This window comes from Stenotrophomonas sp. GD03930, assembly GCF_029839665.1.
In the GTDB taxonomy this organism is placed as follows: Bacteria; Pseudomonadota; Gammaproteobacteria; order Xanthomonadales; family Xanthomonadaceae; genus Stenotrophomonas; species Stenotrophomonas forensis.
On sequence record NZ_JAOCAV010000004.1, the window covers coordinates 166395 to 222172 of the forward strand.

General features: G+C 65.2%; 55 protein-coding genes (2 of these 55 cut by a window edge). 26 read left to right on the top strand and 29 right to left on the bottom strand.

What is annotated here, in order from left to right; translation table 11 throughout:
- Nucleotides 1–74 carry the 5' end (the start) of an HNH endonuclease signature motif containing protein gene (locus N5C18_RS19185; protein ID WP_279945429.1) on the bottom strand. The gene continues 808 nt to the left of window position 1, outside the view, so 74 of the gene's 882 nt are visible here — the first part of the coding sequence; it begins with the start codon at nt 72–74; its stop codon lies beyond the left edge, outside the window.
- 44 nt (nt 75–118) lie between these two features.
- On the bottom strand, nt 119–1174 hold the full coding sequence (locus N5C18_RS19190) for a hypothetical protein (RefSeq protein ID WP_279945430.1): 1056 nt from the start codon (nt 1172–1174) through the stop codon (nt 119–121).
- 764 nt (nt 1175–1938) lie between these two features.
- Between N5C18_RS19190 and N5C18_RS19195 the strand changes: the two genes are divergently transcribed.
- The 11 genes from N5C18_RS19195 to mobF all read left to right on the top strand — a co-directional run bounded on the left by N5C18_RS19195 (nt 1939) and on the right by mobF (nt 14632).
- Nucleotides 1939–2340 carry a hypothetical protein gene (locus tag N5C18_RS19195; RefSeq protein ID WP_071227559.1) on the top strand — a complete coding sequence of 134 codons (402 nt, stop codon included), beginning with the start codon at nt 1939–1941 and terminating at the stop codon, nt 2338–2340.
- Between the two features lie 27 nt (nt 2341–2367).
- A complete protein-coding gene (locus N5C18_RS19200) occupies nt 2368–3003 on the top strand; it encodes a hypothetical protein (RefSeq protein ID WP_071227560.1) in 636 nt (211 codons plus the stop codon).
- A 58-nt stretch (nt 3004–3061) separates the two neighbouring features.
- Nucleotides 3062–4141 carry a hypothetical protein gene (locus N5C18_RS19205; RefSeq protein WP_239591826.1) on the top strand — a complete coding sequence of 360 codons (1080 nt, stop codon included), beginning with the start codon at nt 3062–3064 and terminating at the stop codon, nt 4139–4141.
- Between the two features lie 65 nt (nt 4142–4206).
- On the top strand, nt 4207–4539 hold the full coding sequence (locus N5C18_RS19210; protein WP_071227562.1) for a hypothetical protein: 333 nt from the start codon (nt 4207–4209) through the stop codon (nt 4537–4539).
- 23 nt (nt 4540–4562) lie between these two features.
- Nucleotides 4563–7601, top strand: a complete 3039-nt coding sequence (locus N5C18_RS19215) for a TraM recognition domain-containing protein (protein ID WP_164207848.1) — start codon at nt 4563–4565, stop codon at nt 7599–7601.
- An 87-nt stretch (nt 7602–7688) separates the two neighbouring features.
- A complete protein-coding gene (locus tag N5C18_RS19220; RefSeq protein ID WP_071227624.1) occupies nt 7689–8213 on the top strand; it encodes a hypothetical protein in 525 nt (174 codons plus the stop codon).
- Nucleotides 8214–8349: 136 nt separating this feature from the next.
- Nucleotides 8350–8553: a hypothetical protein gene (locus N5C18_RS19225; protein ID WP_071227564.1), complete on the top strand. Its 204-nt coding sequence runs from the start codon at nt 8350–8352 to the stop codon at nt 8551–8553.
- 225 nt (nt 8554–8778) lie between these two features.
- A complete protein-coding gene (locus tag N5C18_RS19230) occupies nt 8779–9006 on the top strand; it encodes a hypothetical protein (protein WP_239591825.1) in 228 nt (75 codons plus the stop codon).
- Nucleotides 9007–9362: 356 nt separating this feature from the next.
- Nucleotides 9363–9872 (top strand): ankyrin repeat domain-containing protein, encoded by a 510-nt coding sequence (locus N5C18_RS19235; RefSeq protein WP_239591824.1) that lies wholly within the window; start codon nt 9363–9365, stop codon nt 9870–9872.
- On the top strand, nt 9850–11736 hold the full coding sequence (locus N5C18_RS19240; RefSeq protein WP_279945431.1) for a helicase HerA-like domain-containing protein: 1887 nt from the start codon (nt 9850–9852) through the stop codon (nt 11734–11736). The genes N5C18_RS19235 and N5C18_RS19240 overlap by 23 nt, the downstream gene beginning before the upstream one ends.
- A 61-nt stretch (nt 11737–11797) precedes the next feature.
- Nucleotides 11798–14632 (top strand): MobF family relaxase, encoded by a 2835-nt coding sequence (mobF, locus tag N5C18_RS19245; RefSeq protein WP_279945432.1) that lies wholly within the window; start codon nt 11798–11800, stop codon nt 14630–14632.
- Here mobF and N5C18_RS19250 read toward each other — a convergent pair.
- Nucleotides 14622–15077 carry a GIY-YIG nuclease family protein gene (locus tag N5C18_RS19250; RefSeq protein ID WP_071227569.1) on the bottom strand — a complete coding sequence of 152 codons (456 nt, stop codon included), beginning with the start codon at nt 15075–15077 and terminating at the stop codon, nt 14622–14624. The genes mobF and N5C18_RS19250 overlap by 11 nt on opposite strands.
- 183 nt (nt 15078–15260) lie before the next feature.
- Entirely contained in the window at nt 15261–17030 is a 1770-nt protein-coding gene (locus N5C18_RS19255) for an adhesin (RefSeq protein WP_071227570.1), read from the bottom strand.
- 258 nt (nt 17031–17288) lie between these two features.
- Between N5C18_RS19255 and N5C18_RS19260 the strand changes: the two genes are divergently transcribed.
- Nucleotides 17289–18083, top strand: coding sequence for a M15 family metallopeptidase (locus N5C18_RS19260; RefSeq protein ID WP_071227571.1), 795 nt, complete (start codon nt 17289–17291; stop codon nt 18081–18083).
- A 421-nt stretch (nt 18084–18504) separates the two neighbouring features.
- Nucleotides 18505–18987, top strand: coding sequence for a hypothetical protein (locus N5C18_RS19265; protein WP_279945433.1), 483 nt, complete (start codon nt 18505–18507; stop codon nt 18985–18987).
- 61 nt (nt 18988–19048) lie between these two features.
- On the opposite strand, the gene N5C18_RS19270 is transcribed toward N5C18_RS19265, so the two are convergent.
- Both N5C18_RS19270 and N5C18_RS19275 read right to left on the bottom strand, forming a co-directional pair.
- On the bottom strand, nt 19049–21802 hold the full coding sequence (locus tag N5C18_RS19270; RefSeq protein WP_279945481.1) for a UvrD-helicase domain-containing protein: 2754 nt from the start codon (nt 21800–21802) through the stop codon (nt 19049–19051).
- Between the two features lie 120 nt (nt 21803–21922).
- Nucleotides 21923–22912, bottom strand: a complete 990-nt coding sequence (locus N5C18_RS19275) for an MDR family oxidoreductase (protein WP_279945434.1) — start codon at nt 22910–22912, stop codon at nt 21923–21925.
- 102 nt (nt 22913–23014) lie between these two features.
- Here N5C18_RS19275 and N5C18_RS19280 point away from each other — a divergent pair, with 102 nt between their 5' ends.
- Complete coding sequence (locus N5C18_RS19280) at nt 23015–23362, top strand: helix-turn-helix domain-containing protein (protein ID WP_279945435.1); 348 nt, start codon at nt 23015–23017, stop codon at nt 23360–23362.
- Between the two features lie 590 nt (nt 23363–23952).
- Here the strand turns inward: N5C18_RS19280 and N5C18_RS19285 are convergent.
- A complete protein-coding gene (locus tag N5C18_RS19285) occupies nt 23953–25245 on the bottom strand; it encodes a PAAR domain-containing protein (RefSeq protein ID WP_279945436.1) in 1293 nt (430 codons plus the stop codon).
- Nucleotides 25246–25778: 533 nt separating this feature from the next.
- On the opposite strand from N5C18_RS19285, the gene N5C18_RS19290 reads away from it, so the two are divergent.
- Nucleotides 25779–26186 carry a hypothetical protein gene (locus N5C18_RS19290; protein WP_279945437.1) on the top strand — a complete coding sequence of 136 codons (408 nt, stop codon included), beginning with the start codon at nt 25779–25781 and terminating at the stop codon, nt 26184–26186.
- Between the two features lie 102 nt (nt 26187–26288).
- Nucleotides 26289–26744 carry a hypothetical protein gene (locus N5C18_RS19295; protein ID WP_279945438.1) on the top strand — a complete coding sequence of 152 codons (456 nt, stop codon included), beginning with the start codon at nt 26289–26291 and terminating at the stop codon, nt 26742–26744.
- 157 nt (nt 26745–26901) lie between these two features.
- Here the strand turns inward: N5C18_RS19295 and N5C18_RS19300 are convergent, their stop codons facing one another.
- The 7 genes from N5C18_RS19300 to N5C18_RS19330 form a co-directional block, all read right to left on the bottom strand.
- Nucleotides 26902–27279: an EF-hand domain-containing protein gene (locus N5C18_RS19300; RefSeq protein WP_133935032.1), complete on the bottom strand. Its 378-nt coding sequence runs from the start codon at nt 27277–27279 to the stop codon at nt 26902–26904.
- A 30-nt stretch (nt 27280–27309) separates the two neighbouring features.
- A complete protein-coding gene (locus tag N5C18_RS19305) occupies nt 27310–27696 on the bottom strand; it encodes a hypothetical protein (protein ID WP_279945439.1) in 387 nt (128 codons plus the stop codon).
- A 91-nt stretch (nt 27697–27787) separates the two neighbouring features.
- On the bottom strand, nt 27788–29758 hold the full coding sequence (locus N5C18_RS19310) for a MacB family efflux pump subunit (RefSeq protein ID WP_279945440.1): 1971 nt from the start codon (nt 29756–29758) through the stop codon (nt 27788–27790).
- A complete protein-coding gene (locus N5C18_RS19315) occupies nt 29755–30945 on the bottom strand; it encodes an efflux RND transporter periplasmic adaptor subunit (RefSeq protein WP_164087404.1) in 1191 nt (396 codons plus the stop codon). Before N5C18_RS19315 ends, N5C18_RS19310 begins: the two co-directional genes overlap by 4 nt.
- Before the next feature lie 126 nt (nt 30946–31071).
- On the bottom strand, nt 31072–31500 hold the full coding sequence (locus N5C18_RS19320; RefSeq protein WP_279945441.1) for a hypothetical protein: 429 nt from the start codon (nt 31498–31500) through the stop codon (nt 31072–31074).
- Between the two features lie 313 nt (nt 31501–31813).
- Nucleotides 31814–33163 (bottom strand): HAMP domain-containing sensor histidine kinase, encoded by a 1350-nt coding sequence (locus N5C18_RS19325; protein ID WP_053450162.1) that lies wholly within the window; start codon nt 33161–33163, stop codon nt 31814–31816.
- A complete protein-coding gene (locus N5C18_RS19330) occupies nt 33163–33837 on the bottom strand; it encodes a response regulator transcription factor (RefSeq protein ID WP_053510310.1) in 675 nt (224 codons plus the stop codon). Before N5C18_RS19330 ends, N5C18_RS19325 begins: the two co-directional genes overlap by 1 nt.
- A gap of 196 nt (nt 33838–34033) precedes the next feature.
- Here N5C18_RS19330 and N5C18_RS19335 point away from each other — a divergent pair, with 196 nt between their 5' ends.
- The gene (locus N5C18_RS19335) at nt 34034–34315 is read left to right on the top strand and encodes a hypothetical protein (protein WP_053450161.1); all 282 of its coding nucleotides are present in this window, start codon (nt 34034–34036) and stop codon (nt 34313–34315) included.
- Nucleotides 34316–34369: 54 nt separating this feature from the next.
- On the opposite strand, the gene N5C18_RS19340 is transcribed toward N5C18_RS19335, so the two are convergent.
- Together N5C18_RS19340 and N5C18_RS19345 are read right to left on the bottom strand one after the other, a co-directional pair.
- Entirely contained in the window at nt 34370–36511 is a 2142-nt protein-coding gene (locus N5C18_RS19340) for a TonB-dependent receptor (RefSeq protein WP_279945442.1), read from the bottom strand.
- 75 nt (nt 36512–36586) lie between these two features.
- Complete coding sequence (locus N5C18_RS19345) at nt 36587–37231, bottom strand: TetR/AcrR family transcriptional regulator (RefSeq protein WP_053510304.1); 645 nt, start codon at nt 37229–37231, stop codon at nt 36587–36589.
- Nucleotides 37232–37314: 83 nt separating this feature from the next.
- On the opposite strand from N5C18_RS19345, the gene N5C18_RS19350 reads away from it, so the two are divergent.
- Nucleotides 37315–38847, top strand: a complete 1533-nt coding sequence (locus N5C18_RS19350; protein WP_279945443.1) for an FAD-dependent monooxygenase — start codon at nt 37315–37317, stop codon at nt 38845–38847.
- A 45-nt stretch (nt 38848–38892) separates the two neighbouring features.
- On the opposite strand, the gene N5C18_RS19355 is transcribed toward N5C18_RS19350, so the two are convergent.
- The 7 genes from N5C18_RS19355 to N5C18_RS19385 all read right to left on the bottom strand — a co-directional run bounded on the left by N5C18_RS19355 (nt 38893) and on the right by N5C18_RS19385 (nt 44334).
- Nucleotides 38893–39138, bottom strand: coding sequence for a hypothetical protein (locus N5C18_RS19355; protein ID WP_164241868.1), 246 nt, complete (start codon nt 39136–39138; stop codon nt 38893–38895).
- Between the two features lie 135 nt (nt 39139–39273).
- Complete coding sequence (locus N5C18_RS19360) at nt 39274–40977, bottom strand: ATP-binding protein (RefSeq protein ID WP_053510342.1); 1704 nt, start codon at nt 40975–40977, stop codon at nt 39274–39276.
- Nucleotides 40978–41066: 89 nt separating this feature from the next.
- A complete protein-coding gene (locus N5C18_RS19365; RefSeq protein WP_049458780.1) occupies nt 41067–41315 on the bottom strand; it encodes a hypothetical protein in 249 nt (82 codons plus the stop codon).
- Between the two features lie 139 nt (nt 41316–41454).
- Nucleotides 41455–41724 (bottom strand): hypothetical protein, encoded by a 270-nt coding sequence (locus tag N5C18_RS19370; RefSeq protein WP_049458653.1) that lies wholly within the window; start codon nt 41722–41724, stop codon nt 41455–41457.
- Nucleotides 41725–41824: 100 nt separating this feature from the next.
- A complete protein-coding gene (locus N5C18_RS19375; protein WP_279945444.1) occupies nt 41825–42343 on the bottom strand; it encodes a hypothetical protein in 519 nt (172 codons plus the stop codon).
- Between the two features lie 183 nt (nt 42344–42526).
- On the bottom strand, nt 42527–43003 hold the full coding sequence (locus N5C18_RS19380) for a hypothetical protein (RefSeq protein ID WP_053510300.1): 477 nt from the start codon (nt 43001–43003) through the stop codon (nt 42527–42529).
- A gap of 92 nt (nt 43004–43095) precedes the next feature.
- A complete protein-coding gene (locus N5C18_RS19385) occupies nt 43096–44334 on the bottom strand; it encodes an NADH:flavin oxidoreductase/NADH oxidase family protein (protein ID WP_279945445.1) in 1239 nt (412 codons plus the stop codon).
- Nucleotides 44335–44423: 89 nt separating this feature from the next.
- Here N5C18_RS19385 and N5C18_RS19390 point away from each other — a divergent pair, with 89 nt between their 5' ends.
- Nucleotides 44424–44903 (top strand): MerR family transcriptional regulator, encoded by a 480-nt coding sequence (locus tag N5C18_RS19390; protein ID WP_164241865.1) that lies wholly within the window; start codon nt 44424–44426, stop codon nt 44901–44903.
- A gap of 16 nt (nt 44904–44919) precedes the next feature.
- Here the strand turns inward: N5C18_RS19390 and N5C18_RS19395 are convergent, their stop codons facing one another.
- The gene (locus N5C18_RS19395) at nt 44920–46131 is read right to left on the bottom strand and encodes an MFS transporter (protein WP_053450152.1); all 1212 of its coding nucleotides are present in this window, start codon (nt 46129–46131) and stop codon (nt 44920–44922) included.
- A gap of 546 nt (nt 46132–46677) precedes the next feature.
- On the opposite strand from N5C18_RS19395, the gene N5C18_RS19400 reads away from it, so the two are divergent.
- Together N5C18_RS19400 and N5C18_RS19405 are read left to right on the top strand one after the other, a co-directional pair.
- Nucleotides 46678–46935, top strand: a complete 258-nt coding sequence (locus tag N5C18_RS19400; protein ID WP_040007459.1) for a YjhX family toxin — start codon at nt 46678–46680, stop codon at nt 46933–46935.
- 73 nt (nt 46936–47008) lie between these two features.
- Complete coding sequence (locus N5C18_RS19405; RefSeq protein WP_053510293.1) at nt 47009–47515, top strand: N-acetyltransferase; 507 nt, start codon at nt 47009–47011, stop codon at nt 47513–47515.
- A gap of 22 nt (nt 47516–47537) precedes the next feature.
- Here the strand turns inward: N5C18_RS19405 and N5C18_RS19410 are convergent, their stop codons facing one another.
- The 3 genes from N5C18_RS19410 to N5C18_RS19420 form a co-directional block, all read right to left on the bottom strand.
- Nucleotides 47538–47744, bottom strand: a complete 207-nt coding sequence (locus tag N5C18_RS19410) for a hypothetical protein (protein ID WP_006452125.1) — start codon at nt 47742–47744, stop codon at nt 47538–47540.
- 58 nt (nt 47745–47802) lie between these two features.
- Nucleotides 47803–48240 (bottom strand): acetyltransferase, encoded by a 438-nt coding sequence (locus N5C18_RS19415; RefSeq protein WP_053510291.1) that lies wholly within the window; start codon nt 48238–48240, stop codon nt 47803–47805.
- A 67-nt stretch (nt 48241–48307) separates the two neighbouring features.
- Entirely contained in the window at nt 48308–49075 is a 768-nt protein-coding gene (locus N5C18_RS19420; RefSeq protein WP_053510289.1) for an NAD(P)H-dependent oxidoreductase, read from the bottom strand.
- 78 nt (nt 49076–49153) lie between these two features.
- Here N5C18_RS19420 and N5C18_RS19425 point away from each other — a divergent pair, with 78 nt between their 5' ends.
- The 5 genes from N5C18_RS19425 to N5C18_RS19445 all read left to right on the top strand — a co-directional run bounded on the left by N5C18_RS19425 (nt 49154) and on the right by N5C18_RS19445 (nt 53069).
- On the top strand, nt 49154–49513 hold the full coding sequence (locus N5C18_RS19425; protein WP_053510287.1) for a helix-turn-helix domain-containing protein: 360 nt from the start codon (nt 49154–49156) through the stop codon (nt 49511–49513).
- 75 nt (nt 49514–49588) lie between these two features.
- Nucleotides 49589–50113, top strand: a complete 525-nt coding sequence (gene tadA / locus N5C18_RS19430) for a tRNA adenosine(34) deaminase TadA (RefSeq protein WP_133935005.1) — start codon at nt 49589–49591, stop codon at nt 50111–50113.
- Nucleotides 50114–50188: 75 nt separating this feature from the next.
- Nucleotides 50189–50761: an oligoribonuclease gene (gene orn / locus N5C18_RS19435; RefSeq protein WP_008268480.1), complete on the top strand. Its 573-nt coding sequence runs from the start codon at nt 50189–50191 to the stop codon at nt 50759–50761.
- A gap of 159 nt (nt 50762–50920) precedes the next feature.
- On the top strand, nt 50921–51793 hold the full coding sequence (locus tag N5C18_RS19440) for an EcsC family protein (protein ID WP_053450146.1): 873 nt from the start codon (nt 50921–50923) through the stop codon (nt 51791–51793).
- Between the two features lie 160 nt (nt 51794–51953).
- Nucleotides 51954–53069, top strand: coding sequence for an alkene reductase (locus tag N5C18_RS19445; protein WP_279945446.1), 1116 nt, complete (start codon nt 51954–51956; stop codon nt 53067–53069).
- A gap of 105 nt (nt 53070–53174) precedes the next feature.
- Here the strand turns inward: N5C18_RS19445 and N5C18_RS19450 are convergent, their stop codons facing one another.
- Both N5C18_RS19450 and ppsA read right to left on the bottom strand, forming a co-directional pair.
- Nucleotides 53175–54068, bottom strand: a complete 894-nt coding sequence (locus N5C18_RS19450; RefSeq protein WP_271261889.1) for a mechanosensitive ion channel domain-containing protein — start codon at nt 54066–54068, stop codon at nt 53175–53177.
- Between the two features lie 150 nt (nt 54069–54218).
- Nucleotides 54219–55778, bottom strand: partial view of a phosphoenolpyruvate synthase gene (gene ppsA / locus N5C18_RS19455; protein ID WP_008267432.1) — the 3' portion only. 819 nt of this gene lie beyond the right edge of the window; 1560 of the gene's 2379 nt are visible here — the last part of the coding sequence; its start codon lies off the right edge, out of view; its stop codon occupies nt 54219–54221.

The window sequence follows — 55778 nt, forward strand, 5'->3', positions numbered from 1 at the left end:
TGGCTCTTCTCCTCGTGGCGTCGTCGTTGTTTCTCCGCCCGCCACTTGGCGATGCGTTCCTTTTCGCTTTCCATGCCGGATGGTGTTCGAAGTTGGGTGCGAAGCTAATGGTAGTGGATCACGGCCGCTGAGAGCGGCCTTGCACTTTCCGCTGGCGGGCCTCCAACCACGACGACGCTAGATCGTCCACATCGGCCTGCATGGCTGCCCGCTCCCCGGGCAACCATGCCCTCAGCGTCCCACTTGCCACGCCCGCGTCTCGCTTCGCCAAACGCCGCCTTGCTTCCAACCACTGGGCCTTCGTTTCCCCCTCACGTGCGGCTTGACGCTGGGTCCGCATGCGAACGGCGTTGGGCCTGTCGCTGTAAGCCGGAATGTGGTCTTTGGCCTGGCTAGGCCACGGTGCTTCGTGCGTGCCCTGTCGCCGCAGTCGGATCTGGCGCAGGCTTGGATACCGGGCCATCCACCGGTTCTCAAAGGAGCGGTCGGGAGGGAGAGCAGTCCCCAAAGGCAGGGGAATGACCAACGCGTGGAGGGCGATCAGCTGCCACACCGCCGCTTGAAAAACATCCTCGGTTAACCGGAAGGCCACCACGTCGGGGTGTTCCAGCCATTGGCCTTGGTGCATATTGCGCAAGAGCGCGGCCAAGTCGTTTCGCGTCAGATGGGCACGGTGGGCCAGTGGCCACCCCACTATCCAGCCGTCCGAATGCCTCTGGGCGTGAACGACGAACCGGGGGTGTATCCAGCGCTCTTGGAGCTGGGCAAGGACGGTGGCTGGCTTGGCAAAGCGCCCCACCTCGACCAGGTGGTTGTCGGAGCGCTGGAGGACAAGCAGCCGGTCGGCCAGCAGGGCGTCCAAGGGTTCTGGTGGCAGCCGCTGGCTCAACTCGGGCCAGGCCAACAGGTCACGGGTGCCCCGCTCGGTGATGCAGCGCTTGCAAGCCATGCGCAGGTTCTCGGTGTCCCTTGGGCCGGCTAGGCTCAACGGAACGAGCGGTGAGAGCCCCCACGAATGGCTACGGTCCAAGTCCAAGGGGGCGGTGCAGAAAGCGCACACAGGGCTTTCGGAACGGCGGGCCACGTCCAGCGCCCAGCGTGGGGTGGCAGGCGCACGGACGGCATGGAAGGCCAGCACGCGACGGGCAAACGCGTCCAGGTCAGCGGTGTTCATGAGAGCACTCCTGAAACGACAGCAGGCGGATCGTTGAAGGCCAATGGCGGTGAATGGAGGCCATGGCGCGCACCCTCGTTTGACTAAAACGAATTGGTGCGAGGGATTTGCGGGTTCCTTCCAGTGGTTCTTTGGCTGCCCACGGAAGATTCGGAAAGCACGGTGTCGGTGCATCCAATGGCACTGCACACGTTTGACTAAAACCAACGTGGCTTGGGTGTCGTGGGGCGGTGCATCGGGTGGGCGAGGGCAACCTGTCCTGGGGATCCGGGGCAATGCGAAACGGTGGGCTGAAAAACTTTGCACGGATTCCCGGGGTGGGGCATCGGTGGGCGTGAGGGGTGGAAGAGCGGGAGCGTTGCGTGGGCATGGCGTGGGCGGCGGTCCTGTGGGGCGAGGGGCGTAGACCACCAATAGCGCACCTGGGGCAACACGCAAGGGTCCGCCGAAAAGCAACTGCAAGAGCTCAGCGTGGGTGGAAGCAGTGTCGGCAGTGGCAGAGAAGCAGGAGCCCGGACGGTTCCCTAGAGTCGTCATACACATGACGCACTGAAGTGGGAGTGCGTTTTTCGCCCAAAAATCGGCCTCACATCTGCCGAAACCTCAATGCAATCAAGGCCTGACCGTGTCACCAGCGAATGGAGACAGCGTCAGTGGTTGTTAGCTCATTTGGCCCTTGTTTTTCAGGCTCCTGCGGTGGGGTCTTGCCAACTCCGAGATTCGCGGTATCGGTGGAGTAATCCCGATGCGGAGTTACTCGACCGATGGCGTTCGTTCGTCAAAACGTAAACCTCGACCGTGGGCAACTGAAACTTGCTCAGCGGCTTGCCCGTGAATCGGGCAGTGGGTTCAGCGCCTACGTGCGAGAGGCGCTGGAGCGACACAACACCTCCATGTCTGTGGCGAGTGTGCTGGAGAACTCCAACGCTCACTTGGAGCAGCTCATTGACGAGCTGCGGGAAGAGAACGCGCTGTTCCGGAGTGCGCTCCAGGAAGATCTGCGGCGGCTGCGAGACGAAACGAAGGCGGAGCAGGACCGCGCCATTCAGCGCTACGAAGAAGCGCTTCGCAAGGTCGTGACTGCGGCCCTCTCGCAACCCTCTCCCAAAGATCCTGGTGCGGCAAAGGTGCCCGCAACCGGACCCATGACTGCTCCACGCACCTAACTTTCCCCACAGCAGGAGATCCATCCCATGAAACGTTTTTCCCTTCCTCTCACTCTCTGCCTGGCGGCGTTCATGCCGCTTCACGTTTCCGCCCAAGCCGCCCCTGACGAAGTGCACGCCGCGGCGGACCATGGCAAGCCCAAGGCCGACAAGAAGCGTCTGTTCAAGGCCGGTGGTATCGGTTGTGTGGCCGGCGGAGCCATCGCCTTGCTCACGGGCAAGAAAGACAAGGCCCTGGGCGCTTGCGCCGCGGGTGCTGCAGTGGGTGCTTCGGCGTCTTACGTGAACCAGCAGCGGGAACACGCCGAGCAGGCCGCCGACGCCGCCCGTGCGGCTGGCATGAAGGCCGAAGTGGTCACCAAGACTGAAACCGTGGAGGGCAAGCAGGAAGCCGTCCTGGATTCGTTGCGCTTGAACTACAACCCCACCGACATGAAGCGTTTGGACAGCGACACTCGGGCCTTCCTCGACAAGTTCGCGGGTCTGTTGAACAAGTCCAGCAACGGGTTGACGGTGGTGTTCCAAGGAGCCGACAAGGCCGCCTGCCAAGTGCCCATCGTGGAGCTGGCCAAGCGTGGTGCGCTGTCCAAGGTCACGGTGGACGACCGCTGCGGCAGCGGTGAGCCCGTGATCGTCGTTACCCCGGTGCCTGACGTCCGGTGATCTCGCGCCCGGGTGTCTGTCGATGCTCGGGCGTCCTTTCCCAATTCAAGGAGCCCACATGACCCCAGAAGAAAAGAACCAAATAATGCTGCAGCGCAAGCGCAAGGAGCTGCTTGAGCGTGCCAGGGCAACCCCGACCGCATCGCCCACCCAAGAAGAGCGGCTGGTTTCCGACGGCATGAAAGAGAACCTGAAAGCTGCCAGTCACTGGGCCGGAGTGATCAGCAGGCGCACTGCCGAGTTGACCCAGAAGGGCGTTGCTGCCGCTGCCGAGAAGGCGAAGGAGGTCAAGGCGACCGTGGACGCCAAGCGGGCAAGGAGCGCGGAGGAAAGAGTTCAGGCAGCAGAAGCCGAGTCTGGACCCACCGTCCAGCCGAGCGAAGCCGAGGTGGGACCCGAGGACTTGGTCGATGCGTTGCCCGCCCGGGAGCCAGCGGCAATTGCCGTCGAAGCAGAAGCGGTTGGCGTGAGCGAAACGAATCTTGAGCCAGGAGTGACGGAACAGCGGCCTGTCGTGGAAGCCACCAGATTTACACCGGAGGCGGACGCCACTTCGTATCAGCCAGCAGATGCTGTCAAAGAGCCGCAGGTGACCGATGACGTTTCGACAGGGCAGGGAGAGTTGACCGCCGCTGCCGCAGAGGAGCTTGGCCCCTCACCCGACGCCAAGTCTTCAGAAGCATCGCAAGCGTCACTGCATTCCACGCCCGGCTCTCGCTGGCATTGGGCAGTAGGCGGCGTGGTGGCGGCGGCATTGGTCGTGGGGACGATCTACTTCTTACATGGGAAAGGCGATCAGGTGCCACCGAGCACACCGCAGCCCGTGGCACCGGTTGCTACTCCAGCCGCTCCCGAGCAGTTGCCCGAGGTGGTGGAAGCCCCCGTGGTCGCGCCTGCTCCAGCAGTGCTTACAGAGCAGGCCGAGCCAGAACCTGCGATCGAGAAGCCAGAGCCGGTCGCCGCTCCCGATGTGACAGCGTCAGCGACGATTGCGTCCCAGCCCAAGCCTTCGCCGAAACGTGCGATCGCCCCGTTGCCGAGGAAGGCCACCGCACCAGCCGCCGAACCGCGGAACGACTGGCAGCAAAAAGCCAATGCAGACCTGGACGCCTGGGCGAAGAAGTCGGGGATCGACTAATCCCCCTTGCGCATCCGCGGATTCGATCTAGAAAGAAGTGACCTACTCACGAATAGGGGGGAGACATGTTCAAGTGGCTGTTCACGCAATACCGGGAACCCGGAAAACTTCACTTCGGATCAAAGTGGCTGAACCTGCACGGGCGCTTGTTCCTCGGCAGCCCTGAATCATTTGGCATAGGCCACCTGAGTGAAGGCGTCCGCCGCACTTTCTACTACTTGCGGGCCGATCGCAGGCCTCCGGTCAGAGACGACGCCGCGTATGACGCATGGACCAAGGATCGGCTCTACGCGAGCAAGGTTGAGCAGGTCGCAGAGCGCTGGGTGGCCAAAGCGGGCTTCCTGGCGTGCGCGCCGCTTTGTTTGGTGCTTGCCGTCTTGGCGCATTGGCTTCGTTGATTTGACAGGGGAGGGAAACAGAGATGGCAGCAATCAGTTTGTTAAACGTTCTGGACTGGACGAGCGGCCTGGGCCGCAAGTTCCGACGGAAGAGCGGCGAGCCTTCGGGCGTGAAAGAAGAAATCATCGTCAAGTCCCACGATGAGTATGAAAACCTCGTGGGTCGCTTTGACGTGACCGATCGCGTTCGCAGCCGAGAGCTCGATGTGCCGGAGGCTGATCGGGATTTCGCGCTGGAGTGCGGCGCCGTCTGGGACGAGAACGCCCAGGTGTTCAAGGTGCCCGACGGACGCAGCGAGGACGAATTCCAGGAGTGGTGGCCGAAGGTTCCGGAAGATTTGCGTGACACCCAATCGCGGATCATCACGACGAAGCTTGGACGGCGTGCCGAGGGCTTTCTGCAGGGCAACGACATGGGGCAGGGCGGCGACAGCCTGGCCACTCCCTTGATGTATCTCGCCTTCCCCGTGATCGGCGTTCTGGCAACCTTCCTGGTGAGCCTGATCGTTTCTATGGGGTGGACCAAGCTAGAGGCCGCCTCGACGCTGGAAAGCTTCGTTCGGATTGGTGGGGCGGGCGTGATAGCTCTCTTGCTGACCATTCCTTATTTCATTGCCCTCAAGCAAGGCGAGGGCATGAAGGAGGCACTGAAGGCATGGGTGCTGTTGCAGTGGGTTCCGATGGCGCTTCAGTTCGTGGTTGGGGACAGCAAGGGCGGCACCGAGGTGGCAATGCAAGCCGGCGGCATGGCTGTGTATGCCCAGATCGCCAGGACCTACCTGTGGTGGGCCTTTGGCTTGGTCGGCATCCTGTTTGTGGTTTGCTTTGTGGCGGCGGCCTCGCACCCGCACCGGGGCGTCATTGGCGGGACAGCCGCGCGCTTCATTCAAGCGATGAAGTGGGTGGGGCTCATCTTTGCCACACTGGTGGTCGCCAAGGTCCTGCCATTTGGCTTGGGCGAGGCGGCGCCTTACGTGCTGGCATGCATGTATGCGATGCAATACGCCGAAGGCAACTTTGTCCAAAACGCCGCCCGGCTTTACCTGCAGAACAACGACAACAACCTGGCCACCCAGGGGGCGCTGATCAACGCGCACGTCAAGGCGCGTGAACAGCAAGCCGAGGCGGCCCTGCGGGACAAGACCCCGCTGATCACCATCGGGCGCGCCACGGGACACCTGTCCGACAAGGGCTATGGCTACTCACCCGACTTGGGCACCGTGATGATGTTCTCATGGCGCGATTGCCAGCAGGGCCTGCTCGTGTTCGGAGCCATCGGTTCGGGCAAATCCTATGCCGCGCTGCGACCCATCGCTCGTCGGTTCCGTAAAGCTGCCTTGGCAATGGCGTGTGTGGCGTCGGACCAAGGCGATGTAAGGGAGCGTTTGACGCGGCAGAAGCTGGCCGGCGGTGCTCTCATTGCTGACGGTAAGGACGGAGCAATCATCGCGGATCTGGAAGGGTTGTTCGATATCGTCGTCAAGCCTGGAATGCGCGTGGGGCCCTACGAAGGGTTGGCGCCCGATCAGATCGTCCGGGCATTGCGCGGTGCAGCCGGTGGGCGAGTGGACGAGAGTTCCAAGCTCTGGATGGACGGCGGTGACGCGTTCCTCTACCACACCGGCATCATCCTTCGTGCGCTCGTGGATCACGAGATGGCTTACAGGTCCTGGTGCTCGGCCAAGCTGGAAGGGTTGGAGCGTGCACAGATGGACGCGGAGCTTGAGCTGGTCAAACAGCGCAAGCTGGGCGAGGACGTGGCCGAAACTGAGGCATTGATCGAGCGGATCGCCGAGCAGATCGCCATCCATCGAATACCGGTGAGTGACGACAGGCAATGGCATTACACGCCATTCCACCACCACAAGTTGTTGTCCATTGTGGAACGCGTGATTCCCGCAAGTCCCGCGCCTCGTGCCAGTCCAAAGCTAATGGAGGTGGTGAAATACTTGGGCCTGGAAGAGGCGGACACGAGCCATGACGAAGAAGGGCGCCTGGCCTACGCGGCCTACCTGCAACAGCACCGCCTTCGTCAAGAGAGCGCTCCGCAGACCATCCACCCGGATCTCTTCCGTCCCATGTCTCAGCTGCAGAGCTCGCTGGAATGGGCGTTCCTGGAGATTCCCGCGATGCATCCGGAACAGAGGCAATCGTTCACGCTCAACTCACGAGGGCTGCTGGAGAAGCTCTTGCGAGGCGAAAAGCTGCGTGACAGCAAGACGGACATGCCCTGGCATTCGATTGAGACGGGCGAGGTGGACGTCTCCGACGCGCTCTATGGAGCCATGGTAGGCCTCTTCTTGCCCCCGACCCAATTCGGTGAGGCAGGTGAAATGATGATGCGTCTGCTCAAACAGCGGGTCATGAACGGAATCAAAGGGCGTGGTGCATACGGTGATAAATGGCGTGAAGCACTGCCCGGCCAGACCGAGGTGATGCTGATGATGGACGAGGCCCACCTGCTGTTGACGGCCGATGACATCAACCTGTTCTCCGTTTCGCGCTCGCTGGGGTTGATGCCCGTGCTTGCAACGCAAGGGTTTGAAAGCTTGGTCAACGCCTTTGGGTCAGTCAACGAGGCGGAGCTGATGGCCAACACGATGCAATCGGTGATCGCGCTGAAGTGCTCGCACAACACCCACGAATACCTGGAAAAGCGGTTCGGACAGGCAACGTTGACCACGTTCAAACAGCGCACCCGGGGCATCGACTACCAAGGCGGCATGAACAATTGGCGCCACTCCGTGCTCAACGACCCGGATCATGCCTACGCGTCCGCCTACGACAAGATGCGAATGGAAGGGGCCGGGCGGTTGACGGCCTCGCGCATCGACGCCGTGACGGGCCGCCGCTGGCGGATTGGATCGGAGGACACGCTGGGCCAAGACGAGATCGCGCGCGACATCGACATGCCCACCGGGGGCAAGCGCGAGGTGCAGCCGCTGTTCCTGCGCGAGGAGTATTCCGCCCTTCTTGAGCCCCGCGGTCACGCCGTTGTGGCGTTGAACCGGGCTGGCATCAAGCGGTTCGACCTGGCAGAGCTCCTGCCCGATGCGGATTGATGCGGATAGGCAAGGGGGCTCACCCCCCTTGCCAAACCTGCGGATTGATCAACGATGAACCCATTCACCCCAGCGGAGGGAACAAACATGAGCGACAGCCTTTCCCAACCCATCGAAGAAATGACCGAGCTGCGAGCACTCCAGGCGCAGCGCAACGAGCGGCTTCTGGGCGATCGCCCACCGCCCAAGAAGGACAGCGCGGCACGGGCGGACTTCGAGCAGAACGTGGCCCAAGACCAAGACGCCATCGAGCAACGCCGACAGCGCGTTCTAGCGTGGGCAGAGAAGGCCTCGCCCGATCAGATCGCCGCGCTCCAGGCAAAGATCCAGGAGGCCGACAAAGCCGTTCGTGATGCAAAGCCGGACGACAGGCACGAGCAGGTGGTTCATGCGACCGTTGCGCAGTGGCGGCAGCAACGCAGCGTCCAGCGGGAGGAGAGCCCTCCCATGTTGACCCGTGAGCAGCGGATGGAGAACGGATCTGGGCGCCTGGGATACGCCGATTACGCCCGCAGTTCGTTGAAGGAGGCGGCTTTCATGAAGGACTACGCTGCCAATTACGATTGGGAGAAGCACCAGAAGCAGGCCCAGCCAAACGTCTTTCGACAGTAATTTTCACCGATGTTCAAATCTGCCCGGTTCTTCGCAGAATCGGGCATTTTTGCGTCTTGACGTCCAGTTTGACGGTGCTTTAATGGTTATGTAACGAGTAGGTAGACCTACTCATAAAACCAAAAGGAGAGCCGCCATGTCCACGTTGTTCAATGCCATCAAAGACTTCGCTTTCGAAAACGCGGTCCCACTGCTGACCGGCTTGTTCCTGCTGGTCGCGGCCTTCGCAACGGCCGTCCTCGCCTACCCTCCGGCCGTTCCGGTTCTGCTCAAGGTAATGGCCATAGCGGCGGTGGGCTTTGTGACCATCGGGGTGGTGGTCCAGAGTTCCTTCCGATGAGCAGCTGGCGCTGGCTCAAGCTGCGCGAGGTGCAGGAAGCGTTGGCGCCGTTTTGACTGGGAGGGCTTTGGTTTCTGGTTCTATCCCGCGCTGATTTTCTACATGCTGGGTTGAATCGTCTTTGGCCCACGCGACAGTGTTTGACGCGTTAGCCCATTAGTTCACCAGCGATCGAGCTGGACCTTTCCGATGAGGCACATTGGCTTACCACTGCAGGAGGATCAGATGAATATCAACAACACCAACTTCCACCGTTTTCCCGACGTTGCTCCCGAGCATTTGAGTTCTTTCGCCTTGGTCGGCGGGTATGTGGATTCCCAGGTTTTGGCTGGAAGAAGCTTGGACAATGTGCTTCAGGAACTGGACAGCAGTAGCCCAGGGCAGAAGCTCTGGCATGACACTGGGATTCTTCGGCATTTCAGTGTTGCGGTGGCTACTCGCCTCAACAGCTGACACGTTCTCTTGACGGTCGCGGATTCGGCTTTACAACAATAGAGATGGACATCCAAGAATCTCTGTTGCGCCTCTTGCGTCCCCTCGGCCTCCAACGAGCGGAGGCCTTGGCGGGCGCGCTCGCGCGCGAAGCCGGAGCGTCCAGAGGCCTTCACGATTCGCAAGTGTTGGCGCGTGCCCACGCCCTGAGCGTTGCCCCTGTCGAGGGGCGGTTGGGCGATCTGGTCTGGCAGGTCCGCCAGCGGAAGCACGATGATGCGCCCCAAGTGGACCTGCGCTGGGGCTTACATCGCCTGGGGTTCGACGCGCACACGCGAGCGTCCACACGGGACCTGGTGCGTGCTTACGAGAGGCGCTTGGCAGACCGTGACGAGCCGATGGTTTACAGCACCTTGGCAGAGAGGGTGGCTGGGTTGTCCATGGCAGAGCACGCCTCGCTCTTCCAAGGCATGGCGATGGCGGTGGAGGAGGCGCGGGCTCGGCTGTCGGATGCAAACCGGTTGCGGGAGAACGCACCGTGGCAAGCCTGGCTCGTGGGGGCGTCCCGAGCGGGCCACGAAGCAGCACTGCTGGCCTGCATCGGCATGGGCGCGGACGCCCGGCTGCCCGATGCCAGCGGCAACACGCCACTGCATCATGCGGCCCGGTTTGGTCACGCCTCGCTGGTCACCCCGCTGGTCCAAGCCGGCGCCGACGTGGCGGCCCTCAACGCCCACGGGTGGGCGCCGCTCCACCTCGCCGCGCTTCACAGGCACGCCCGGGTCTGCCTCCACCTGATGGCCCACGGCGCCAATCCTGAGCAGCCAGGGTGGCGAGGGCGGACCCCTACGCGCATGCACCGACATGAGCAAACCCGAGCCCTTTGACGCGCTGGGTGACGTGCCCGGCAGCGTTGCGCCTTCCCAGCCGGTCCGATACTGGCACCGCGCCGTTCTCGCCGGTGCATTCGTTTTTGGCTTGGCCTACGTGGGGAGCATGGGCGTTGCCTGGCTCTTGCCGAATCCCGATGGCTCGCTCATCCGCTTCGCCGATGCTTTGAAAGGTGGTCTGGTGACCGCTTTTCACTTCCTGACCGCTGGCATCTCGGCACGTGCTCCGGCACGGGAGTTCATCGAACTGGTGTCCTACCACCACCCAGTGGCGACGTGGTCCCGGATCGGGGTGTCGCTTCTGCTGGCGGTGGGCCTTGGCCTTCGCATGTTCCTCAAGGCAGCTGAGCCGGTGAGCAACACTTGGCATTTGTCTGGACCGAGGCTGCTGGATGGAAAGGAGGCTGTGGACGAGGCCCGGCACCGCTCGATGACACCCAAGGAAGCCGAGGCGGATCCCTTCGCCCTGTCCCTCCACCCCGATCTGTTGCTGTCTAAAAAGCATTGGGCGCGCCACGTCCTGATCACCGGCTCGGTGGGTTCGGGCAAGAGCGTCATCCTCAAGCACATCCTGGAACAACTGACGCGAAAGAGGGGCGCAAAGCTATTCCTCTACGACATCAAAGGCGACTTCACGTCGATTCTCAAAAGGCCCATCATCGTGTCCCCTTTTGATGCGCGGTCCTACGTGTGGGACGTTGCCGCCGACGTGCGGACCCCCGCCCAGGCGGCGGCGTTCGCTGCCTCGATCATTCCGGAGGGCGACGGGAACGCCAAGTTCTGGAGCATGGCCGCTCAGGACTTGTTGATTGGGTGCGTGCGCGAGCTCCAAAACACCCGGCCTGGCCAGTGGGAGTGGCCCGATCTGGCGGCCTTGGTGCGCCGCCCCGCCGCAGAGATGGCCGCAGGCATGCGCCCGCATTACCCCCGAGGCGCCGCACTGGTGCGTGACCCGGAGAGCCAAACCACGTCCAGCGTGCTGTCTTCCCTGGGGGGCTTCACCCGCCTCATCGACGATCTGGCCACCGCATGGCCCAAGGTTGGGAAGCGCCGTTTCTCCATGACCGAGTGGATACGGGACGACTACACCGGGCGCAAGCAGGTCATCGTTCAATCCGGACCCGATCCAACCCTGACGAAGGCCTACATCGCCGCCATGATCAACGTGGCCGTGCCGGATCTCATTGGGCCGGGCTTGCCGGACAAGGAGGGCGGGCGTGGGCTCTACTTCGTGTTCGATGAGCTGACCAGCGCAGGGCGCTTGAACATCGATCCCTTGCTGGCATTGGGGCGCAGCAAAGGCGTGGTGGCCGTCATGGCGGTCCAGGATCACTCCCAGGTTGAGCTGGTTTACGGCGACAAGACCGCCCAGGCCTTCTCGTCGCTGGTGGGAACCCACGTGGTGTGCCAAGTGCAGATGGGGGCTACCCGGGACAAGCTGGCCAGCCAGCTCGGCAAGCGAAAAATCGCCTGGCGTGGGCACGACGACAAAGCCCAGGTCCACGAAGAAAGCCGCGCCTTGGTTTCCAGCGGTGAGCTCACCGACCGGCTGGGGTTCCGCAAAGGCAAGCGCTACGGTCCCGAGAGGTGGGGCATCGAGGCGATCGTGCAGATGGGCGGAGACGTGCTGTTGCTGACATGGCCCGGAAAGAGCCATCAAACGGTTCGCGAGGGGCAGGTGGCCGCTGCGTGGACCACCAAGCCAGCCGGACCGGTGGCCGAGGCTGAAGGGCCGTCGCCGGCAACGTCCCCTTCAAACGCTGGCGCGTCTGCCTTCCCAATCACCGCCGAAGGCATCGATGCGGTGCAGCGTGTGCTGACCATGACACCCGAGGAAATCGACGCGCTTTTCAAGCGGTGATCGGCCTTGCCAACTCTCCGTTTTCTGGGACCTTGGATCAGTCAACGTTTCGGAGAGCCACATGATCAACTGCACGCGAATCGACGCCCGCGGCCACAACAAGCACAACGGCAACATGTTCGACTACATGCTGGCCACCGAGCGCCTGTCCATCGACAGCGCCGTGGCTTACTACGTCGGCAGCGGTCCTGATCCGCGGCAGACGCTCAATTGGGGCGGCAGCCTTGCCGCCGAACTCGGCCTGGAAGGGCAGCCGGTCACCCGCGAGGTGATGGAAAAGCTGGGGAAGGGCTTCTCACCCACCGGAAGGCCGTTGTGCAAAAACGCAGGCAAGGAGGCCCGATTGGTCATCAAGACGGATCGCTGGGGAAACGTGCGGTTGGACGACGACGGCAAGCCGATGGAGAAGTGGGAGGGCGGCCACCGGGTGGGGTTCGATCTGACCATTTCCGCCCCCGGGGACGTGAGCGTGGCGTTTGCCCTTGCGGATGAACGCGAGAAGCTGGCCATCTTGGAAGCGCACCGCCAGGCCTGCGCCGTGGCGATGCGCTACATCGAGAGCAAGGTAGAGACCCGGCGCGGAGAAGCGGGCGTAGACGTTATAGGCACGGCGGGATTGGTTTGGGCAGCCGCCGACCACGTCAGCAACCGGAACGTGGAATCCGATCTGCACACCCATCATCTCGCGTTTGGTGTTTCGAAGGGGGAGGACGGCCGTTGGGGCACGTTTGATGCCATCGAGATCTACCGCCACCGCCATGCGGCCGATCACCTCTACAAGGCCGAGCTCTACAGCGCGATGAAAGCGCTGGGCTATGGGGTTCAGCGGGAACGCGAGGTGGACGTGATGGGGCACGAGACGGGCCAGATCCTCACCACGATTGCCGGCATCGACCGTGAGCTGGTGCTTCAGACGAAGACCCGCCGCCAGGAAATCTTGGACTACGTCAAAGAACACCCCAACGCCAGCCACGACGAGGCCTGCAAGGCCACCCGCAAGAAGAAGGAAGAACCGCCCTTCGATCAGGTGGTAAAGGACTGGCAGCAAACCTTCGCCAACATTGCCCGAGAAAGGCCAGACTTGGTTCCCACCACCCAATCGCTCAAGCAGACCCAAGGCCAGCACCTGGACCCGCATACGTTTGATGAGGTCTTGCAGCGCATGCACGAGAACGAGGCGATGTTCTGCGAGCATGACCTGGTCCGGGAGCTGGGGATGGAGTTCGCCGGGCAAAAGAACGCGGAGGAGATCCTCAAAATGGTGAAGGAGTTCACCGAACAGGACGACCTGGTGCGCGTGAAAGCCGAACACCTCCACAAAGACGACCGTGGCACTCGGTTGGCGCGCAAGCACCGGGAGGATCGCTTCTGCGCCACCTGGATGGTCGAATGGGAGGCCGAGATCATCCGCCGCTCGAAGGAGCGGGAGAACGAGACGGATCTCAAGCTGTTCCGCTCCACAGTAGACCGGGTGATCGCCGCGTATCAGAAGCGAAAGGGGTTCATCCTCACAGAGGAGCAGAACGCCGCCATCGGTCACCTCACCCACGGCACGGCCGGCGTGGGGGTCATGTCGGGGTTGGCCGGCACCGGCAAGACCACCGTGGCCGAGGTTTACAAGCAGTGCTTCGAAGCCGAAGGAAAGCAGTTGATGGGCTTGGCCGTGTCGGGTAAAGCCGCGGCTAAGCTGGAAGAAGAGTCCGGCATGCCCTGCATGTCGGTTGCAAAGTTCTTTTCCCAGCTCCGGCAGGGCAAGGTTGCACTGACGAAGAACGTTGTGGTGGTGCTCGATGAAGCCGGGATGATTGCCACCGGCGATACCTTGAAGTTGATGACCTACTGCCAAGGGGTGGGCGCCAAGCTGATCTTGCAAGGGGACAGTGACCAGCTTCAGCCCATCGCCGCGGGCAACGGCTTTGAACTGGCGAAGATGGCCCTGGGCGACACGAAGCTGACCGAGATCCGCCGGCAGAAGAACGCCGGTGACCTGATCACCGCCAACAGCTTCTACGAGCGGGACCAGCAGGGGAAGGTCAAGGACATGCGCCGCGGGCACCGCAGCCGCCAAGGCACCTTTGATATGGGCACAGAAATCCTGAACAACCTCAAGCAACGCAACTGCATCAACGACTTCGGAACGGAAAGACAGGCCATCAAGGCGTTGGTGGACGATTACCTGAAAGACAAAACGCCGATGGACGAGAAGCTGGTCTTGGCCCACACGCGCTCTGAAGTCAAAGCCCTCACCACGGGCATCCGAACGGGGCTTCAGGAACAAGGCTTGCTGGACAAGGAGGAGTTCACCTTCCGCTCGATCGTGAAAGGGCAGTGGGAGGACCTGACGCTCTCACGCCGCGATCGTGTGATGTTCACGGCGACCAACAACGACCTGGGTGTCATCAACGGCACCGAGGGCACGGTGGAGAGCATCCGGAAGGACAAGTCCGGTGGCTACGACGTGGTGGTGCGCATCGAGGGCTCGAATCCGAAGGAGAATGGGCGCATCGTGCAATTCAACACGAGCGAACACAATGCCTTGGCCCACCGGTATGCCATGACCGTCCACAAGGCGCAAGGACAAGGGAAATCCGAGGTTTACCACTTGGCCACGAACATGGGCATGCTCGACCAGCAGTCGGCCTTGGTGGCGTTCACCCGCCTCACCAAGGGCAGCTACCGCATGTATACGACGGACGACGTGATGGAGCGCATGGCCGAACGCTTGGGCACCGAGCGACACAAAGAAATGGCGCTGAGCGTCGGTTTGTCCGAGACCCAGGCTGCTCCGATGCGCGACCTGGTTCAAGACGTCGAAGAGCTGCTCGCAGGATTGAAACCGCAACCTCAGGTGCCGAGCATGAACGCGAAACAGCGCGACATGGGGCTCACCCGGTGACGCATCGGGCCAGTGTTAAAACGCTGATCACCACCACTACCCACGGCCACCACCCCACGCGTTCGGAGGGGGCTTTCACCGGTGTTCCCAGCTGCCACCGCCGTTGGTGGGCCAGCCATCGCACGTGCGGCGTTGACCGCCGGTGCGGGTTGACCACGATCCCCGGTGGCTTGGCGTAGATGCGCCACCCCTCTCGGGAGGCCTTCACCCGCCACGCCTGCTCATACGCTTCGGCTTCCGCCCTGGTGGCGGTCACCACTTCCAGCGCATGGAACCGGAAGGGACGGTGCCAGCCGCCTTTGGGGGAGCGGTGCTGCTTCTCCCGCTGCTGCGGGTTTGAGCTTTGGCCGATGTAACAGCCCCCGTCGTCGAACAGCAGGGCATAAAGGGTGCGGGGCAGGGTGTGATACTTCTCACTGCGTCCCAGTTTGTGGTGGTGGGGCATGGTCTCTCCTTGAGTAAAGCGACCCACTCACGAATAGATCAGAATCTTGAGTTGGCAAGCCTGCTGCGAAGGGTTCAAGACGCCTACAGCTATTCATGTAAGCTCCTGCTAACGAACAAGGGCCCCGAAGGGCCCTTGCCGAGACACGATCACCTCCTTTCGCCGCTGACATTCTTTAATTCGTTACCAACCGATGGCCCAGGCTGCGCCCACGGCCGTGTCCTGCCCGCTGCGGGAAACGCCGATCGAGAAAGCCGATGGAGATCCGCGTGGGGTGGTCACGTCGCGGGTGTAGCCGATGGAAATGGCGGCTTGGCCGCTGCAGCCACCGACGCCCACGGCCAGGCGGTTTCGGTTCTCTCCATGGATAGCCGACGTCGAGGTGGCCATCTGCGCGTTGGCTTGGGCCATGGCGCACACACCGCTCACCCGTTTGTCGAGCTGGCGGAAACGGCGGTCCGTCAGGTTCCAGCGGTCGTCTTGCTCCCGCTGGTAATCCCACAATTGACCACCGTTGATCGCGTCCGTGGACCCTGGAGCGATCGCTCCTGCTGCCACTCCGGTTACCCGCTGGTTGCCGGCGTTGATCCCGGATCGGGTGACCGATGGGCCGCCCTGGACGGTGAAGCCGTCGCTGTTGTGGATGGCCTTGGCCACTTGGACCGAGCCCTGCTCGGACAGCTCAATGGTGTCTTTCAAGCCAACGGTTTGGGTGCCGTTCCCGTTGTCCGTGACCTCGATGTTGGCCCCGGCCACCGTGGTGCTGCTTCCGCCATCCTTGCCGTCTTTACCGTCCTGGCCTGCGGGACCTTGCGGGCCGGTCGGACCTTGCGGGCCGGTGGTGCCACCACCACCGCCAGGGTTCTGCTCCAGCTGGTGAACGCGCCCGTCGAGATCGTAGATAGCGCCGGCCACGGTGGTGTGGTTGTTTCCGCTGCTCAGCTGGTAGTTCGGCGCCACGATCACGCCGTTTACTACGGTAGCGCCAGCGCCCAGGGTTTCCACGGCGGTGCGCAGTTGGCTGACGACCACGGCGTCGTCGTCAGCTTTGCCCAAGGCAACCTGGGTCAAACGACGGTTGCCGAACGCTGCGGTCTCTTCTTCATCGCAGGTGGTGTTGGCGCCCACGGCCACGCATCCCCATGCGTTGGCCGCGGCACGAGGCCCCAATGCCACGCCTTCTGTGGCGTTGGCCGTGGCAGACGCGCCGAAGGCTGCAGAGTAGGGCGCAAACGCCTGGGCCCACGGGCCCACGGCGGTGCCGGCCTCGCCGGCAGCGCCAGCGCCGTAACCGTAGGAAACCGCGAAGTCGGCGGTGGCGTTGGCACCGGGCCCGACGGCGGATGCGCCTTCGCCCTCGGTCTGGGATGCGGCGCCCAGCGCCAGGTTGTTAACGCCTTGCGCAGTCGCACCGCTGCCGAAAGCCGCTCCACCGTTTCCATTGGCTTTTGCGGACGGCCCTACAGCGGTCCCACTGGCTCCAGGCGCACGGGCATTAGAGCCGATGGCCACACTGGTGATTCCGCTGGCCAAGCTGTGCCCTCCAATGGCTACCGCAAAGTCGCCGGTGGCTTGCGCTTGAGGGCCGACGGCGACGGCGTAAACCGCGAATGCCTGTGCGCGAGAGCCAATGGCGAGCGCATGTGGGCCCTGCGCTTCGCTCAAGAATCCCAGAGCGGTTGTGCTGCACCCGCGGGCGGTGGCGCGATTGCCCACCGCGGTGGCCCCCAGGCACTCGCCCGGAACGCCGTTTTCATTCACCTCCACCCCGCCATCGGCGAGGGCGTCTGCCCCGATGGTCGTGGCCCCTATGGTCAACGATTGAGCGCGGTCGCCCACCGCGGTGGTATCGGGTTTGGTGGCAACGGCGCCGTTGCCCACTTGAACCTGGGCCTGCGCCGTGCCTGCAAAGAGGCCCGCCAGCAAAGCGCAGTGGATGAGGGAGCGTTTCATGGGATGGCCTCCTGGGATATGAAATGAGTGATCGTGTGCACTCACGAATAGATCAGATCCTGGAATGCGCAAGCCCCCCCTAACGAAACTTCCCGGCACAACGGTAGGAGGAGCCGTTGCGCCGGGAAGCGGTGGGGCCGACTTTTCCCCACCCCTCTTCTTCTACGTCAGGGAAAAGATTCCGCAAGCCCCCCCTTGCGCATTCTCGATTCTCCGCTTGCATGAGTGCATCGCTCATGTGAGTAAGGAGGCCTACTCATGTTTCAACGCTTGTTGCTCGCGCTCGCATTGGCCAGCGCCCCCATCCTGGTCCACGCTCACGTGCCAGCCACCGATTCCGTTGAGGTCCACGGGAAGAAGCCAGGGTTTTTCAAACGCCTGTTCCACCGTCACAAGGACGCCCCGCAGTGGGACGGTGTCCACCCTGAGCTTCGCTCAACGCTGGAACGCATCGCCTTGCAGATGAAGGACGAGGGCTACGACCTGCGGCTGATGGAGGGCTACCGTTCTGAACAGCGCCAGGCCGCGCTGCTCGCCAGCCAAAAGGGCGTGACCCAGGTGGGGCCAGGCAGCAGTTGCCACAACCACGGTTGGGCCGCAGACATGGTCATCTACAAGCGCGGCCGCCCGTCTTGGGACCTGACGGACGAGCAGGTGCGGCAGGGCTACCAACGCTTCGGTGAGCTGGCCCAGCAGGCGGGATTGAGGTGGGGTGGGGCTTGGAAGAGCTTCAAGGACATGCCCCACGTCGAGATGCGCAGCGAGTGCCTGGTAGCCATTCGTGGCGGATCTGCCCCCCGCCGATCAATGCAAACAGTGATTGCCAAGGCGGAGTCAGTGTCTGACCTACCGAGAGCACCTCGGTGGGCCTGGAGCGTCGATTCCGAGTTGGCGCCGGACTGGGCGTGCGAGTCCGTGCTTTGCAGTGCGTCTTGGGCGACGGTGAGCCGGCCATGGAGCTATGGGGCAAGGCCGCCGTTGAAAGGACTCCGTCCAGAACCGTTTGCTGAGGCGTCCTGTCCCATGGCCCCAATTGCCCTGAGACATACATGAGGAAGCGGTCCACCGGATTGCTTCCCTTTTCGGCGGAGAGTGGGGGTAAGCGGGTCATCTGCCCTGATCGCGCAGGTTCGGAGGGGATCGAGATTGACGCTCCCAAGGGCTGCAAAAACGGCTGGATCCGTTGCACCGCAAGGGGTATGCTCGTGGCGGGCACATTCCAGGGCACCTCCCAGATGGGTGAAACCCAAGCCGCCCAAGGGGTGAGGGCACTTCTCAAGGAAGTCCCACTCTCTCCGCCAGAATTCTCAAGAAGCCCCTGGAAACAGGGGCTTTTTTGTTGCTGTTGCATCGGCCACGGCAAAGGCCACAGCGCCGCAGACTGCCGAGCCTGTCACATCGCCGGTGCAGGGGCTGGCTAGACTCGGCCGGCACGCATGATGCGTGCACTTCGCCAATTCCGAGGACGATAGTCATGTTGAAAGGATTTAAACCTCTCACCGCAGCTGCGTTGTGCCTGCTTGGCCTCTCTGCCTTCGCCCAGAACGCCGCCGCGGCGCAATGGGTCGACAGCGGCCGCACTGCATACCTCAAGTACAGTTTCTTCGGCAGCTTCGCCGAACATACCTGCAACGCTGGCACTGCACCGATCCAGGGCTATCCGGGCGGCTGTGCCAATGATGCACCCAGCGGCTGGACGGCCAACTACACCGCCTCCAGTGGACTGGCCAACGAGCAGGTGAATGCTTGCGGGCACAACCCGTTCCAGCTCGGTTCGGCCTGCTATGGCCTGGCGTATGCAATCAACGGACAGGTCTACGCCGGTGGGCTGCCGGCCGCGTGCAATGTCGGCGCGCGTGCCGTGGTCACCTCCGCCCGCATGGAAACCGTCGAAATCCAGTACGAGGAGCTCGACGTCGACTTCATCGAGTCGGCGCAGGAGTACATCTGCCAGTAAGCCCGCGCAGGACGCCGCCGAGCACGGCGGCGTCCTGCCTGTTACGGCGCCGGCAGCTTCATCAGCCGCGACGATACCCCGCGTTGGGCTTGTTATGGCACAACGGGTAACTGGAGCACGACCGGAACACCCCATGCGGCCCATTCCGCTCCACAAACACCCCCACCTTGCACACTGGGCAGCGCTGCTCGTTGATGGCCGCGCCTGAAATTCCAGTCACTTCCACCGCACCGTCTTTCACCAGCTCATCCAGGAAGGGCGAGTGCTTGCCCTGCAGGGTGAACATCGCCACCGAGCGACGCGCACGCGTCAGTGCCACATAGAACAACCGCCGCTCTTCGCTGAGTGGATAGGAATCGCCCTCCGGCATCGCCAGCGACAGCACCGGGTCATCCGAGCGCAGGCTCGGGAAGCCGCGGTTCACCATGCCCGGCAGGATCACGTAGTCCGCCTCGCGCCCCTTCGAGCGATGCGCGGTCAGGAACTCGACGTCCATCGTGCTGCCAAACGACGTTCTCCACTCCGCAGGCACCGCACTGCGATCGGCCTGATAGCGCCCGAGGATGAACACCGTCACGCGTCCGTTGCGACCCTGCGGCACCGCACCGGACAACAGTTGCTGATGCAGCCTGGTGAGGTACTGGCGCACACCGTCCTGCACCTCCTCACGCCGGTTCATTTGGAACGCCTGCAGCACCGGGCCCATCGCTGGCGTAGCAGAACGAACCGCCTTGGCGATCTGCCCGGGATTGCGACTGATGAAGCGGCTGGACACATCGCACAGTGCCTGCGGGCAGCGGAAGGTCTGCTCCAGTTTCAGCACCTGGCCATGCCCCATCCATTCGCGGAACCCGGTCATCACCGAGACGTCGGCGCCGGCAAAACGATTGATCGACTGCCAGTCATCGCCCACCGCAAACAGATGGCGGCCGGGCTGGCTCACCAGCGCACGGCAGAGACGGGCGCGGGCGCGCGAGGCGTCCTGGAATTCGTCGGCCAGCACCAGCTCGTAGGGCGACGCGTAGTGTCCCTGTTCCAGCAGGCCGGCGGCCATGTTGAGCATGTCCTCAAAATCGATGCCGCGTTCGTCGGCCAGTGCGTTGTCCCAGGCCTGGAATACGGGGCCGGCGATTTCCAGGAAGCGGCGGTACCGTTCCTTGAATTGATCTTCGGGCAACTGCCGCAAGCGCGCAGCCATATCGTCCAGCGTCAGGCAGTTGCTCTTGGCGTGGGCAATGAAGGTGCGCATCAAGCCGATCAGGTCCGCATCCGGCATCGGCTTGGCACCCGCATCGGGCAGCTCGCGGTCCGGGTTCGGATCGAGCTCGATATCAGATGCGCCAAGCGTCTTCGCCAGGTCATGCAGGGCGTGCCCGCTGCGCAGGCCAAACGAGGTGGTCTCGACCAGCGCGGTGCCGCGCGCCAGGTGCTGCTGGCGTTTCCACTGCATGCCTTCGGCGTAATTGTCGAAGTGCTTCGGCGGCTGGCCATTGGCATCCAGCGCAAAGTGCTCGTGATACAGCGCGGCGTCCGGGTAATAGAAGTCCGGTCGATACTGGCGGTGGGTATCGGTGGCGGTATCAAATTCGTAACGGCGCTCGTAGTCGTACGCAACGCCGTTGTAGAACAGCCAATCGGCAATGACGCACTCTTCCAGGCTCTTTACTCGCTCGCCCTGCAGGGTGCGGATGTAGGGCGTGCCATCGCGGTCGTAGCCATCGGCCATCATCTCGGCACCGAACGGCGGAAGGTCGCGCCCGAACACCAGCCGGAACATGTCCCACTGGGTGCGGAAATGGATCGAGCGATCCTTCAGGTCGTCCACGAGGTCGGCCAGCTTGTTGAAGCCCAGCGTGGCATCGATGGCCCATTCGGGAATGTCGGGCTTGCGCCCGGTGGCCTTGCCGATGATGGCCAGGCCCAACGCATGGAAGGTCCGCGCCTCAACCACGGTGTCACCCATGCCGAGCCGATCAAAGGAGCGCTGCGCGCGCGCTTCCAGTTCCTTGGCCGCATCTTTGTTGAAGGCGAGCATGACGATCCTCTCGGGTTCGACAAAGCCGCGATCGATGGCATAAGCCGCCTTGGCGACCATCGTCGAGGTCTTGCCGGAGCCCGCTGAGGCCACGACCTGCACGCGGTTGTCGAAGCAGATGACCGCGCGGGCCTGTTCCTCGGTCAGCGGCCTGCTCTCGACCCGGTCCAGGAAGTCCTTGGCCAGGACCAGCTCACGCGTGGCCATGGCGTCGTTCGCTTCGGCCCATACGGCGGGCCAATCCAGATGCCAGTCGTTCAGCGCTTCCAACGCGGCCAGATGGTGGCTGGAGCGCAGGTTGTCATGCACGCTGGCATCGAGGAACAGGCGCTCCAGCTCATCCGGGGAGAGTGGCAGGGCGGGGCGGTCGGCCAGCAGCGCTTGTTGTTGTTCGTGGGTGATCCAGCGGCGGCTGGCGTGACCGCGATCGGTCAGTGCGTCCGCCGCGCTCAGCCACGCCTGGATCTGCGCCAGCACGTCCTCGAACAGGCCCTTGCGCCCGCGCGTGCTGCGCGCGGACAGCACGTCCTGCACAGCCGCCGCGAGGTGGGCCGCTTGCCGATTGGGCAACCCGCCCACGGACACAGGCCCACCTTCAGTCTGCAGAGCAACCCGGGCCCAGAACAGCCCGGGGACAACCTGCACGAGATGATCGCCATCCACGTGCTGTCGATACTGCTGGCCGCCAAGGGTCAGCTCGAGGTGTTCGCCATCAAGCCGCAGCCGCCACAGTGGCGAGCGGGTCACGCGCTGGCCCCAGCCCGAGGGGCGCCATTCCATAGACATCCAGATACTGCCTTGCATGCTTCACTGGGCGTATAGCGCCCTTACAACCCAATGATAAGGGGCCTTGGTGCCGCATGTGGCGCTCGTGCATCTGTCGCGCTGGCTGATGGCGTGTCACGCGTTCACATCAACGACAATCCGCCCGCGCACCTTGCCCGGAATGATCTTCTCGTAGACCTCCAGCACCTCGGCAAGCCCGATCTGCTGCACGGTGCTTTCCAGCTTCTGCGGGTCCAGGTCTGTGGCGAGGCGGTCCCATGCACGCTGGCGTACGTCCTGCGGGGCATTCACCGAGTCCACGCCGGCAAGGGTGACGTTGCGCAGGATGAAGGGCAGCACCGAGCCATGCAGTTCATCGCTCTGCGCCAGCCCACAGGCGGCCACGGCGCCGCGGTATTTCGTTTCGGCGATGGCATTGACCAGCGTCGGGCCACCGGCCACATCCACCACGCCCGCCCAGCGCTCGGCACTGATCGGCCGGTCGCGCGGTTCTGAAAGCTGCGCACGGTCGATGATCTCGGCCGCGCCGAGGCTGTGCAGATACTCGGCGTGTTCCGGGCGCCCGGTGGCGGCCACCACGCGATAGCCCAGCCTGGAAAGGATCGCCACCGCAATCGAGCCCACGCCGCCGTTGGCACCGGTCACCAGCACGTCGCCCTTTTCCGGAGCTACGCCGGCATCTTCCAGCGCCAGTACGCACAGCATGGCGGTGTAGCCGGCAGTGCCGATGGCCATGGCATCGCGGGTGGTCAGGTTGCCGGGAATCCTGTTCAGCCATTCGCTGCGCACGCGGGCGCGCTGGGCGAGGCCGCCGTGGTGGCCCATGCTCAGATCCCAGCCATTGAGCACCACGCGATCACCGGTTTTGAAACCGGCATTGCTGGATTCCAGCACCACGCCCGCCAAGTCGATGCCGGGAATGAGCGGATACGTGCGCATGACCGGGCGCGAATGGGTCAGCGCCAGCGCGTCCTTGTAATTGAGCGTCGAGTATTCAACCTGCACCAAGACGTCGCCATCCATCAGGTTGGCTTCATCGAAATCGACAAGTTCGGTGGAAACTCCATCGTCGGTCTTGCGGGTCAGCAGTGCCTTGAAACTCATGGAAGCGCCTCACGTTCAGTGGATGGCCCCATGCTAGGCTCGCACCGTTATCGCAACAAGAACGATGTTTTTCCGTAGGTACTATGGTTTTCGGGAGTATGCATGCGTAGCAGGCGTTGGGATGGCAAGAGCGGGTGCGCCGTGGAAGTCACGCTGTCAGTGATGGGCGGCGTGTGGAAGCCGATCATTCTTTTCCACTTGATGACTGGCAAGCGGCGTTTCATGGAATTGACGCGGCGGGTACCCAACGCCACGCAATCCATGCTGACCTGCCAGTTGCGCGAACTGGAGGCCGATGGGGTGGTGATCCGCCACGTCTATGCCGAAGTGCCGCCCAAGGTGGAATACGAACTTTCCGAATTCGGGCGCACGCTGGTGCCGGTGCTGCTGGCGATGCGCGAGTGGGGCGAAACCTATCGCGGGTACCAGAGTACGCGCGGGGACAGTTGAAGGCTGGGAGCCGGTGATGCCGGAAGTGCGGTGAGCCTCCTGCCGCAGCGATTCATGTGATCGCGCTCTGCGCCACGCGAACCATTAGTCCTCCGCTCATGAGGGAGGCAGCGAAGATTGGGGCACATCCCCGCAGGTCACCACGACAGGCTTCAACTCGCGGCCATCGGCGGATTGACGCAGGTGAAAGCAGGCTCTGAATACACGCAACTTTCCCGAAGTTCCATCGTCCAGGCTATCTGGCGTATACCCAGAGAGCACCACCTGGTAGTACGCGCCCACCTGCAGCGGCGGTGCAGGGGTGGGACCGGATCCATAGGGTATGCACTGGTCAGGTGGGAGCGAAGGTTCGGGAATGTGCTCGTCCATGAAGACCCGTTCCCACGTTGGGTAGAGTCCTTGCCCAGCAGCGCTCACTGCGATGGAGTCGATATCAGGCGGCTCGGATCGATTCCCGCGCGTGTCAGGAACACCAAAGCAAAGCCTGCCGTCAGACGTGCTGATCGTGGCCTTCTGGTAGCGCCCTGGCGGCGCTGAGCAGCTGGCCACGAGAGGTATCAGGATTGCCAAAAGGAACCATGCTTGTCTGATCATCGTGTGGTCCTCGGGAGGTTGCGCTTGTCGGAAGTTGACGCGAGGAATAGTGAGAGGACGCGTTTCAACTGGGCATGGATGCCGAATGTGGTTCGATACCTTGTGTTGCTCATCTTGCTTTGTGAATCACGGAAGGCAACGAGAAAGTAGTCAGCGAGGATGTCGCCTTGCGCCTCCATGTTGTAGTCGTGGAGCAGGCGCACGTCATCGAGGACATAGTCGTAGCTCATGTTCGGTCGCGGTCCACGCACCAGCCTCACGTTGTAGCCGAGCTGATGCTGCCAGACATGGGTCATTTCGTGGATGAAAAGCTGCTGGTTACGAAGATCGCCAGAAGAGTAATCATGAATGTACAGGTCTTTCGGGAAGTAGATCTCGCCATTGGGGGCAACCACCGTGTCCTCAGGTTGCATCCCAAACAACATCCAGTAGCCATGGTTGTGAATCCTCACCAGGCTGTAGTCAATCGCATCGCCGAACACCAGCTGTGCCATCTCGATCTCGCCTTGTGTCAAGCCGCGTTCATGGCCTGGTACCTGCACCGGTACGATCGACGTTCCCATGGTGTCAGAGGTAGTAATCACACCATCGACATCAAAAACCGCTGCATCATCGATCCCGGCCAACAAGGTGCGTTCGCAACAACCGCTCATGGCGCTGGGTGGACGCAACTCCGCGCGCACCACCGCCACGCTCTCGCGGGTTGAAACACGTGACGTCTCGCCCAGTGCGTTGGTCATGCCGGAGAAGGTCTGCCCGTTCGCCAGATGGAGCGTGTAGGGAAGCTCCCGCAACGGCATGCCCTGTGAGCCGGTGAAACGGACAGCCTGGTCGAACTGAAGGCGGCGGCCGCTGGCCAGCGGCGTTTCAGCACGCTGCGTACCGGCCATGTTGGGGCTGGCAGTCCCGCCTGTGGTGGCAGTACTGGATACGTACACCCTGAGCTGTTGGCTTGACATCACCCTGCAGCCACACGCGAGCGCGCATCCGTCCAGCGCAACAGGCTGGCCATCGATGATGATTGTGCTGTCACCTTCGACAATCGCAAACACACCTTTGTGCATGTGCGGGCACGTCGCCTTGTCGCCCACGCGTGCAACGCCCATGCCCTCGATGTCGGTTCGGTTCGACGCAGTGATTACACGCCCTCCGCTGGACGTCGGGTCTCCCATCACAATCCAGTTCCGTGCCATGAATCGCTTCCATTGCTGATCGGCCGGGAGAATCCGATGCAGTTCGGCGTTGCTTCGAGTGGCTTTTGCGACAAGCACGCCGAAGCCCAACTGCAATGGGCGATTGCGGGTTCATCGGAAGCGCGGGTTCGATCTCTGGTGTCGGATCAGCAGAGTCTTCAAGGGTCGAACGCGACACCTGCTCTGTTCCGATATGAGCTGCTTATGGGGGAAGGTGAATCAGCTGTGTCGCATTCGGCTTGCCTGCATGCACGGCGCCAGTCCTCTGCAGGCAAACATTCCCGCCCCATCTGGTGGGTTTGATGGATAACTCGCCACCACATGACGCAAGTACCGCGACTGCACGTCGGCGCGGCATTTCCCTACTTTTCATCCACGAACGAGTACGCCAGTCATCGCCGCGCCAAGGCACTCGCCCTGGCCGGGATTGGCGTCCCGAACTTACGTACCACTACCGGTCGCGCTTGCAGCCTTCGCTGCAGCCACGACAATGCACCGCCTGCCAGTCCATGGCGGACGGTGCGTGGGGATCCCTCGATCCGCCGGCTTTAGTGGTACGTATCCGGCACGCCAACCCGCACCGTCCGCCACCTCGCATCTGCAGGTGGCCACACCGTGAGGTTGTCGCCATGCCTGACCGTACTCCCGACATTCCCCGCCTGCGCCAGCTGCTCGGCGCCGCCGCGCGTGATCTTCCCGCCGCCCTGGCCGAAACACTTGAAGCGGCACTGTGTGAATCCGCGGAGTCCGTCACGCCGTCGGCGTTCTTCGCGCACTTGAAAGGCCACGGCGAGAATCTGCGAGCCGATGGCCAGCCCTGGACCGAAACCCGGCTGAGCCCCGGCCGCGCCTTCGATCTGGCCCTGGCCACCCGCAGTGCCTCGGGTATCACCGCGCTGACCGCCATGCTGCACGCCGCGCATGTGGCGCGGGAGAGTGATGATCCCGCCTGTTGCCCGTCCGCAGCGCTGGTCGAAGGCCTGTTCAACGCCTGCCAGGTGCTGTCGCTGCAGGTGGAGCGCTGCCTGGTTCCGTGATGGCGCAGGTTGCGCGGGGTTGTGCTGGAGCCTCACGCGTTCTTTGCAACTCGGTGGGCAGGCATTGCTAAGTTCGCTTGGCATCCATCACAGGAACCTGCAATGACCCGGACGTCCACGCGTGTATTGCTCGGCCTCTGCCTGATCCCGGCCGCGGCCTTTGCCCAATCCGACCGCCAGGTGGCCGAAGACATGGTTACCCGCGCGGCCAATGTCTGCCCCGGCCACAGCAGCGAGCGCACCACGCCGACAGTGAAGAAGGTGCCGGTCGGTGCACTGCGCGTCATGCTCGACCGCGGGCCGGTGATGTGCCCGGACCGCCGGCTGGATGCTTCTGCGCCCGCCGTGTTCTACGGCCGTGTGGGTGTGTTCGGCTGGAATCCGGAAGTGCCGGCCGCTGCGACGGTGGTCGTGGCGAAGATCGACCAGATGACCCGCAAGGATGAGTACCCGGTGGAGACGCTGGTGTGGGATGCCAAGGGCACCGCGCTCACCCAGCAGACGGTACCGGCGTTCGAGCCGCGGCCGGGTGCGGCGGTGCTGTACAAGGTGCGCTGACTGCCGCGCGCTACCCGCTGGAGGCCCATTCTGCGGGGCGCTCTGGCGCTCGCGCGTGGTGACGGAGCCGTGCCCACCAAGGTGGGCACCTACCAGAACGATGCAACCTGGCATCCGGCAATGCCGCACGATCAGGCGCTGACCCCGTACCAAGGCGCTACTTCGCCGGGGCGTCTGCCGTCTGCGCGGCCACCATGGCCTGCTGCATTTCCTTCAGCGACAGATAACCATCGCCATCAGTATCCAGCCCCGCGAAATACTTTTCGATTTCCGGCACCACGGCGGCTTCCTTCCTGCTGATCTTTCCGTCTTTGTCGGCATCCATTTCCTTGAACGCGGCGTCGATGGAGTCGGCCTGCTTGCTGAAGCGTGCCTGCTGGTACTTCGCGTACTCGGCCTTGTCGATGCGGCCATCGCCGTTGCTGTCCATGACGGCGAAGCTGGAATCGATATAGGCCTGCTTCGGGTCGCCGCTGGCGGCGTGGCCGATCAGCGGTGCGGCACACAGGGTGATGATGAGTAGCGTCTTGTTCATGCAGTCGGTTCCTTCGGAAAGCAGGGCAGGTCAGCGGCAGGGATAGCTGTAGCCATCCGAGCCACGGTAGGTGTCGCTGCGGCGGTCGTAGTTGCCGTAACGGTTCACGCAGTAGTCGGCACGTTCGCGGGTCTCGCGTTCGCGCTTGGCCGCGGCGGCGATCACACCGGCCACGACCGCCGCGCCCACCACGCCCACCACCACGCGCTTGGCCTTGTCGTCATCACGCCGCTCGCGTTCACGTTCGCGTTCGCGGCGCTCCCATTCGTCGCGCTGGCGGTCCTGATAGCCCCGGTCCCAGCCGGAGCGGTAGCCATCGCGGTCCTGTGCATGGGCGTCGCCCGCGTATGGAATCAGCACCAGCAGCTGCAGTGCGGCACCCAGCAGCAACGCTGTACGTCCTGTCTTCTGAAACATCGTTCCGCTCCTGTGCGGCTGTGTCGGTCGTATCAGTACAGCGCGCGGACATTGCGCGAACCTGTAGTCGCTCTTGTGGAATGCGCGTTGTTCAGCGCACCAGCGCCTCCACCGGGTCCAGCTGCGCCGCGCGGCGTGCCGGCAGGAAGCCGAAACCAATGCCGATCAGGCTGCTGCAGGCAAACGCGGCCAGGATCGAAGTGCTCGAGAACACCAGCGAGAAGCCGATATCAGCCAGTGCCAGCACGGCCCCCAGCGCCAGCGCCACGCTGATACCCAGCACGCCACCGAGCAGGCAGACCAGCACCGATTCGATCAGGAACTGCTGCAGGATGTCGCTGCGGCGCGCGCCCACCGCCATGCGCACGCCGATCTCGCGGGTGCGTTCGGTCACCGACACCAGCATGATGTTCATCACCCCGATGCCGCCCACCACCAACGCGATGGCGGCAATGGAGCTGATCATCAGCGTGAGGATGCGGGTGGTCTGCTCGATCGACGTGCGGATCTGCGCGTTGTTGCTCATGTAGAAGTCGCGCCGCCCATGCCGGCGCTCCAGCAGCCGGCCGATGGCGGCCTCCGCCGCCTGCATGCCCACAGTGTCGGACACGCGCACGGTAATGCTGGACACATGGCTCTGCCCCAGCATGCGCGCCATGGCGGTGGTGTAGGGCACCCAGACCTGCAGCAGCGAGGCATCGCCCACGGCGCCGGCCTCCTTCTTCACCACGCCCACCACCCGCACCGGAACGTTGCCGAGCAGCAGGGTCTGGCCGATAGGGTCTTCCTGTGCGGCGAAGAACCGTGCCCGTGTATTGGCGTCGATTACCACCACCTGCTGGTAGCCGGTAATGGCGGGCTGGGCAAAGAAGCGGCCTTGCCCGAGCTTCAGGCCGTGCACGCGGAAATACTGCTCACTCACGCCCTGCATCTGCACGTTGGCCGAGCGGTTGCCGCGCTGGGCGGTGCCACTGCTGGCGACGCCGGGCGTGGCGCTGTCCACGAACGGTTGCGCGGCCAGTGCCGTGCTGTCGCCGGGCGTCAGGGTTTCCACCTGTGCGGCGTGCACATCGCCGAAGCCGGAGCCCGGGTAGACCTCGATGGTGGTGGTGCCCAGCGAGGCGATGTTGGACAGGATGGCCTGGCGTGCGCCGGTGCCCAGGGCGACCACCGATACCACCGAGGCGATGCCGATGATGATGCCGAGCATGGTCAGGAAGGTGCGCATGCGGTGCGCGTTCATTGCGCGCAGGGCCATGCGGAAGGCTTCACCGAAGCGGTCGCGCAGCGCCTGCCAGCCGCTGCCTTCGCTGCGCACCTGCAGGGTGGCTGGGTTGCTGGAGGCCGCCGCTGTCGCGGCAGCGGTAGGGCGATCATCGACGATGCGCCCGTCGCGGATCTCGATGATGCGTTGCGCATGCTCGGCCACGGCCATGTCATGCGTGACCAGCACCACGGTGTGGCCTTCGGCATGCAGTTCGCCGAGGATCTTCATCACTTCCTTGCCGGACTGGGTGTCCAGTGCGCCGGTCGGCTCATCGGCGAAGATCACCGCGCCGCCGTTCATCAGTGCACGCGCGATGGACACGCGCTGCTGCTGCCCGCCGGACAGCTCGCCGGGCAGGTGCTGCATGCGTTCGCCCAGGCCCAGCCGCTGCAACAGCGCCTGGGCGCGGGCATGGCGGTCGGCGCTGGGTTGGCCGGCATAGATGGCCGGCACTTCCACGTTGCCCAGCGCGGTCAGGTCGGTCAGCAGGTGGTAGCGCTGGAAGATGAAGCCGAAGTGCTCGCGGCGTAGCTCGGCCAGTTCGTCCGGCGACATCTGCGCAGTCTCGCGACCGGCAATCTGATACGCGCCGGCCGAGGGCCGGTCCAGGCAGCCCAGGATGTTCATCAGGGTGGATTTGCCCGAGCCGGACTGGCCGACGATGGCCACCAGTTCACCCGCGCGGATGTCCAGGTCGATGCCATCGAGCACGACCAGGGTCTGTTCGCCGGCGGCGAATTCGCGGCGGATGCCGCGCACGCGCAGCAGCGGTGTGTCCTTCTCTGCGCCGGTCATGGCTGTGCGGCGGCGGTGGCGGTGGCATCGCCGGCCTGGGCCAGGACCACCTGCTCGCCTTCCTGCAGGCCACTGCGCACTTCCACGTTGATCTGGTCGTCCAGTCCGGTGGTGATGCGCCGCGGGGCAGGGTGGCCATCCGCGCCGCGGACCTGCACGTTGTAGCTGCCATCGGTGGCGCGCGCACCCAGCGCGGCCGAGGGAATGGTCAGCACGCCCTTGGCACGCCCCAGCACGATGCGCACCTGCGCGGTCATGTAGCTGCGCAGGCGGCCATCGGCGTTGTCCACGTCGAACTGGCCGTTGTAGTACATGGCGGTGCGGCTGGCACCCGCCGACGCCCCTGCCGGACTGAAGCCGGAGGTGTCTTCGTTGGTGATTGACTCCGGTGCCGGCGCGATGTCGCGCAGCGTGCTGCTGTAGCGTCGGCCGCTGTCGCCCAGGATGGTGAAGAACGCCTCCTGTCCCAGCGCGGTGTGCACCACGTCCGCCTCGGAGATTTCGGCGTAGACGGTCATCACGTCCTGGTTGCCGAGCATCACGATGGTCGGTGCGCTCTGTACCGCATTGACGGTCTGGCCCTGCCGCGCGACCACGGCCAGCACGGTGCCATCGGTGGGCGCGGTGATGCGCGTGTAGCCCAGGTTCGTCTGCGCCACATCCACATCGGTCTGCCGCTGCACCACTTCGCCATCGAGTGCGGCGATCTGCTCCCGCGTGGCATTGACCTTGGCCTTTGCCGCATCGTAGTCGGCGCGTGCGACCAGTTGCCTTGAAACCAGTGCCTGCTGGCGTTGAAGGGTCAGCTGGTACTGGCGCAGGTCGGTGGCCAGGGCATCACGGTTCGCGCGGGCGCTGCGCTGGGCGGCCTGCGCGCTCTGCAGCGCATTGCGCTGGGTGCGCGAGTCGATCTCGGCGATGAGGTCACCGGCCTTTACCTTGTCGCCCAGCTTTACATGCAGGGTTTCGATGCGTCCGGAGACCTGCGCGCCCACGCTCACCAGCCGCGAGGGCTTCAGCGTGCCGGTGGCTTCGACCACCTGTTCGATGTTGCCGCGGGTGACCGGCGCTACCTGGAGGTGCGGCGGCGGTGCGGGCCGCAGCCAGGCGAACAGGAGCAGCGCGGTGCAGAGCAGTACGGCGGCAATGATGAGCACGTGGCGACGCTTGCGCGGTACGGCGCTCATCGGCTCAGCATCCAGAAAAGACAGGGCATCGTGGGTCCTCGCGACAGATGGGATGCACGCCGGCGGGCGTGGATGGTCGTCGAGTCTCGATGCGCTGGATTGCGTGAACCTTGCGGCGGTGCGGGCCTATCCGTGTACCGTACCGAGTGCGAGCAGGGCTACCGCAATGAACTGCAGCACGCTGCCGATAGCCAGCAGGACGTGGCGCAGGCGTTGCGATACGCGGTGCAGGCTGCAGAGCTGGCATATCGCGCCAGCCAGCAGCCAGGCTGACGTGATGACGGGCCTCGGACCTGTGGCACCGAGGACGATGACCGGCAAGGTAACGGCCAGCATCATGCCGGCGGCACGCGCGTCCAGCGCCCGGAGGATCGAGGGAACAGGTCGGGATGCTGCCTCGCGCCACACTGCCAGCATGTGCAGCCCCGCATGCAGGGTGACGAACAGCACGATGGCGGCGGCTGTTCCCGGCGCCTGGCGGAATGTTGCAGCCACCAGCGCCATGCCCGGCAGCAGCAGGAACAGTGCGCCGGCCAGGCGTATCAGGGCGTCCACCCGTTCGGGTTCGGCAGGTATCCGCAGCCAGTGCGGCCAGTGCTTGCCGCCACGCCTGCGCCACGTTCGCGCGCGATGATTCCACGCTGCCGCGGTCAGACTGGACGTACAGCCGGGGGGCGGAGTGCGCGTGGTAGACGAAGAGGGATGCGCTCCCTGTGTCACATGCAGGCTTCCTGTCAGACCCGGACGCGGCATCATGAGCAATGCCACGCCTGCAGATGCTGTGCGGCGAACATTGCCGCAACCTTGCGCATCGGCTCCGGCCGCCAGGCGTGGACAGCGGGCAGTCAGCCCCGCAGGTACGCTGCGCTCAGCGCTCCGGTGGCGGCGCGCTGCTGACGCCCGGATGCAGCGGGAACTCGACGCGGATCAATGCGCCGCCGCCGGGTGCATCCAGAATCGTGACGCGGCCGCCATGCCGGTCGATCACCTGCCGCACCAGATTCAACCCCAGCCCGGCACCGGTCTGGCGCGGGCGCAGGCGCTGGAAGGGCTCGAACACGCGCTCGCGCTGGTCGACCGGAATGCCGGGGCCGTCGTCCTCCACTTCCAGGCAGCTGCCCTGCACGCGCACGATGATGTGGCGCCCGCCATGCTCGGCTGCATTCAACACCAGGTTGGAAAGCACGCGCTCGACCGCGCCGGCCTCGCCCAGCACCGGGAAGTTCGGTTCCACCGCGACGGCGACCGTCTTGTCGGACTGGATCAACAGCGGCGCCAGATCGGCCACGACCCGCTTGGCCACGCGGGCCAGGTTGAGCGAGTCCTTCGGTCCATCTTCTTCCATGCGGTGCAGGTCCAGAAGCTGTTCGGCCAGTGTCGCCAGCCGCGCGACTTCCACGGCCAGGCTGCGGGACGTGGCGTCGTCGGTGGCATCGATCTTGACCCGCAGGATCGCGATCGGCGTACGCAGCTCATGGGCGGCGGCGGCGATGAAGCGACGCTGCCGCTCGTGTCCCTCGTCCAGGCGGTCCAGCGCTTCGTTCACCGCCGTCACCAGTGGAGCGATCTCCACCGGTACGGCGGTCTCGGTCAGGCGGATGCCGCGACGGCTGGCGGAAATGTTGCGGGCCTCCTGCGCGATGCGTTCCACACCAGCCAGGGCGCGACGGACGATGATCGGGGTCAGGATGAGGGTGGCCAGGCCCAGTAGCAGGAAGATCGGCAGGGTGATGATGTGTGCGGCCAGCGCCATCTGCCAGGTCAGCGAATCGGTTTCGCCATGGGCCATGATGGTCAGCTTGCCGGCCGGGCCGCTGTGCTGGCGTATCGCCACCGCCAGGCCATCGCTGCGGTCGCGTCCGCGCAGGTCGCCATAGGGAATGCCGTCCAGGGCGCCGACCAGCGAGGCATAGGCGGGTGGAACATGGCCGAAGGTCACATGGTGGCCATGCTCATCCTCGGCGATGAACCACGCGCCGGGAACGATCTTCAGCAGCTCGGCCAGCTCAGGCGTGTGCTCCACATACAGTTCGCCCGTGCTGTCGCGGTGAACGGCCTCGGCGGCCACCGGGGCAAAGGTCTGGATGGTGTAGTAGCCGCCGCTGTCGGCACGCACCAGCACCATCAGCAGCGCAAAGAACGCCACCAGCAACGCAAGCAGCTGGTAGATCAGCGTTTTGACGATCAGCGGGCGCTTCAGGGAGGGGCGTCGCGCCATTACTTCGTTTCCCGCATCAGATAGCCGACACCGCGGATGGCATGGATTTCCACCCCGGCATCGGCGTCGGCCAATTTGCGCCGCAGGCGCGAGACATGCGAGTCGAGCGTGTTGGAATGGATGCCGTCGTCGAAGCCATACACCGCCATTTCGATGGACTCGCGCAGCACGGTGCGGCCCAGCCGGCGGGCGAGGGCGGCCAGCACCCGGATCTCGCGGCGCGGAAGCTCCAGTCGCTGCCCACCTACCGTGGCCTCGCCCGAGGCGGGGTCGAACAGCAGCCGGCCGATACTCACCGGCTCTACCTGCATGCCGCCCGGCCGGCGCCCGGCTGCCCGGATCCGCGCGAACAGTTCCTCCAGCGCGAAGGGCTTGGCCAGGTAGTCGTCGGCCCCTTCATCCAGGCCGGCGATGCGGTCCGGCAACTGTCCCAGCGCACTGAGCACGATGATCGGTACCCCGGGGTTGTGCCCGCGCAGGACCTGAATCAGGCCCAGCCCGTCACCATCGGGCAGGGTGCGGTCCAGCAGCACCAGATCGTGCGACCCGGAAAGCGCCGCTTCGCGGGCCAGTGCCAGCGTGTTGGCCAGGTCCACCACGTAGCGCTCGCGCTGCAGGGCGGACTTCAGGGTGGCAGCCAGTTCGGCTTCGTCTTCGATCAGCAGGATGTGCATCGGCGGGAATCGGGCGGGAAGGGGGCGCAGCGGGACTTCGGCAGGCGCCGGCACCGTATTACAGGAACATTGCGTGAACATGGCGTGGCACCGCAGCAGGAACCCCGCAGTGGTGAGGCCATCTGGCGCAAGGTTGGCGCAATCCGGGCACTCCAGCCTTGGCGCCCGTCTGCTGATCCCCAACCCTGGAGTGCCCATGAAGTTGTACGTTCCGCTGTTGTTCGTTGCCGCGCTGGGCGGCTGTACCACCGCCAGGATGACCGTCACCCCCGATGGCCGCCGTGGCGTGTCCATCGACTGCAGCGGCTCCAGTTCCTGGAGTGGCTGCTACGAGAAGGCCGGGCAGATGTGCCCGGGGGGCTATGTTGTCTTCAGCAAGGACGGCGACGAAGGAAACGCCATCGCGGTGGGCAACAGGAACGGCTTCACCTCCACCCAGATGGCCACCCGCTCGATGCTGGTGTCCTGCTCGCACTGACGCTGGGAGGGGAAGTGGGTTGCCACTTCCCCCGCTGCTCCCTGCAGCACGGCCTCAGAAGCTGTAGGCCGCCTGCACATACACCCGCCGCGGTTCACCCGGGAAATGCCCGTTGCGTTCGATGAAGCCGCTGGCGGCGTACACCTTGTCGAACAGGTTCTTGACGTTGGCCTGGAACTGCCACTGCTTCCACGTGGTCTTCCAGCTCACATCGAACACGGTGTAGGCCTTCACCGTCTGTCCGTCGAGGCTGACGCGTTCTCCGACATGATCCACGCCGAAGCCAATCGCTGAGTTGATCGAGGGCAGGTCATAGCGCGTCCACAGGCCCACTTTGTTGCGTGGTGCGTTGGCGAAGCGGTCGCCCGAGGCATTGGTGATGCCGCCTGGACCGGCATCCTTCACCCGCGCGTCGTTGTAGGCATAGGTCAGATTCAGCACCCAGCGCTCGGTGATGTCGGCCAGCAGGTCCAGTTCCATGCCGGTGCTGCGCACCAGGCCCAGTGCGGCCAGCTGGTTCACCCCGCCGATCACCTCGCCGGTTGCCTGCACGATGTTGCTGCGGTCGATGCGGTAGGCCGCCATGTTCAAGGTCACGCGGTCGGCCAGCAGGGATTTCAGGCCAACCTCCCACTGCCTGCTGCGCTCGGCGTCGAACGGGCCGCCCGCGGCCGGGTTCTGGTTGGCCGCGCTCTGCGGCACGAAGCCACTGGCCACGTTGGCGTATACGTTCAGCCCCTCGCGCACGCTGAAGGTGCTGCCCAGCCGCCAGCTGAGGTCGTTGCCCTCCACGCTGCCGCCACCCAGGCGATCCTCATCCCTGAAGCCGTCCCAGCGCAGCCCGGCCAGCACGTGCCAGCGCGGGCCCAGGGCCAGTTCATCCTGCAGATAGCCGCCGTAGCGCTTGCTGCGCGTGGAGGTGCTGCGCCAGGGCAGGGCGGCCAGGTTGTAGTCATGCCAGGTGCTGGTGCCATAGACCGGGTTGAACAGATCGATGCCGCGCACCGGGCCGGCGCCGCGTGCCAGGTCGGCGCTGTTGGCGGTCTGTGCAGTGAAGTCGGCGTCGAGCTGGTACACATCGGCGCCGAACAACACCTTGTGCTCGATGCGCCCGGTGTTGATCCGCCAGACTGCATTCGCGCTGGCGGTGAACGCCTCGTTGTCACGGATCTGGTTGCGCAGCTGGCGCGTCATCCACTCGGCCACGCCATCGCGGTCACGGTCGATCAGCCCCATCGGCTCGTGGTACATCTGGTGCTCGTTGTTGCTGAACCAGCGTGCGGCAACGTCCACATCAAGAGTGTCGCGCGGCGCGAAACGGTACTGCACCAATGCCACCTTGGCGCGCATGTCGAGGAAGTCGCTGGCCTCGTTGTGGTTCCAGCGGCGGTCGGTCAGGAAGGTCCCGGCATCGTTTACCGGTACACCGCGCAGCCGGTTGCCGCCCAGGTTCTGGGTGATGTCGGTGAACTGCAGCACCAGTTCGCCGGTCTGGCCGACATCGAAGGCCAGCGACGCATCGCCGATCACGCTTTCGCTGTCGGCGTTCCAGCGCACGCCCTGTTCGCTGTCGGCATACAGACCTGTGCGATAGCGAATGCTGCCGGTGGCATTCAGCGGTCCGGTGCCTTCGATCGAACCCGCACGGAAATCCTTGTCGCCGACCTGCAGCTCGATCCGGCGCTCGGCACGGGCCTTCGGCTTGCGCGTCACATAGTTGATGACGCCGCCGGCATCGCCGCCGCCGTACAGCGCACCGGCAGGGCCCTTCAATACCTCCACGCGCTCGATGTTGAACAGCTGCGGTACCGAGAAACCTGCATAGGGATCGCCACGCAGGCCGTCGTACAGCACGTTCTCCTGGCGGAAGCCGCGCAGGGTCACGCCGGCATAGCTGAAGAAGCTGATGCCGCTGATGCTGCGGTACAGGTCGGTCACCTGGCGCGCGGCCTGGTCGTCGATCAGCTCGCGCGGGATCACCTGGATCGACTGCGGGACCAGCTCCAGCGGGGTGTCGGTACGAGTACCAACGGCCGCATCGGTGGCGCGGTAGAGGGTCTGCGCACGGCCGCGGACTTCGACCTTGTCCAGGTCCCTGGGGGCGTCTGCCGGGGTCTCGGCGGCCAGTGCGAAGGAGGTCAGGGAAAGGCCCAGCGCAAGGCACAGGGCGCGCGGCAGAGGAGCGGAAAGGGGCATGGGGGCGAGGTGGGGGTGGCTGCAAATGAGAAAGATTAGCATTTGCAACACTTCGTGACCTATCCCCCGAATGCGCTATGGACGCAGGGCCGGGTCTGTATACGGGGTGCCTGCCAGGGCCACCAGCACCCCGGTGGCGCCACGCACGATCAGCTGCAGCATGGCCTCGCGCGGGTCTTCACCGTGCCGCTGGCTGGCCAGGCCCTTCTCGTAGGCCGCCACCATTGACGCCATCAGCATGCCCGCGCCCAGCCTCGCCTCGGCATCGTCGACGGGTCGGCCGGCAGCATCGGCCATCAGCTGCGCGAGGTCGTTTGTCAGTTGCGCCTGCAGCCTGCGCGCGTGCGCGACAAGCACGGGACTGTCGGCCACGGTCGCCCAGAACGCCGCTGCACCGGCGTTGATCCGCAGCAGCGGATGGCCGCTGTCCAGCAGTTGCCGTACCAGCGACTGGAAGGCGCCCAGCGGGGCCATGTCGTTGCGGGCCAGCATGCCGTCGCGCAGCAAAGCGCGCGCCTCCTCGTCGCGGTCGAAGACCAGGTCTTCCTTGCTGGCGAAGTAGTTGAAGACCGTCTTGCGCGAGACCCCGGCGGCCTCGGCGATCTCGGACATCGACACCGCCTCGAAGCCGCGCCGGATGATCAGCTCGGTGGCGACGTCTGAAATCGCTTGTCGGGTCTCGGCCTTGCGCTGCTCGCGGCGGCCCGGAGGTGGGGTCATCGGAGGTTTACTTGTGGAAACGTACACCGAGTGTAACATTCTGATCGCCAGAGCGCCGGCCCGGTGCTCACGAGGAAGTCCCAATGCTGTACGACGTCGTCATCGCCGGTGCGGGCCCGGTTGGCCTGTTCCTGTCCTGCGAACTGGCCCTGGCGGGCTGTTCGGTGCGGGTGCTGGAACAGGCCGAGTCCCCTGGATCATCCCTGAAACGCTTGCCGCTGGGCCTGCGCGGCTTGAACGCCCCCACCCTGGAGGCGCTGGATCGGCGCGGCCTGCTGGACGCGGTTGCCGCGTCCCAGGTGCTGAAGCCGGACAAGGGCGCACCCCCGCCCGGCACGGCGCACTGGCTGGCGCAACCGCGGCCGTTGGGGGGCCACTTCGCCGGCATTCCGTTCGCGCTGGACAACGTGGACAGCGGGCGCTGGAACTGGCGGCTGCCAACGCCGGTCGGCACGCAGATGGCGATCGAGCTGCAGGCGCTGGAAGCGGTATTGACCGAGCGCGCAGTCGGGCTGGGCGTGCACATCGATCGCGGCTGCGCGGTACAGGCGGTGCAGGTGGAGGAGGATCAGGTCGCTGTGCAGACGACCGCACACGGCACCGTCCACGGCCGCTGGCTGGTCGGCTGCGACGGCGCCCGCAGCACGGTGCGCAAGCAATCGGGTTTCAGCTTCGAAGGAACCGATCCGGAGTTCACCGGCCACTCCCTGCTCGTCGAGCTGGAAGATCCTTCGATGCTCACGCCGGGCCGCCAGTACACGCCGCACGGCATGTGCAATTTCAATCCCCCCGGTGTGCTGGCACTGGCTGATTTCGATGGCGGCGCCGGCCATCGCACGCCGCTGGACCTGCCATCGGCGCAAGCGCTGCTGCGGCGCGTGTCCGGTCGCAATGCAACGATCACCGCGCTGCACCTGGCCACCACCTGGACCGACGCCGCGCGCCAGGCCAGCGCCTACCGCAACGGTCGCGTGCTGCTGGCCGGTGATGCCGCACACATGCATTCACCGTTGGGTGGGCAGGGGCTGAACCTGGGCATCGGCGATGCAATGAACCTGGGCTGGAAGCTGGCGGCCGTGGTCCGTGGCGATGCCGGAGAGGCCTTGCTGGACAGCTATCAGGCCGAGCGGCATCCGATCGGCGCGAAGGTGCTGGACTGGTCGCGCGCGCAGGTGGCGTTGATGCGACCCGGCGCCGGGTCACGCGCATTGGCGGCGGTGATGGCCGATCTGGCCGACACCCGCGATGGCGCGACCTATCTGGCCGAACGGGTCTGGGGGGTGGCGCAGCAGCTGGCGCTGGGCGATGGGCACCCGCTGGTCGGTCGCAGCGTGCCGGACTTCGTGCTGGCCGACGGCCGTCGCACCGGCGAGCTGCTGAGGGCCGGGCAGGGGGCGCTGCTCGTGTTCGATGTGGAATCGTTGCCGTGCAACATCATGGGCGATGCACCACCGCACCCTGTCTGCATGGGATCGGTGCCGGATGAGGCGACGGGCCTGGGCGCGGTTATGGTGCGCCCCGATGGCATCGTCGCCTGGGCCTGCGATGCGGGCGCCGACCCGACCGGATTGGCTCACGCGCTGCAGCGCTGGTTCGGGACGGCGGCCGTCCGCTGACCTGCACGATGGCGGCGCAGCCGATCCGGGCTGCGCCGGCTGCGCTTACAGTTCCTTTTTCTTGCCGCTCAGGTCCAGCGGCTTGTCGCTGCCCTTGCCCTCGCTCGACCAGACCTCCATGCCCTTGTTGCAGCGGCTTTCGCGAGCGGCGACGTCGGGCGGCAGGTCCTTGAGGTGCGGTGATTCCTGACAGGCCGGGTGCATCGCGTTGTCGTCATAGGTGGCACAGGCGCTGAGAGCGGACACGACGATCAAGGCAAGCGTGGCGCGGTACAGGGACGACGGGGTCATGGGGGTTCTCGGAGGGAATGGCGGACTGGCCCTGCGATTCAAATGCGTGACAGCGGGCGCGCGCAATCTACCCAAGCGCACTTGTTATGGTCTAACAAGTGCGCGATAGTCGGCGGTGGCTCGGCGCAGAAACCGCTACACCCGTACCGGCACTGGCGAACGTTGTCGCCCCGTCTCGGTCATCACCGCGGCCAGCTGCTTGAGCGAATAGGGTTTGCGCAGCAGGGTGAAGCCATGCCCCGGGTCGCGTGCCAGCAGTTCGCTGTAGCCGCTGGTCAGGATGATCGGCAGATCCGGAAACTGGCTGCGGACGTTACGCGCCAGGTCCAGCCCGTTGGTGCCGGGCATGACCACGTCGCTGAACATCACGTGGAAGCGCGCAGCGTCCTGTTCCAGCGCCGCCAGCGCTTCGTCCGCGTTGCGTGCCAGCACCACGTTGTAGTCAAGTTCGCGCAGTGCACCCACCGCGAACTCGGCCACATCGACGTTGTCTTCCACCACAAGCACGCACAGTCCGTGACCGTGGACCAGGCCCGGCTGCGGCTGCGCACGGACGATGCTGGCGCCCTCCTGTGCCAACGGAAGGTAGAGCGTGAAGCGCGTGCCGACACCCGCCTCGCTTCTCACATCCACCTCGCCTTCCGACTGCTTTACGAAGCCGAACACCTGGCTGAGCCCGAGGCCGGTGCCGGCGCCCACGCCCTTGGTGGTGAAGAACGGTTCGAAAATGCGATCGACGATCGCCGGATCGATGCCTGCACCGCTGTCGGTCACGCTGATGGCGGCGAACGCGCCCTTCATCGGCGCGGCGAAGCGGATCGATGGCACCGCGGTGACCTGTTCAACATCGATCATCACGCTGCCCTGGCCGTCGATCGCATCGCGTGCATTGACCGCGATGTTGATCAGGGCGGTGTCCAGCTGCGTGCGGTCCAGCAGTACCGGCAGCGGTGTGCCGGGCAGGTTCGCCGACATCGTGATGCGCGCACCGAGCACGGTGCTGATGATGTCCGACAGAGCCTGCACGCTCTCGCAGAGATCGAAGACTTCCGGTGACAGGCTCTGGCGGCGCGAGAATGCCAGCAGCTGCGCGGTGAGCCGGGTTGCCCGGTCCGAGGCGCTGCCGATGGCCTGGACGTAACGCAGGCGCGGATCGTCGCCAGGCCAGGTATGCAGCAGCATGTCCACCGAGCCGGTGATGACCTGCAGCAGGTTGTTGAAATCGTGGGCGACGCCGCCGGTGAGCTGGCCGATGGCCTCCAGCTTCTGCGACTGCCGCAGTTGCTCGCGTGCGCGTACCAGCTCCAGGTGCGCCTCGCGTGCCTGTTCGGTGATGGCGGCAACCTGGCGGCTGTGCATGTCGCGCTCGATCACCCGCTCGGTCTGTTCACTCACCACGCAGAAGATGCCGGCCACCGCGCCGCTGCCCATGCGCAGCGGTGAATAGGAGAACGTCCAGAACGTTTCCCGCAGCGTACCGTCGCGGTCCATCATCAGTGGCAGGTTGTTGAAGCTGCGATGGGTGCCGGCAAACGCATCATCAATGGCCTGCGACACGTCCTGCCAGACGTCTGCCCAGACGGTCTGCAGGCAGTTGCCCATCGCGCCGTGCAGCTTGTCACCCAGCATCGGCAGATAGGCGTCGTTGAAGAAGAACGCTTTTTCATCATGGCCCCACGCGATCCACAGCGGCTCGGGAGAGTCGAGGATCATCGCCAGCAGGGTGCGCAGTTCGGGAGGCGCACTCGCGGCGGCGGCGGAACGGGCCCAATCGCTGTCCTGCAGCAGCCGGTAGGCCAGCTGGTCGGGTGCGGAGACGGAGAGGGGAAAAGGATGCATGGCCGTCGACGCGGAAAGGTGCGGCAGCATAGCCGAGTGCATGTCAGCGCGTCCTGCACAGGCACGCGCGGCATCGGCACATCACATGCTCATACACCCAGCAGCGTGGGGAGCTGCCAATCGGCCACCCGTGCATGGCTGACCTGCTGGTGGCAACCGCAGCGTTCGCAGCGGAACAGGGCGCCCCCCGGCAGCTGCAGCAGGCTGTGTTCGCTGGCCGAAGTGGTTTCGGCGCAGTGCCGGCAGGTGATGGTCAGCGCAGTAATGCGCTCGACGCCGCCGGACAGGTTGAACACTGCCTCGAAGGCGCGGATGACGGGGTGGATCGAGTCGGGCATGGACATCTCGGCAGGGGCGCATGGCGTATCGTTGCCCAAAGGCAGTGACGGCGCGGTCAGCTGTGTGCATGCAGCGGGTCAAGCGGACGCGGCTGTTGCGGCGCCTCTCCCTGGTCGCCGCGATGGTCGGCGCGCCGCATCAGGCGACGCAGATCAGCAGCAGGCTGCACAGCACCAGCATCAGCACGAATACGCGCCGGCTCAGCGCCAGGCAGGCCAGGCACGCCGCCAGGGCCCACGCCGCCAGCAGAGTGCAGGCCAGCAGCCAAATGCCGATCACCAGCAGCGAGCCGCTCGCCAGCGCCGACAGGGCGATGGCCTTGAACAACCCCAGCGCCAGCACGCTGCCGAGCACGCCCGCCTGCAGGGCGATGGCATCGTGGCGGGTGGGGCGGGAGTGGGGGAGCATGGCCGTTCCGGTGCGGGAGACAACAGGGCGTTGTCCACACTCTGTCGAAAACGATATCCACGCAATGTGTTCATGGCGAGGGCTCGGACGTGCCCCCTGTTCATCGATAGCGCTTGTTGCCCCCCTCGGTGATGCAGTACTGCCCCCCGCGAGGACCAGTACAGTTGTAGCGTGCCGAGCAGGGGCAGCTGTACGCACTGGACGAGGATGCGCGGGGCGCCGCCCTGGCGGGCGCAAGGCGCGCTCCGGCAGCGGCTGGCAGCGCGTGCGCGTTGCCGACGGACGGGGCTGATCGATTCCAGCAGCCTGCGCCACTGCACAGCAGACTGGCAGAGATCCAGTGCCCTGAATGACGGTCCGTATCGATGTTTGCCCACCCGCGATCGATCCGGTTGACGATGACGGCCGTACCGCGGCTGACTGTTTCACTGACGGTGCCTTCCGGTTGCAGCCGAACCAACGCGCTGGCCGTGTCCACATAACGGATATCACGCCCGGCCGACTGCGCGGGCGCCACAGCCAGCAGTTGGAGGATGAGCGCCAGCGCGAGCGATACTGTGATCCGGGTGCTGTTCCGGGTCAGAAGGCTCGGGCCTTCCGTGATGGTGGTGCGATCCATGCAATTCCCTTTGCGTGCAGCTGCGCTGCGTCACCTGACGTGTTCAATCGCACAGAACTACCGGTGACTCCGCATGGGCGGGCAACTACCTGACGGTGGAATTCGCAATTTTCCTACGCGTCGGCCGGCTTCCGCCGGATTGCATCCCGTGCGTCCGGCGCTGCACAGCGGCCCGCCAGGCGCTCAGTCGAACTCGCCCTCGGCCGATTCCAGTCGCTTCCGGTACGCCGCGCGATGCTGGTACAGGCGCTGGCATTCGCTCGACCGGTAGATGCGGCTTGCCGGTTCGTTGGCGACCGAATCGCACATCCGCGCGATGTGATTGCTGGCCGCCAGTTCGGTGACGAAGAACACCGCCGTGATGCCGGTGCCCAACAGCACGACGTACAGCAGGCGGCTGAGCCAGCGCGTGCGCTTGCGCTCGAAGTGCTGCTGGAGGGTCAGGTCGAAGCGGATGATGCTGAGCACGATCCAGATGATGGCGACCAGGAAGCACAGCGTGGGCAGCAGCCCGCGCCAGAGGCCGGCCTCGTACACCGTTTCGCTGTAATGGACCGCCGCCCCCGCACCGGCAATGGCAATCGCCAGTGCCCAGTTGCGGCCGAGCGAGAGCAGGTCATCGAGCAGTTTTTCGCGGTTCCTGGTCGGTGCGGCTGCCACGTGGGTTCCTTGTGCCTGCTGTGATCGGGAGCGGATTGCCGCCGATCACGCAGATGGTGGAGCATCGCCGCCGCGATGAGAAGCCTGCCTGTTCAGCGGCTGCCTGCGCGTGCGGCGATCCAGCGCCTGTAGCGACGGGTCCGGCACCTGCCCGCTGCCTGCGCCAGCAGCAGCGCCCACAGCGGTGAGACGCCGGGCGCGGTGGGGCGGCACCGGCTCAGCCGACCCAGCTGGTACTTCACCGCCGCCATGTGTGCGCTGGCCGCCAGCGGCTTGCTGCGCCAATCAATGATGCGCAGCATCGGCCCCGCGTCGTGCCCCTGCTGCCAGTGTTTGGGCAGGTCCGGTTCGATCGCCAGCGCGGTGGCGATGCCCACCATCGCAACACCGCTCTCCAGCACCTGCTCAGCCACCGCGTGGCGGCGGATACCGCCGGTGACCATCAGCGGCATCGTCGCCACTGTGGCGATCTCGCGTGCGAACTCGAGGAAATAGGCTTCGCGTGCGAGGCTGCGTTCATCGCGCGCGGCGCCGGTCATGGCCGGTGCTTCGTAGCTGCCACCGGACAGTTCGACCAGATCCACACCCAGCGGCGCCAGCATCTCCACCACCGCGCGCGCGTCCTCCGGCGAGAAGCCGCCACGCTGGAAGTCGGCGGAATTGAGCTTCACCGCCACCGCGAACGTGGGCGACACCGCAGCGCGCACCCCTTGCACGATCTCAAGCAACAGGCGCGCGCGGTTCTGCAGGCTGCCACCCCAACGGTCCTCGCGGCGGTTGGAGAGCGGTGACAGGAACTGGCTGAGCAGATAGCCGTGTGCGGCGTGGATCTCCACCCCGCTGAAGCCAGCGCGCTCGGCCAGCTCGGCACTGCGGATGAAGCGGGCGATCACCTCTTCGATGTCGGCCCCGGTCATCGCCCGCGGCGGTGCGAACTGGCTGGACAACGCCCCCATCTGCAGCGGCACCGCTGAAGGCGCCAGCGCCGGTTGGCCGAGCGCGGCCGGCATCTGCCGCCCGGGGTGGTTGATCTGCATCCACATCTGCACGCCGCGCGCGCGGGCCGTGTCCGCCCAGGCGATGAAGCGATCAAGATGGCGATCGTCTTCCAGCACCACACCGCCTGGTCCGGTCATGGCACGGCCATCGACCATCACATTGCCGGTGATGATCAGCCCGGCGCCGCCGTCGGCCCAGCGCTGATAAAGGTGCAACAGCGCAGGCGAGGGCGCGTGGTCGGCGTCGGCCATGTTTTCCTCCATCGCGGCCTTGGCGATGCGGTTGTGGATGACGGCGCCCGAAGGCAGGGCCAGCGGCGAGAACAGGGACATCGGACAGCTCCGGGACAGGGGAATGGCGCTACGCTAACCTTCAAGTTTGATTGAAGGTCAACCGATGCCGATGTCGAGGATTCAGGCCCATGAAGATCGGTGAACTGGCGCGGCGGACGGGACTGGCCGCGTCGCGCATCCGCTTCTACGAGGATGCCGGGCTGCTGGTGGTGCAGCGCCAGGCCAACGGCTACCGCGACTACCCGGAGCAGGCGGTACTGCTGCTGGAGCTGATCATCGGCGCGCAGCGCGCCGGCTTCAGCCTGGAAGAGATCCGTGCGCTGCTGCCGCCGGACATGGGCCAGTGGCAGCACGATGCGCTGATCACGATGCTGCGGCGGAAAGTGGCCGATATCGAGGCGCTGCAACTGCGCCTTGCGCAGAGCCGGGCGCACCTGCTGGCCTTGATCGAGGATATCCAGGCGCGGCCGGACGGCATTGATTGCGCGGCCAATTCACGGCGGGTACTGGACCGCGTACAGCGTGGCGAACTGGCACGGCCCACGCTGGCAGCCGGCGATGGTGCGTTGCTGCGACCGGGCCGCCGCCGCCGCAACGGCAGCGACTGACGACCCGGCGCGATGCTCAGTGGCTGCCGGCGACGGCGTGCTTGCGCTTCCTGTCCAGCATCACCGCCACACCCCACAGCAGCAGGCCGCCGAGGGCGGTGGCGGCGCCGACGTAGCCGGTGCTGGCCGGGCTGAAGCCGGCGCTGATCGCCATGCCGCCCAGCCAGGGGCCCAGGGCATTGGCGGTATTGAACGCGGCATGGTTGGAAGCGGCGGCAAGCGTCTGTGCTTCGCCGGCCACGTCCATCAGGCGGGTCTGCAGCACCGCCGCCAGCGCGCCCATGGTGCCGACAGTGATGATCATCGGGCCGATCGTCCACACCGACTGTGCCGCCAGCGGATACAGCAACAGCATCACGATCGACCACAGCAACACCACGGCGGCGGCCTTGAAGTGGAACTTGTCCACCAGCCAGCCACCGGCGATGTTGCCGATGATCGCGCCGATGCCGAACACGCCCACCGCCAGCGGCATCCACGATTCGGCCACGCCGGTGACCTGCACCAGGGTCGGTGCCAGGTAGGTGAACACACAGAACATACCGGCGAAACCGACCGCACCGATCGCCAGCGCCAGCCACACCTGGGTGGTGTTGAAGGCGCGCAGTTCGCGCATCGGCGAGGTACGCACCTCGTCCGGATCGGGCAGCAGGAAGCGCGCGATCATCACCACGGTGGCGATGGCCAGCAGGCTGACCAGGGCGAAGGCGGTGCGCCAGCTCAGCTGCTGGCCCAGCCAGGTGGTCAGCGGATTGCCGACCAGGATCGCGATCGACAGGCCGAGCAGCACGCGCGACATCGCCTGGCCACGCTGGCCGGCGGGGCTGATCGCCGCAGCCACCAGCATCGCCACGCCGAAGTAGGCGCCATGCGGCAGGCCGGCGACGAAGCGCGCCAGCAGCATGGTGGCGTAGTTCGGCGCCAGCGCGCTGGCCAGGTTGCCGACGGCATAGAAGCCCATCAGCGCCAACAACAGCTTGCGGCGCGGGAAACTGGCGCCGACGAACGCCAGGATCGGCGCACCGACCACCACGCCGATGGCGTAGGCGCTGATCAGGTGACCGACCTGGGTTTCAGAGATCGACAGGCCCCGGCTGATCTCCAGCATCAGGCCCATGCTGGCGAACTCGCTGGTGCCGATGGCGAAGCCGCCCAATGACAGGGCGAGAATGATCAGGGTGCGCTGACGGGGCGTCAGCCGCGCAGCCAGGGAAGAGTTGGGGCTCATGCGGGGGCGCGATGGGGACGGGGAGCCGCCCATTGTACTGCTGCACCGCAGCAGTAATCAGTGCCCATGGCCAAGAATCAGCGTTTGACCGGTGGTGCCCGGGTTGCATCGGTGCCATCTGTGCCTCCCCTTCGGCTAGCACCCCTCGCGTACGCTGAGCAGCGCCATCGACGTGTGTGCCGCGTCCACCGGCTACAGTCGCCGCGGATGGCGATGTCGGCGAGCTTTACGTTGAGGTCCAGTGGGTGCTGGCGGATGCGCGCCGATGCTGCCCAGACCATCGTCGGCTCCTGCGGATGAAAGATAAATTATCGCCCAATCGCGTTGGTGCCGAGGTTGACCCGCCGCAGGCGGCTGGGTAACGTGCGCGTGCCTGCAGCACGCAGGCGCCTGCCGAGTGTGGTTTTTCATGTTGGAGATTGCCGTCATCGGATAACCCTTCCCGTGTGTCTGCCGGGAGTGGTTATCGAATGCGTGTTCCCCTGGCCGGGTGCCGCTGGCAGCCCGTGTCGTCCGCATTTCCGATTACGCAGGATCTCTTTTCCCATGAATATCTCCCGAGCGGAGCAGAGGACGTTGCACGTTCTCGCCCAGGGCGGCTGCATTGCCTTCAGCCGCGACGGCTCCGGCCGTGTCCGCAGCGTTGAATGCTTCAATCGTGAAGGCCTGTTGCTGAGCGATTGCACGCTGGCCGTCTTCAAGAAGCTGAAGAACAAGCGCCTGATCAGTTCGCATGACGGTCGTCCCTACCGCATCAACCGCGCCGGACTGGTTGCGGTGCGCCCGCAGCTGGACAATCGCTGATGCACGCCATGGCAATCCTTTTCCCTCACCGCGTACCCGCTGCCCGGGTGCGCCGCATCGATCGAGGTGCCCCTTGAACTACACCCTCCGCAATGAAGCCGCGGCCGACATCGCCGCCATCCATGCGCTGACAGCCGCAGCCTTCGCTACCGCCGAGCACAGCAGCCACACCGAACACTTCATCGTCGATGCACTGCGCGCGCGCGGCGAGCTGGCGGTTTCGCTGGTGGCAGAGGTCGATGGCGAGCGGGTTGGCCATGTCGCGATTTCGCCGGTGGCGGTCAGCGATGGCAGCAGCGGCTGGTTCGGCCTCGGTCCGATCTCGGTATTGCCTGGATGGCAAGGGCAGGGCATCGGTGCGGCGTTGATGCATGCCGCGCTTGAAGCCCTGCGCCAGCAAGGAGCACGGGGCTGCGTGCTGCTGGGCGAACCGGGCTATTACGGACGCTTCGGTTTCCGCGCCGAACCAGGCCTGATACTGCCGGGCGTGCCCGCGGAGTACTTCCAGGCCCTCTGCCTGCGCCCACCGATGGCGCAGGGCGAGGTGCAGTACTCACCGGCATTCGAGGCCACCTCCTGAGCCGGGCCTGGCGCGCTCCTGCTCAGGGCGCGCGCCAGGCGGTCGGTTCGGGTTGCGGCCTGGGAATGCGGTAGCCGCCGATATGCTCGAGCAGTTCGTTGGTGCGGCGCTGCTCGACCAGCACCTCGCGCAACAGGTTGCGCACGGCGAAGATGGCGAACGGCACCAGGATCCAGACCAGGCTGATGCCCAGCGCGAACAGGGTCAACAGGGCTTTTGCACCATCCATGCACGGCATTCCTCGATTCGAAGCGGCCACGCTAGCATGGGGCGGCTGCTGGAGAATGTCAGCCGTTGTGCCGCAGATGGATCAACGGATACGGGCGGCCCTGTGAATCCACAGGTGAGCGTCCGGTTTCGACAAAGCCCATGCGCCGGTAGAAACCCACGGCCTGCGCGTTCTGCGCGTTGACGTCGGTGCTCAGCTGCGGATGCAGGGCCAGTGCATGCTGCAGCAGCTGCCGGCCGATGCCGGTGCCACGCACGTCCGGGTCGATGAACAGTGCTTCCATGTGGCTGCCGTCGATCAGCATGAAGCCCAGCGGGCGGTCCTGTGCATCAGCGGCGACGGTCATCGGTGCCTGCGGCAGGAAGCCGGCCACTTCGGCATCGATGGCCTGGCGGTCTTCGGCGCTGAGGAAGTCGTGGGTGGCGTCGACGGCGCGACGCCACAGGTCGACGAGGGCGGCGCCGTCGTCGGCGCGCGAGGGGCGCAGGGTGGTCATGGGTCACCAAGGTGCTTCGGAAGAATGTGCAGTATGCAGATTCCGGGCAATGGCTGCAGGCGTGGATTCATTCACCGTTGCGATGGCGGATGAAGGGGCTGAACGCGGTTGCGTCCGCACGAAGCACCACGCCGTCCTCGAAGTCATCGCTGTCATTGAACGGCACGCTCGGCCATTGTTGCCAGTGCGCCAGCCGTTCGCGGTAGTTGCCGGTGGCGGCCTCCAGCGCGGCATCGTGCGCCTGCACGCGTTCGGGTGGGAGCCCGGAACGCACGCCATGCACCACATGCGGCTCCATCACCTCGAAGCCAACGTAGCGCAGGCTGTACATCAACGGCCACAGCAGCAGCCGGGTGTCGCCCTCGCGGCCGTCCACCGCGCATGCCCGCGCCGATGAGCCGGTGGTGACGCTCAGCAACGCTCGCTTGCCGCGCATCACGCCGTGCTCGTGGCGCTGCCGGCTGTTGTAGATCGGTCCGTAGACCAGCACGCGGTCCAGCCAGCCCTTCAGCATGGCCGGCGCCGCGAACCACCACAGCGGAAACTGCAGGATCAGCAGATCGGTGGCCTGCAGCAGGTGCAGGTGGTGCTGCACCTCGGCCGGCAGCTGTCCCTGTTCGGCGCTGTGGCGCTGCTCGCGCTGCGCATCGAAGGGGCCGGGCTGCAGGCGCTGCGGATGGTGACGGGCCGCTTCCAGCGGGTCGAACGCATCCGCGTACAGGTCGATCATGTCCACCTGCAGGCCTTCATGTTGCAGCTGCTCGGTTGCCTGGGCAGCCAGGTGGGCATTGAACGAGCGCGGTTCGGGATGGGCCAGCAGGATCAGGGCATGCATGCGGAAAGGGCGTGATGGAGTGTGCGACCATCCTCGCGAGGCCGGCGCACCCCGGCAATTACGCACCTTGAGGTAACCATGCCCTTTCCCGGCGATGTCTATGCGGCGGACTGCTCGGCGCGCGATGCGTTGGCGCTGATCTCCGGCAAGTGGGTGATGCTGCTGTTGCCTGCCTTGGCACAGGGACCGATGCGCAATGGCGCGCTGCTGCGGAAGATCGAAGGCCTCTCGCAGAAAGTACTGACCCAGACCCTGCGGCAACTGGAGCGCAACGGCCTGGTCGAGCGCTGCGACCGGGGCAGCAAGCCGCTGCACGTGGAGTACCGGCTGACCGAGGTCGCGCGCAGCCTGGTCGATACGCTGGCTGCGCTGGACCGTTGGGCCGAGCACAACTTCCCCGCACTGGATGCGGCCCGCGATCGCTTCGACGCGCGTTAGCGACGCCTGCACGAGCCGGGGCGTACACTATCGCCCCGGCGGCCATCCTGGCCCAGCAACGACGCGAGAACCGCCATGACCGACACCCTGGGTGTACCGGTGCACGACGCCGATGAGCACTGGATGCGCCATGCACTGGCGCTGGCCGAACGCGCGCAGCGCGAGTTCGACGAGATTCCGGTCGGGGCGGTGCTGGTCGGCGCCGATGGCCAGCTGCTGGGCGAAGGCTGGAATCTCAACATCGCCTCGCACGATCCCAGCGCGCACGCCGAGATCGTGGCCATGCGGGCGGGGGGCAGGCTGCTGGCCAATCACCGGCTGCTTGGCAGCACCCTGTACGTGACCCTGGAGCCTTGTGCGATGTGCGCGATGGCGATCGTGCATGCGCGTGTCTCGCGCCTGGTCTACGGGGCCAGCGACCCCAAGACCGGGGCGTGTGGCAGCGTGTTCGATCTGCTCGGCGACGCCCGCCACAATCACCGCGTCGAGATCCATGGCGGCGTCCTGGCCAAGGAAGCCAGCACGCGCCTGACCAATTATTTCCGTGCCAAGCGGGGCAAGCCGCCGCTGCTGCTGGAAGACCACGCCGACGAGGGCTGAACGGCGAACGGGTATGATGGGCGCCTCTTTCCCTATCCGGTAGGCCGCGCGCCTGCCCAGCAACGAGGCGACACAATGGCGGACAACGGCGCGGCCAACGAACGACTGATCTGGATCGACCTGGAAATGACCGGGCTGGATACCGATAACGATTCGATCATCGAGATTGCCACCGTGGTCACCGATGCCCAGCTCAATGTGCTGGCCGAAGGGCCGGAGTTCGCCATTCATCACCCGGTGGAAACCCTGGAGGCGATGGATGAGTGGAACCGCAACCAGCACCGCCGTTCGGGCCTGTGGCAGCGTGTGGTGGACAGCACCACCACGCTTGGCCAGGCCGAGGCGCAGACGGTGAACTTCCTGGCACAGTGGATTCCGGCTGGCCTGTCGCCGATGTGCGGCAACTCCATCTGCCAGGACCGCCGCTTCCTGCATCGCCAGATGCCGCGCCTGGAGAAGTACTTCCATTACCGCAACCTGGACGTGTCCACGGTGAAGGAACTGGCCAAGCGCTGGGCGCCGACCGTGGCCGCCGGGGTCGGCAAGAACAGCAATCACACCGCGCTGAGCGATGTGCACGACTCGATCGCCGAACTGCGCCACTACCGCCAGTTCATGGGCGCACTGTCGGGCCTGCCGACTGCTTGAACGACGCCACCGGGCATGGCCCGGCGCTACCGGGTGACACGCGAACTGGTAGTGCCGGCCGCTGGCCGGCAATTCAGCGGCCTTCGTGACGTGTATCAGGTTGCCGGCCAGCGGCCGGCACTACCCTCCGTTCAACTCCCTGGCGCTAAGATCGGCGCCATGAACGAGCCCATCCTGCTCCCCCGCGACATCGCCCACGATGCCCGCGACTGGTCCGACCTGCAGCGGGCGGTAACCCTGCTGGAAGCCCCGACCCTGACCGCGCGCATGGCCAACCTGGTCGGCACGCCGCTGGAATTCGCGGTGAAGGCGCTGCCCAAGGCGGTCTCCGGCCGTATCCATGGCGCGGTGCAGGCGGCGCTGTCCAAGTCGGCGCAGGCGGCGCTGTGGAGCATGGACAACAGCCCCGGCAAGGGCGCCTCCACGCGCTGGCACAAGCTGGCAGCGGCGACCTCGGGTGCGGTTGGCGGGGCCTTTGGCTTCGCCGCCCTGTTCATCGAGTTGCCCGTGTCGACCACCATCATGATGCGCGCGGTGGCCGACGTGGCCCGCAGCGAGGGCTTTGACCTGTCCGAGTTCAGTACCCGCCAGGCCTGCCTGGAGGTGTTCGCGCTGGGCGGCAACTCGCCGCGCGATGACGCCAGCGAGACCGGTTACTACCTGGCCCGCGGCTTCACCACCGACGTGATGCGGCACCTGTCGGCCGAACTGGCCGGGCGCGTGGTGACGGGGCGCGACCTGACCCTGGGCGTTGCGCCGAAGGAAGCCGGCAAGCTGCTGGCGAAGATGGTGGAGAAGGTGGCTGCCCGTTTCGGCGTGGTGGTCACCGAAAAGTTCGCCGCACAGGCGGTGCCGATCGTGGGTGCGGCAGCCGGTGCAACGCTCAACACCATGTTCACCGATTACTACCAGGACATGGCGCGCGGCCACTTCATCGTGCGCCGGCTGGAGCGCAAGTACGGCGAAGACGTGGTGCGCGCCTGCTACGACCGGGTGGCGCACGGTGGCGTGTTGATCGAGCCGACGCTGTAACCGGCTCGGGGGGGCAGAGCCCTTTGCGTCGCAAAGGGATCCGACCCCAGGCCAGGCCATCCTTGCCTGCCGGGCACAACTGTTTTGCCACGATGCGCCTGTTGTGCTGCGGGCTCCATCCCCATCCTTGCCGGTACTCCCCCCGCAAGAGATTGCCGCCATGCTGTTCACCCCCCACCGCCTGGGCGCCCTGACCCTGCCCAACCGCATCGTGATGCCGCCGATGACCCGCTCGCGTGCGGCAGATGGCAACGTCGCCACGGCGGAGATGGCGTCTTACTACGCGCAGCGTGCCAGCGCCGGCCTGATCGTCAGTGAAGGTACCCAGATCAGCCCGCAGGGCCAGGGCTATGCCTGGACGCCCGGCATCCACAGCGATGAGCAGGTGCAGGGCTGGCGCCAGGTGACTGATGCCGTGCATGCGGCCGGTGGTCGCATCTACGCGCAGCTGTGGCACGTCGGCCGGGTTTCGCACGTGGCCCTGCAGCCCGGGGGCGTGGCGCCGGTGTCTTCCTCGGCGTTGCTGGCCGAAGGCGTGAAGGTGTTCGTCGACCCGACCGGCGCAGGCCCGGAGGCGGGCGTGGGCGAAATGATCCAGCACTCGATGCCACGTGCACTGGCCGAGGATGAGATTCCGGGCATCATCGCCGACTACGCGCAGGCCACCCGCAATGCCCTCGCTGCCGGCTTTGATGGCGTCGAACTGCACGGCGCCAATGGCTACCTGATCAACCAGTTCATCGACTCGCAGGCCAACCAGCGCACCGACGGCTACGGCGGTGCATTGCAGAACCGGCTGCGCTTCCTGCGCGAGGTGGTGCAGGCGGTGGTGGCGGTGGCCGGTGGTGAGCGCGTCGGCGTGCGCCTGGCGCCGCTGACCACGCTGCAGGGCGCGGTGGACGATACGCCGCAGGCGACTTACCTGGCGGCCGCGCACCTGCTGGGCGAACTTGGCGTGGGCTACCTGCACATCGCCGAGGCCGACTGGGATGATGCGCCGCTGATGCCGGTCGCGTTCAAGCAGGCGCTGCGCATGGTCTACCCGGGCACGCTGATCTATGCCGGCAAGTACACCACCGAGCGCGCCGAGCAGGCGCTGTCTGAGGGCTGGGCCGACCTGATCGGCTTCGGCCGGCCGTTCATCGCCAATCCGGATCTGCCCGAGCGCCTGCGCGCGGGTGCCGAATTGAACCCACCGGACCGGGCGACGTTCTTCGGCGGTGGTGCGGTCGGGTTTACTGATTACCCGGCGCTGGAAGCGGCCGTCGAGGCCTGACGCCGATGGCCGGTCTGCGCGGTTCCTGGTAGTGCCGGCGGCTGGCCGGCATTCCCGGTGCTGCCTGTGGTGATGCCGGCCAGCGGCCGGCACTACCGTCGTGCGTCAGGGCTTGTCGCGCACCAATGCATCGGCCTCGACCACGCCGCCATCCTTGCCATGCAGGTACAGGTGCATGTCCTGCTGCGGGTACGGAATGTTGATGCCAGCCTTGTCGAAGCCCAGCTTGAGCTGTTCCAGCAGCGTGACCTTGGTGCCGAACCAGTCGGCCGACTTCACGTAGCAGCGGATGCCCAGGTTGATGGCGTGCGCGCCCAGCTCGTACACCACCACGTCCGGTACCGGCGTCTGCAGCACGCGCGGATCGGCCTTCATCAGTGCCAGCGCGGTGTCGCGCGCCAGCTGGATGTTGTCTTCGTAGCCGATGCCGATCACCAGCTCGACGCGGCGGGTCGGTTCGGCAGTGAGGTTGATGATCGGTGCCGCGGTGATCAGCGTGTTGGGAATGGTGGTGTGCTGGTTGTCCGCGCCGGTGATGACGGTCTGGAAGATGCGCACTTCGCGCACGGTGCCGGTCTGCCCGGCCACGGTCACCACATCGCCGACCCGGAACGGGCGTAGCGTCACCAGCATCACGCCCGATGCGATGTTGGACAGCGAGTCCTTCAGTGCCAGACCCACGGCCAGGCCAGCGGTGCCGAGTACGGCCAGCAGCGGGGTGATCTGCACGCCCAGCGTGCCGATCGCCAGCACCACCACGATCACCAGCGATGCGGCGTACACCACGTTGCGCAGGAAGCTGCCCAGCATCGGGTCCACGCCCATCCGCGCGGTGGCGCGCGGCATCGCATTGGACAGGCGTCGTGCCACCCACATGCCGACCAGCAGCACGACGATGGCGGCCAGCAACGGTACACCGTAGGTCTCCAGCAGGCGCTCCCAGTCGAGCGAATGGAACCAGGGCGTTGCGGCGGGGGCGGGCGCTGCTGCGGCGATCATGCGGAAGTCCTTTGCTGCGGGGGAAGTCTGCGCGGGGCAGGGCGTGCGTGGACGCCAGAAACACGAAGCCCCGCAGAGGCGGGGCTTGCGTGCAGCAGCAGTATGGGCCGACGCCGATGAACACGACGTCAGCCTGCGGCCTTCAGGGCATCAGCCGTTGGCCTTCAGCTTGGCCAGGCGCAGCCAGGTATCGACCACGGTGTCCGGGTTCAGCGACACCGACTCGATGCCTTCCTGCATCAGCCATTCGGCCAGATCCGGATGATCGGACGGGCCCTGGCCGCAGATGCCGACGTACTTGCCCTTGGCACGTGCCGACTTGATCGCCATCGACAGCAGCTTCTTCACTGCCGGGTTACGTTCGTCGAACAGGTGCGCGACGATCGACGAATCGCGGTCCAGGCCCAGGCTGAGCTGGGTCAGGTCGTTGGAGCCGATCGAGAAGCCGTCGAAGATCTCCAGGAACTCATCGGCGAGCAGTGCGTTGGACGGCACTTCGCACATCATGATGATCTTCAGGCCGTTCTCGCCCTGCTTCAGGCCGTTCTGTTCCAGTACCTCGATGACCTTGCGGCCTTCTTCCAGGGTGCGCACGAACGGAATCATGACCCACAGGTTGTCCAGGCCCATTTCGTTGCGCACGCGCAGCACGGCCTTGCACTCCAGCGCGAAGGCGGCCGAGAAGCTCGGGTCGACGTAACGGCTGGCGCCGCGGAAGCCGATCATCGGGTTCTCTTCGTGCGGCTCGTAGTTGCTGCCGCCGATCAGGTTGGCGTACTCGTTGGACTTGAAGTCCGACAGGCGCACGATCACGGCGTTCGGTGCGACCGAAGCGGTGAGGGTGGCGATGCCTTCGGCCAGGCGGTCTACGTAGAAGCTGACCGGATCACCGTAGCCGGCGATCTTCTCGTCGATCTTCTTCTTGGTCGCCGCGTCCTGGCGGTCGTACTCCAGCAGCGCGTTCGGGTGGATGCCGATGTGGCTGGCGATGATCATTTCCAGGCGGGCCAGGCCGATGCCGGCGTTCGGCAGCTGGCCGAAGTCGAAGGCACGTTCCGGGTTGGCCACGTTCATCATGATCTTCAGCGGTGCCGGTGGCATGTTGCCCAGATCGGTGGTGGTGCGTTCGAAGCCGAGCTTGCCTTCGTAGATGAAGCCGGTATCACCTTCAGCGCAGCTGACGGTGACCAGCTGGCCATCTTCGATGACCTTGGTCGCGTTGCCCGAACCGACCACGGCCGGCACGCCCAGCTCGCGCGCGATGATCGCGGCGTGGCAGGTGCGGCCACCGCGGTTGGTGACGATGGCCGAGGCGCGCTTCATCACCGGCTCCCAGTCGGGGTCGGTCATGTCGGCGATCAGCACGTCGCCCGGCTGCACGCGGTTCATGTCGTCCAGCGTCTTGACCACGCGGGCCACGCCCGAACCGATCTTGGCGCCGACGGCGCGGCCCTCGGCCAGCACGTTGCCGCCCTTCTCGGTCAGCGCGAAGCGCTCGATCTGGGTCGCGTGGCTGCGCGACTTCACCGTTTCCGGGCGCGCCTGCACGATGAACAGCTTGCCGCTGACACCGTCCTTGGCCCACTCGATGTCCATCGGGCGGCCGTAGTGCTTTTCGATGACCAGGGCCTGCTTGGACAGTTCCTGCACGTCCTCGTCGCTGATCGAGAAGGTGTTGCGCAGTTCGGCCGGGGTGTCCTCGATCCTGAC

What these genes read in the sequence shown, in the direction of transcription:
- N5C18_RS19330 (WP_053510310.1), bottom strand. Translation starts at nt 33,837, where the DNA reads ATGCACATCCTGCTGATCGAAGACGAAGCCGAACTGGCTGCCACCCTG.
- N5C18_RS19270 (WP_279945481.1), bottom strand. Translation starts at nt 21,802, where the DNA reads ATGGAATGGCGCCCCTCGGGCTGGGGCCAGCGCGTGACCCGCTCGCCA.
- N5C18_RS19295 (WP_279945438.1), top strand. Translation starts at nt 26,289, where the DNA reads ATGACCCGGACGTCCACGCGTGTATTGCTCGGCCTCTGCCTGATCCCG.
- orn (WP_008268480.1), top strand. Translation starts at nt 50,189, where the DNA reads ATGGCGGACAACGGCGCGGCCAACGAACGACTGATCTGGATCGACCTG.
- N5C18_RS19255 (WP_071227570.1), bottom strand. Translation starts at nt 17,030, where the DNA reads ATGAAACGCTCCCTCATCCACTGCGCTTTGCTGGCGGGCCTCTTTGCA.
- N5C18_RS19290 (WP_279945437.1), top strand. Translation starts at nt 25,779, where the DNA reads ATGCCTGACCGTACTCCCGACATTCCCCGCCTGCGCCAGCTGCTCGGC.
- N5C18_RS19260 (WP_071227571.1), top strand. Translation starts at nt 17,289, where the DNA reads ATGTTTCAACGCTTGTTGCTCGCGCTCGCATTGGCCAGCGCCCCCATC.
- N5C18_RS19240 (WP_279945431.1), top strand. Translation starts at nt 9,850, where the DNA reads ATGAGCAAACCCGAGCCCTTTGACGCGCTGGGTGACGTGCCCGGCAGC.
- N5C18_RS19365 (WP_049458780.1), bottom strand. Translation starts at nt 41,315, where the DNA reads ATGCCCGACTCGATCCACCCCGTCATCCGCGCCTTCGAGGCAGTGTTC.
- N5C18_RS19375 (WP_279945444.1), bottom strand. Translation starts at nt 42,343, where the DNA reads ATGGATCGCACCACCATCACGGAAGGCCCGAGCCTTCTGACCCGGAAC.
- N5C18_RS19390 (WP_164241865.1), top strand. Translation starts at nt 44,424, where the DNA reads ATGAAGATCGGTGAACTGGCGCGGCGGACGGGACTGGCCGCGTCGCGC.
- N5C18_RS19445 (WP_279945446.1), top strand. Translation starts at nt 51,954, where the DNA reads ATGCTGTTCACCCCCCACCGCCTGGGCGCCCTGACCCTGCCCAACCGC.
- N5C18_RS19300 (WP_133935032.1), bottom strand. Translation starts at nt 27,279, where the DNA reads ATGAACAAGACGCTACTCATCATCACCCTGTGTGCCGCACCGCTGATC.
- N5C18_RS19190 (WP_279945430.1), bottom strand. Translation starts at nt 1,174, where the DNA reads ATGAACACCGCTGACCTGGACGCGTTTGCCCGTCGCGTGCTGGCCTTC.
- N5C18_RS19350 (WP_279945443.1), top strand. Translation starts at nt 37,315, where the DNA reads ATGCTGTACGACGTCGTCATCGCCGGTGCGGGCCCGGTTGGCCTGTTC.
- N5C18_RS19415 (WP_053510291.1), bottom strand. Translation starts at nt 48,240, where the DNA reads ATGACCACCCTGCGCCCCTCGCGCGCCGACGACGGCGCCGCCCTCGTC.
- N5C18_RS19340 (WP_279945442.1), bottom strand. Translation starts at nt 36,511, where the DNA reads ATGCCCCTTTCCGCTCCTCTGCCGCGCGCCCTGTGCCTTGCGCTGGGC.
- N5C18_RS19265 (WP_279945433.1), top strand. Translation starts at nt 18,505, where the DNA reads ATGTTGAAAGGATTTAAACCTCTCACCGCAGCTGCGTTGTGCCTGCTT.
- N5C18_RS19250 (WP_071227569.1), bottom strand. Translation starts at nt 15,077, where the DNA reads ATGCCCCACCACCACAAACTGGGACGCAGTGAGAAGTATCACACCCTG.
- N5C18_RS19450 (WP_271261889.1), bottom strand. Translation starts at nt 54,068, where the DNA reads ATGATCGCCGCAGCAGCGCCCGCCCCCGCCGCAACGCCCTGGTTCCAT.
- N5C18_RS19360 (WP_053510342.1), bottom strand. Translation starts at nt 40,977, where the DNA reads ATGCATCCTTTTCCCCTCTCCGTCTCCGCACCCGACCAGCTGGCCTAC.
- N5C18_RS19425 (WP_053510287.1), top strand. Translation starts at nt 49,154, where the DNA reads ATGCCCTTTCCCGGCGATGTCTATGCGGCGGACTGCTCGGCGCGCGAT.
- N5C18_RS19410 (WP_006452125.1), bottom strand. Translation starts at nt 47,744, where the DNA reads ATGGATGGTGCAAAAGCCCTGTTGACCCTGTTCGCGCTGGGCATCAGC.
- N5C18_RS19220 (WP_071227624.1), top strand. Translation starts at nt 7,689, where the DNA reads ATGAGCGACAGCCTTTCCCAACCCATCGAAGAAATGACCGAGCTGCGA.
- mobF (WP_279945432.1), top strand. Translation starts at nt 11,798, where the DNA reads ATGATCAACTGCACGCGAATCGACGCCCGCGGCCACAACAAGCACAAC.
- N5C18_RS19385 (WP_279945445.1), bottom strand. Translation starts at nt 44,334, where the DNA reads ATGTCCCTGTTCTCGCCGCTGGCCCTGCCTTCGGGCGCCGTCATCCAC.
- N5C18_RS19400 (WP_040007459.1), top strand. Translation starts at nt 46,678, where the DNA reads ATGAATATCTCCCGAGCGGAGCAGAGGACGTTGCACGTTCTCGCCCAG.
- N5C18_RS19195 (WP_071227559.1), top strand. Translation starts at nt 1,939, where the DNA reads ATGGCGTTCGTTCGTCAAAACGTAAACCTCGACCGTGGGCAACTGAAA.
- tadA (WP_133935005.1), top strand. Translation starts at nt 49,589, where the DNA reads ATGACCGACACCCTGGGTGTACCGGTGCACGACGCCGATGAGCACTGG.
- N5C18_RS19215 (WP_164207848.1), top strand. Translation starts at nt 4,563, where the DNA reads ATGGCAGCAATCAGTTTGTTAAACGTTCTGGACTGGACGAGCGGCCTG.
- N5C18_RS19370 (WP_049458653.1), bottom strand. Translation starts at nt 41,724, where the DNA reads ATGCTCCCCCACTCCCGCCCCACCCGCCACGATGCCATCGCCCTGCAG.
- N5C18_RS19230 (WP_239591825.1), top strand. Translation starts at nt 8,779, where the DNA reads ATGAATATCAACAACACCAACTTCCACCGTTTTCCCGACGTTGCTCCC.
- N5C18_RS19205 (WP_239591826.1), top strand. Translation starts at nt 3,062, where the DNA reads ATGACCCCAGAAGAAAAGAACCAAATAATGCTGCAGCGCAAGCGCAAG.
- N5C18_RS19345 (WP_053510304.1), bottom strand. Translation starts at nt 37,231, where the DNA reads ATGACCCCACCTCCGGGCCGCCGCGAGCAGCGCAAGGCCGAGACCCGA.
- N5C18_RS19395 (WP_053450152.1), bottom strand. Translation starts at nt 46,131, where the DNA reads ATGAGCCCCAACTCTTCCCTGGCTGCGCGGCTGACGCCCCGTCAGCGC.
- N5C18_RS19200 (WP_071227560.1), top strand. Translation starts at nt 2,368, where the DNA reads ATGAAACGTTTTTCCCTTCCTCTCACTCTCTGCCTGGCGGCGTTCATG.
- N5C18_RS19420 (WP_053510289.1), bottom strand. Translation starts at nt 49,075, where the DNA reads ATGCATGCCCTGATCCTGCTGGCCCATCCCGAACCGCGCTCGTTCAAT.
- N5C18_RS19280 (WP_279945435.1), top strand. Translation starts at nt 23,015, where the DNA reads ATGCGTAGCAGGCGTTGGGATGGCAAGAGCGGGTGCGCCGTGGAAGTC.
- N5C18_RS19225 (WP_071227564.1), top strand. Translation starts at nt 8,350, where the DNA reads ATGTCCACGTTGTTCAATGCCATCAAAGACTTCGCTTTCGAAAACGCG.
- N5C18_RS19275 (WP_279945434.1), bottom strand. Translation starts at nt 22,912, where the DNA reads ATGAGTTTCAAGGCACTGCTGACCCGCAAGACCGACGATGGAGTTTCC.
- N5C18_RS19210 (WP_071227562.1), top strand. Translation starts at nt 4,207, where the DNA reads ATGTTCAAGTGGCTGTTCACGCAATACCGGGAACCCGGAAAACTTCAC.
- N5C18_RS19335 (WP_053450161.1), top strand. Translation starts at nt 34,034, where the DNA reads ATGAAGTTGTACGTTCCGCTGTTGTTCGTTGCCGCGCTGGGCGGCTGT.
- N5C18_RS19310 (WP_279945440.1), bottom strand. Translation starts at nt 29,758, where the DNA reads ATGACCGGCGCAGAGAAGGACACACCGCTGCTGCGCGTGCGCGGCATC.
- N5C18_RS19440 (WP_053450146.1), top strand. Translation starts at nt 50,921, where the DNA reads ATGAACGAGCCCATCCTGCTCCCCCGCGACATCGCCCACGATGCCCGC.
- N5C18_RS19315 (WP_164087404.1), bottom strand. Translation starts at nt 30,945, where the DNA reads ATGAGCGCCGTACCGCGCAAGCGTCGCCACGTGCTCATCATTGCCGCC.
- N5C18_RS19305 (WP_279945439.1), bottom strand. Translation starts at nt 27,696, where the DNA reads ATGTTTCAGAAGACAGGACGTACAGCGTTGCTGCTGGGTGCCGCACTG.
- N5C18_RS19355 (WP_164241868.1), bottom strand. Translation starts at nt 39,138, where the DNA reads ATGACCCCGTCGTCCCTGTACCGCGCCACGCTTGCCTTGATCGTCGTG.
- N5C18_RS19325 (WP_053450162.1), bottom strand. Translation starts at nt 33,163, where the DNA reads ATGGCGCGACGCCCCTCCCTGAAGCGCCCGCTGATCGTCAAAACGCTG.